Here is a 56711-nt window from a genome sequence, read left to right on the forward strand (position 1 = left end):
CCGTCACTGCCCTCGGCCAGAGGCGCCACTCCGGCGGCCACCGAGGCCGACGCGCCACCGCTCGATCCGCCGGCAGTGTGACCGTGCGCGAATGGGTTATGTGTCGGGCCGAACAGGTTGTTGTCGCAGCCGCCGTAGTACCCCATCTCGGGTGTGTTGGTCTTGCCGAGGAAGAGGCCGCCGGCTTCACGCATTCGTCGCGCGACCGCGGCATCGTGCGTTCCCAGTCGGTCCGCGAAGGGCTGAAAACCCATCGTGAAGGGCAGTCCTTCCATCTCGGTCAGATCCTTGATCGTGTACGGGACACCGTGCAGCGGGCCTCGGAACGTCTGCGCCGCGGCTTCGTCGTCCAGAACCCTTGCGTCGGAGAGGATCTGTTCGCGGTCGACGTGGATCAGCGCGTTCAGGTTCGCGTTGACGGCATCGATGCGTGCCAGGGCCGCGTCGGCGACGTCGATCACGCGAAGTCGGCCTCGACGTATTCCCTTGGCGATCTCCGTCGCCGACATCCGCCGATAGTCGTCCATGGTCGTCATGCCCTACTCCTGCCCGTTGGGTTCTGCGTTCCAGATGTCGGTTTCGTACCGCCAGCCGTCCGAGGTGCGAACCCAGAAGACGACGTACTTGAGGCCACTGGTCGTGGTGGACCCGGCCGAGTCCTGCACGGTCAGGTCGCCACGGCCGATCTCCCGAGCGACCTCGCCGGTGATGTCGAGGTCGGTGGTCTCGAGGTTCAGGCTCGTTCCGCCGGCGTCGATAACGCTCTGCCAGAACCCCGCGATGGCCTCGCGTCCCCGCACGGGTGATGTTCCCGGAGGAAGGAGGTGCGCGTCGTCGGAGTAGACCGCGGCGACGGCGCTTCCGTCGCCGCGAGCGAATGCCTCCATGAACTCGCGGTTGAGCTTCCCGATGTCCTCGTGATGGACGACCATCGCGCACCGCCTCTCTGTTCGTGCTGCTCAGACGGTTGTGACGCTACGAGTGGCGACCGAGACGGCGATATACGTCATGCTGCGTATCTTTGGGTTCCGTCACCCCGACGCGGTCCGGACCGGGCGTACTCTCGCTGCCGGACGCCACGGACGACGGGAGGCCGCTCATGGACTTCGACACCACGATGTGTGAGGTTTCGAGGGTCGCCGCGGAGAGCGTGTCGATCGATCCCGAGAACGATCTGCACCAGATCCTCGATCTGATGACGGACTGGGTCCCGTTCGTCGCCTGCAGCGTGGCGTCCTACGATCCCGTCGCGCGTCGCCACACCACGGTCGCCAGTCGCGGCTACCCGGACGCGGTCCTCGAGCACTTGGACGGGTGGTTCGTCACGCGCGACGAGGCCTTTTCCTTCATGGCGCGAATCGATCCGACACCGCGCCGGTGGCGCGACTTCCCCTTCGACTACCGAGGGTCGTTCTCGATCCGAGAGGTGTTCGCGCCACACGGCTACCGGGACGGAACGACGATGCTCCTGCATACCCGAGACGGCCGGTACACGGGGTGCCTGCACGTGAACATCGACAGTGTCGACGCCTTCACCGCGGACGATGCCGAACATCTGCACCGGCTGCAGGGCATCATCGGCGCTTTGGTGGATCGTCGACGCGCCGTGGCCGTCCTCGCGTCGACGATGAGTCCTACCACCGGCGGTGCGGCCCTCGTGCGGTCCGACGGATCCGTCACTGCCGTGAGCGGCACCGAGCCGAGCCGTGCACTGACGCCGGGGTCGGGCCTCGTCTCGGTCCTGCTGCGAGGCGGGCTTCGCGGCTTCGACCGCTCTGTCCGGTGGCGAGACGACGACGGATGCTGGCACACAGTGAGTACTCGACCCGTTGCCGAGGGGCTCCTCGTTCGTGAAGCCCCCGAACCACTCCCGTTCTTGCTGACGTCCGCCGAACTCCATGTTCTGGACGGGGTTTCACGCGGATTGAGCAACGGTGAGATCGCGTCGTCTATCGGGTGCTCGGCGCGCGCGGTCGGCAAGCATCTCGAGCACGTCTTTCCGAAGATCGGGGTCAGATCCAGGGCGCATGCGGCGGTGCTCGCGGCGTCGGAAGGACTGACGGTGGTGAGGTGAACGGCTCCCGCTCCGACTCCGGCGCGACGACGTCACCGAGTGCGTCGGGCGACCTCGCGTCGGGCGAAGTCGGCGTAGCTGGTGGGGGTGCGGCCGAGCAGTGACGGCAGGTGGGACAGGTCTCCGACGGGCAGGCCGTGGGAGTCGTAGTAGGTCATCATCTGCACGTAGTTGTCCCGCGCCTGCGGCGACCAGGTCTTGATCCCGCGGGCGTTCTGCGCTTCCTTAGCACCCTTGATCAGGTGCGAAACCCGGCGCGGTGACAGCGTCGTGATCGCGCGCGCCGCTCCGCCGACGACGGCGCCCGCTGCGGACAGGGGGTTGAGCAGCACGGTCGGGGGCAGCCGGATCGCCGTCACCGGGTAGCCGAGTGCGTCCGCGAAGGCGGCGGCCATCGCGTTCCGGTCGATGGTCTCCGTCGACAGGTCGTAGGTCTTCCCGATGTGCTCGTCCGGCGCGAGGAAGACCGCGGCGGCGGCCTCGGCGACGTCCTCCACGTCGACGACTCCCATGGGGCTGGTCGTCGACACGGGGTAGGGCATCAATCCACCGCGGATGAACTCCCAGAATTCGAGGTAGTTCTGCATGTAGTGCGACGGACGCAGGATCGTCGTCGGGACGGGCTGGTCGGCCAGCAGCTTCTCGACGTTCTCCTTCTGGGTGTGGTGCGGCAGCTCGGTGATCTCCGGATGGATCACGGAGTGGAAGACCAAGTGGGACAAACCATGTCGCGTACCCAGCTCGATGATGCGCTCGGCGATGGGGACTTCGTCGATGATCTGCGTCGGCGCCGCGTGGTACATGCTGTCGGCGCCCGTCACCGCCTCGGTGAGGACGGCGTCCTGACGCATGTCGCCCACTCGGATCTCGGTGGCGCCGTCGCTCCGGGCAATCGATGCCTGGGCCTGGTTCTTGACCAGAGCGCGCACAGTGGCGCCCTGTGCGGCCAGCGCACGGACGAGGGGGCGGCCGACGCCGCCGGCGGCGCTGGTGACGAGAACGGTCGACATAGCGGGTACTCCTTCGCGAGCAGGGAAGTTCGAGAGATGCGGTGGGTCAGGTGAATCGGCGCATCGACCGGGCGAGCGACGGCAGCAGCAGTCGATTGGGGACGATGCGTGCACCCACGGACGCGAGAGTGTTACCGCGCCCGGAGACGACGTAGAGCGGGGGACGCCGTCGATCGAGGGCCGACAGTGCCGTCCGGGCCACCTGATCCGCCGTCTGCATCGAGCCGACTATCGCGGCGTTCTCGCCGATGACGTCGAAGAACTCTGTCTTCGTCGGCCCGGGTGCCAGGGCCATCACCCGAACGCCGTGGGGGCGGGCCTCGCACCAGAGAGCCTGCGTGAAGCTCAGCACGAATGCCTTCGCCGCGGCGTACACCGCGAGCGAGGGCACCGGCTGGAACGCCGTGGTGCTGGAGACGTTGAGAACGGTGCCGGACCTACGCGCGATCATGCCGGGGAGAAAGGCGTGACACACGTCAACCAGCGCGGCCATGTCGACGGCGATGACGCGGTCGAGGTCCGCGGCGTCGGCGTCGACGAAGGCCCCCTGTGTGGCGATGCCGGCGTTGTTCACCACCAGATCGACGTCCCCCTCGATGCGGGAGCGCAGGGTGTGGCCGGGGCGTTCGGTGGACAGATCGTGCGCTATCACCTCGCAGCGGATGCCGTGCGCCGCCACGAGTTCCGCCGCCAGCTCCGTCAGGCGGTCCTCGCGCCGTGCGACCAGGACGAGGTCGGACCCGCGCTCGGCGAGCGTGCGCGCCAGCGCCAGTCCGATGCCCGCACTGGCTCCGGTGATCAGAGATCGCCTCGGCGTGAAAACCATGACAGTGCCTCCAGGAGTGGCGTGGGGGACCGGGACCACTTCATCATGCAAAATTTGCAGTCGTTACGCAATGCCTCGCATATATCGGTAGCGGGATTCGTGACCGGCTCGTAGGTTGTCGGGCGTGGCTCGACAGTCGCGGTTCACGGCCGCCCAACGACATTCGGCGGTTCTGCGTGCGTTCGAGGGCTCCGAGGACGTCGAGTCGGTGGCCGAGGAGCTCGGAGTGCACTCGGCAACGCTGTATCGCTGGGCCAAGGAGTCGCACCGGGACGCGGGCGAATCCACGCGCCTGCGGCTGATTCGCACGGCGCAGGACATGCTGCGCGATCGCACGTACACGTCGGTCACCGTCGAGGCCGTCGCGGCCCACAGCGGCGTGGCGCCGCGCACCGCGTTCCACACCTTCGCCGGCAAGGCGGATCTGTTCCAGGCTGCCGTCGACGACGCGGCCACCCAGCTGATCGCCGCCATCGCCGCCGCCTCCACCGAGGCGACCTGGCCGGCCGAGCCGGTCGGCCAACTCGGCATGTTCCTCACCATTGCGGCCCGCTCGATCTACGAGACGTCGGCCGCCCACGTGCTGTTCCGGGACGTCGGAATTCCGCGGCAGGGTGGGCCCGCCGAGGACTGGCATTCCGCGTTCGTCGACGCCGTGGCCGCGTTGATCTCGGCGGGCATCGCCGGTGGTGAGATCGCGGCCGACGTCGACGTCCGGGCCACCGCCCGCGTGATCACCGGGGCCATGCGCGGCATTCATGCCGCAGTCTTCGACGGTGCCGATCCCGCGGTCGCCGTCGGATCGGTGGGGCGGCTGGTGGCGATGGTTCCCTCGGCGGCGGGGGGCGGCCATGAGAGTGCAAATGTGACATAGTCCGCGAAAGACCCCTAATGTTCTAGATGTGTCACCAACCCTGAGCCGCCGCGGCGCTCTCCGCGCCGGCGGCTTCGCGTCCCTCCTCGCGGCTGCCATGGCGGCCGGAGGCGGCGCCGCCGTTGCCGAGCCGCTCGGTGGCTATCCCGATCTGCCCCCGTGGGCCGACGCCGTTCTGGATCGGCTGCTGGCGGAATCCACGGACGCGATGCGCGGCGTCGTGGTGATGATGATGCCCGCGGGTGACCCGTACTCGGTGCAGCAGGGCGTCACGGCGACGGGCCCCGGGCCGTTGGACCAGCGGTCGCCCGAGGCCTTCGGCGCACTGATCGACCGCTTCGTCCCCCATGCGGACCAATTGCTGCGTCCCGTCGCGGTCGCGTTGATGGCCACGGCTGCCGACGTGGGTGATCCCGCGGCGCGCGCCGCCGGCGGCCTTCCCGACCCCGCCGTCACCGCCGCCGTCGACCGCGCCCTCGGCTACCGCTTCACCGACAGCACGTTCCCCGCGTCGTTGCTCGCCGCCATTCTGCTCGACGTCACGGCGGTGTTGCTGGATCCGCGCACCGTGGCCGGGCCGTTCGCGTCGGCGTTCGCCAACGCGCGGTACGAGACCAAGTGCCGGGTGTTCGAAGCGCTCGAATCGCCTCTGCCGGAGCTGATCTCGATTGTCGACGAGGCGCTGCCGCAACCGTTGACGGGCAGCGCGTCCGGCGTCCTCCGCTTCTTCGGCGGGATCCTGCTGGACGGGTCCGCCTTCACTGCCTGGAGCGAACACGATCTGTGGGATCGCCGCACTCGCGTGCTCTCCGCTCGCCCGGTGGCGTGGGACATCGCCGATTATCGGCCGAACGGGCCGGTGGACGGACACTCGGAGTTCCTCGGGTTTCACCGGGGCATCGACAGCTTCTGACCGCGATCGCGGTCGATTCGACGAGGGGAAGTACGCGCTGTGCGTGACGTGATCGTGGTGGGTGCCGGAGGGGGCGGTCCGGTGGTGGCCGCGGAACTGGCGGGTCGTGGCCTGGACGTTCTGTTGTTGGAAGGCGGTCCGCGACACGCGAATCCGGAGTCGGAATGGTCGCACCTGGAGTTCGACGCCAACGATCCGACGTCGGGTTACCTCCGCTTCGGTCCGGAGAACCGAGACAAGCCGGGGTGGTATCGAGAGTGGTCGCAGAACAGTTTCGTGTGGGAACTGTCCGGTGTCGGCGGCACCACACAGCACTACTTCGGTAACTGTCCTCGGCCCTACCCGGGGGTTTTCGCCGGGTACCAGGGGGCGGACGCGGCTCTGTACGACACGGCGTACCGATTCCCCCTCACGTACGCCGAGTTGGTCCCGTACCTCGAGTGGGTGGAGGCGACGCTCCCGGTCAAGCCGGCACCGATGGGACGTAAGGAACAGGTGTTCTTCCAGGGGTGTGAAGGACTGGGTCTCCCACTCCAGACATCGAGAGACACCACCGGTTTCGCCTACCGGCCGCAACCGAACGCCATTCTTCACCCCGGTGGCAACGCCGGCCGCACCGACGACAGCTCTCTGCTCGTCTACCCCGATGCCACGGGGTGCACCTTCTGCGGACACTGCTTCCAGGGCTGCTACCTCCCACTGCGCGCACCGCGCAACCAACTCGCGCGCCGGTCCACCGACAACAGTTACGTCCCGCTCGGGCTCGCCGCGGACGCCGTGCATCCGGGCGGCCGAGCCATGGAACTGCGGGCCGACTCGTTCGTCACGCAGATCCACCACGAGACGTCCGGCGGGCGCACCCGCGCGACCGGAGTGACGTTCCGCGACAACGAAACCGGGGAGAGCTTCCGCGAGGACGCGACCGTGGTCGTCCTCGCCGCGGGAGCCGCCGAGTCGCCCCGTCTCTGGTTCAACAGTGCCCTCCCGAACCCCAACGGATGGGTGGGCCGCGGCCACACCGACCACTGGTTCGATTGGGTGGTCGGCCTGTTCGACGACGACACCGGCAATTCCCGCGGCGGCAATTCCTGCGCCCGAGTGGAATACCCGGGATACGGCGGCCTCGAGAACGCCGGACTGACACCGGGCATCCAGGCGTTCACCATGAACCTGTCCGAGAGCGGCATCCGCGGGCAGTACACGAACGGTCGCGGCAGGACGGGCGCCTGGGACGGCCCCGCCGGGCGCCTCGCCGGCGCCGAACTGCGGGAGTTCATGTCGCACGGCATCGACCGCATGCTCAACGTTCTGTGTATCACCGACGATCACGTCGATCCGGAGCAGCGCATCGTGCCGTCCTTGCTCCCGGCGGACGAGAACGGCGCCGTCGCCAAGTACGACCTGCAGTCCCGTGGACGATTGCCGGCCACCGAACGGAACCGCGAGTTCGTCGCCACGCGGGCAGCCGAACTCCTGCGCGCCGCCGGCGCCCGGTCGATCTACCGCGTCGACTGGGCACCGCTGCAATTGCACGTCCATTCCTCGATGCGCATGGGCGAGTCCGAGACGAACTCCGTCACCCGACCCACCGGTGAAGCGCGGTTCGTCGACCGACTCTTCCTGGCCGACAATTCGATGCTCGCCAACTCGCTCGGCGGACCCAATCCCACTCTCACCACCCAGGCGTTCGCGACTCGGACGGCGGAAACGATCCTCGCCACGTACTTCGGTGGCGAGGGCTGGGTGCACACGGAAGCTCCCGTGGTGACGACGGACCCGCGCATCACGGAGCGCATGGTCTCGCTGGGGCTGTGACGTCCTAGGGCCCGTCAGCCGGTCGCGTTCGCGTCGTCTCCGCGTCGTCCTCGGTGACCGCGTGCGTGGTCGTCCGCCCCGCGCGCCTTCCGGCTCTTCGAATCGTAGAGACGCTTGTCCGCCGCACGCAGGGCCGCGGTCATGGCCTCGGTGACCGCGGCCGGTGAGCGGTCGGGCAGCGGGACGTCGGCCGCTCCCGCGCTCATCGTGTAGCCGGCGACCATGGACACCCGCGTCAGGGACGCGGCCAGCTCGTCCGCCGCGCCCGGCCCGTCGGTGACCCGCGTACAGGCGAACTCGTCCCCGCCGAGCCGCGCGACCACCCACCGGCCGGCGGTCACGACGGTGAGATGACGGGCGAGGTCGGTCAGGACGGTGTCGCCGACGTGGTGTCCCCACCTGTCGTTGACCGACTTGAAGTCGTCGACGTCGACCACGACGGTCTCGAGGAGAGGGGTGTCGGTCTTGGCGAGGTGCGCGCGGCGGAGCAGTGCGTCCTCCAGTCCGCGGCGATTGAGCAGTCCCGTCAGGGGATCGAGGAACGACTGCCTGGCCTGGGCGCGGAGCTCGCCGAGATGCACCAGCAGCACGAATGGCGTCAGGAACACCAGCAGCATCGTCAGGGTGTGGGCTGCGATCACCCACAGACTGGCGGCCTGCCAGATCACGGCGTTGACGGCGACGACCGCCAGCACCGCCGTGCTGTAGAGCATGTGCGCCAAACAGACTCGAAGTGGTGTCGCGATGACCGCGAGGGTGGTCAGCACGGCGAAGAGTGCGGTGCCCCCGATGGCGGTGAGCCGCTCCTCCTTGAGCAGCATGCAGACGGTGACGGACACGTCGGCCCACGCGACGAACGCGACGACGGCGCGACCGCGGAATCGGTGGGTGACGCAGATCCACAGCGCCGCGGGAAGACTCGTCAGGGAGACCACAGCCGTCACCACGGCGCCCCACCCGCTGTACTCCTCGGACGGTGCGGACAGCAGGCCGATCACACCGATGACGAGGGTGCCGAGGCCCACCGCCACCCGAGTCAGGGTGTTCGGCCCCGACCGATCCGGTGACTCATCGGGTTCACTCAGCCCGTCGAGCACGATGCGGAGACGGTCGACCCACGTAGTCGAGTTGGTAGCCACGGGGCCCCCCGCACAGCCGGATGAGTGGTCGCCCTCACGGTAACAAAGCAGGGAAATCGACCGGTTCGATTCGCGGGAACCGCCCCGTTTCGTCCGTGTCACTCGGCGTCGGCCGCGCGTCGTCGCAACCACCCCACGGCCTTCTTCGCCCCGAACGCGACGACGGTGCGTCGGCCGTCCTCGTGGTCCCACTCGAGCACCGCGGAGGCGTCCTCGAGGGACCCGGCGATCCGCGTCGGCTCACCGACGAGAGGCAGCGGACCGACGATCTTGACGGGCGCACCGAGAATGTCCGTCCAGAAGTAGTCGTCATGGGGTGCGCACCGGGGCTCGAGCCCCAGCGCGCCGGCCGCCGCCACCTTCGCCTGGGCCACCGCGTGCGACCAGAACGGATTCCGTCCGCGGGTCCCGTCCGCGCCGCGGCGGTGGGTCACGTCGCCCGCTGCGAAGACGTCGGGGACGGACGTGGCACAGCGCTCGTCGACCGCGATACCGCGCGGGTCGGCGAGGGCGGTGCCGGACAACCACTCGCAATTCGGTACTTCCCCGACGCAGGACACGACCACGTCGGCCCGGATGTCCACGCCGTCGACGGTGATGCCCTCGATCGGGTCACCGGACGGCACCGCCGGGGACGTGGCCCGAACGACGTCGACGGACGCCGCGCGCAGGCGTGCCGCGACAGCCTCCGACAGGAACGGGCCGAGCATGCGCATCAGCGGCGGCTCGGTGTCCACGACCGTGACGGGAAGGCCGCGTCGGTGCGCGGCGCCGGCAACTTCGAGCCCGAGAAAGCCCGCCCCGATCACGGCCACCGACGACGCGGCCGACAACCGCTCGCGCAGGGCGGTCGCGTCCCGCATCGTGCGGACGACGAACTCGCCCTCCCGCTCGGGTGCGAGTCGACGGGCCCGAGCGCCGGTGGCGAGGACGAGCGCGTCGTAGTGGACGCTGTGCCCGCCCTCGGTGTGGACGATGCGCCGTTCGCTGTCCAGTCCCACCGCGGCGGACCGGGTCACGTCCACCTCGAGATCGGCCAGTGACCACCCCTCCGGGTCACCGGCCGCGTCGACGAGGGCCTTCTTCGACAGCGGGGGACGGGGATAGCACCCGTCGGGATCCGCCGCGATCAGCGCGACGGGTCCGGTGTGACCGAGTGCGCGCAGTTCCCGCAGTGCGGTCACTCCGGCGACCGAGTCCCCGACGACGACCACACGGCGGTTCCCGTCAGGCACGTTCACGGAGCGCGGCCACCGGACAGGCGGCGATGGCGGATCGTGCCGCGGCAGCCCGATCCTCGGGGATGTCGTCCATCTTCACGTGCAGATCGCCGTCGTCGTCCAGACGGAAGATCTCCGGCGCCTGGTCCTCGCACAGGCCGTGGCCCTCGCAGCGGTCGAAGTCGACGTCGATTTTCATGGTGTGTCTCCTTTCGCTGCCACCAGGGTGAGCGGCAGGCGTTCGAATCGATGGATGACGTTGTTCACGGCCCGGCGCGGCTCGCCCGCCGGGACGATGCGAGCGACCTTCGTCGCCAGAACCCGAAGCAATGCCTGCGTCTCCAGCCGTGCCAGGCCTTGCCCGGCACACCCGTGTGCGCCGGACCCGAAACCGAGCTGACGCGCGGCGTCCCGGGTGATGTCGAAGTCGTCGGGGCGATCCCACTCGCGCGGATCGCGATTCGCGGAGGCGTACACCACCAGGACCCGGGCGCCGCCGGGTACCGGCACACCGTCGATGGCGGTGTCGTGCGCGGTCAGCCGGGAGAACGCGCGAATCGGAGACTCGTACCGGACGACCTCGTTGACCGCGTTGGGCATCAGATCCGGATTCTCACGAAGAGCGTCCCACTGGTCGGGGTGTCGCGAGAACAGATGCAGCGCACCGGAGATCGCGCCGATCGTGGTGTCCAACGACGGAGCGAGGTAGTCGATCATCAACGAGGGAGCGAGCGACGGGTCGATGATGCCGTCGTCGGCTGCCTCGAGGACGTCGGATCCCATGCTGCCGGGGATGACGTCCCGGTCGCGCACCACCCGTCGGGAGAAGGCCATCATCTGCGCCGCGCTGCGAACGGCACGGATCGACTGCCGGTTGATCGGGCCCAACGAGTCGAACGTCGCACCGGCCCACCGCAACAGATCGTCACGCACATCGGTCGGCCAGCCGACCAGGTCGGGGACGATGGACAGGGGAAGGGCACTCGCGAGATCCTCGACGCCGTCGACGGTCCCGGCCGCGAGCGCGGTGTCGACGACTCGTTCGGCCTGCGATTCCACGGCGGTGCGCATGGTGCGCACGGCTTTCGGGGTCAGGCGGTGCGCGAGAACCGAACGCTTGTGCGTGTGGTCCTCGCCGTCGCTGCCGAGGGTGGTGCCGCGACCGAGCCTGTTGGCCACCGGGTTCAGCGCCACCCCGTCACCCGAGAGGAAGGTCTCGTCGTCCTGCAACACGGATTTGCAGTCCTGGTACCGGGACACCGCGAGGACGCGTTGCCGACGCAGCCGGACGACGGGGCCCAACTCGCGCAGTGCCGCGTAGTGCGGGTAGGGGTGGAGGATCGCCGACCGGGAGTAGATGTCCCGGGCGTACTCGGGAAGGGTCGAATCAGGGCGCATCGGAGTTTCTCGGGTCGGCGGTGGGAGTCGTGGGGACTCGGGTGAACAGTGCTGCGGGGGACGTACCGGCGGCCATGACCGTGCGGTCCGGCCGCACCAGAGCGGCGTTCACCCGGCCACGGGCGAGCCAGCGTCCGAGTGGGGACGCGGGGGGAACCACCACGACCACGCATCCTCGACGGGCGAGATCACGGCTCTGCTGAGCGGTCGGTGTCGCGGTCGTGACGATCGAGAACCGGTGCGCCGTCACCGAATCGACGCGCGTCCCGTCGTCGAGAACGGCATTGGGGACCAGCGTGCCGACGAGTGCGGTGCGGGTCAGGCGCGACCGCACGAGCCCGGTCCGCACGAACGGCGACGAGGACAGCGCCGGCGTCGTGCTGTCGGTCACCAGAGACGCCAGACCCGGCACCGTGTTCAGGATCGGGAGGACGCCGCGGCGTACCGCCATGGTGCGCTCGCCGCCGCCGACCATCAACCGGCCGACCAGGACGGCCAGTCCGATCATCGAGCGTGCGTGCGGCTCCCGCTCCTGCTGATAGGTCTCCCACGCCGAGTCGGGAAGGAGGCCGCGGCGCACGCCCGCCACCTTCCACGCCAGGTTGCTCGCGTCGCGCAGACCCGCGCCCAGGCCCTGTCCGATGAACGGCGGCGTCAGATGTGCCGCGTCGCCGAGCAGAAACACCCGCCGGTCCCGCCACCGATCCACGACCTGTGCGCGAAACGTGTACTCGGCCGTCCGAATCAACGTGAGGTCGTCCACCGACACGTCCGCCAGCCAGGGCCGCAACAGAGGCGCCAACGACGCGAGGTCGGCGTAGTCGTCGGGCGACTCGCCGCCGATCAGTTCGAACTCCCACCGGTGCCGGGTCGCGCCGATGCGCATGTAGGTGGCGGCGCGATGCGGATCGCACAGCTGATGCACGCCCTCCCAGTGCGCGAGTGGGGCCTCGGTCTCGACGTCGATCACCAACCAACGCTGCGACGGGCCGAGATCGGTCATTCTCGACCCGATGGCCGTACGCACGATGCTGTTGGCGCCGTCGCACCCGAGGACGACGTCGGCCGTGATCGACTCGCGTCGCCCGGTCTCGACGTCCGTCACGACGACGACGACGTGATCTCCCTCGTGGACGACGTCCTCGACCTCGACCCCGCCGCGGAAGGTGACGTTCTCGGCCTTGGCCAGTCGTCGTCGCAGAATGTGCTCGAGATCGGGCTGATCGAACATGTTGGCCGGCGGGAAACCGTGCGGCCGGTCGTCCGGGTCGCGATCGAACTGAGCCAGCGTGCGCAGCGCGGAATCGACCAGCCGCAGCCCCTTTCCGGGCCGAGAGGCGGCCAGGAAGTCGTCCGCCGCGTCGACGCCGTCGAGGATGCGGCACACCTCGTCGTCGAGATGCACCGCGCGCGGCTGCGGAAACACGTCGTCCCATCGATCCAGGACGAGGGTCTCGACGCCGAACCGGTCCAACAGCAGTGCGGCGACCGTGCCGGAGGGGCCGGCGCCGACCACGACCACCGGTGGCCGCTCGTGTTCCGTCACCGGGGGTGCCACCTACGCCTCCCGTACCCGGGTGCGCTGGACACCGAGGTCGAGGGCACCGTCGTCGGTGCCCACCGTCAGCTCCAGAACGTCGCCGTCCTTCAGGTACTTGGGGTTACGCCCTTGCTTGCCGAAGAAGATCTTCCACTTCAGTGCCGGCGGCAGGAACGCGCCCGCGATCTCGATCGGCTTGGGCGGAGCCGTCAGCGCCGTGCCGCCGGGGGTGCCGGTGAGCACGAGGTCGCCCGTGTCCAGGCGCTGGAAGCGTGCCAACGTGCGCAGGGCCTCGAGGGGCGAATAGATCATGTCGGCCACCGTGCTGTCCTGGCGTATCTCACCGTTCACGCGCAGAGTCAGACGGAGTTGCTCGAACCGGCGCAGATCGCCGTCCTCGAGGACACCGAGCACCGGGCCGACGGGGGTGAACGTCGGATAGGACTTCGATTCGTAGAACTGCGTCTTCGGCAACTGCACGTCGCGTGCGGAGACGTCGTCGGTGACGACGAGGGCGGCGATATGACGAGCCAGATCGTTCTCACCGACCGACGCGCCCACGTCGAGCGGGTCGCCGACGACCAGTCCGATCTCCACCTCGTAGTCCAGCAGACCGACGTGGGCGGGCTTGATCACGTCGTCCGTCGGACCGCTGATCGAACCCGACGTCTTCCGAAAGAACGTGAGCGGCACGGTGTCGGGGTTCATCCCCGAATCCTTCACGTGCGAGCGGTAGTTCGTCATCTGCGCGACGACGCGGCAGGGTGCGGTGACGGGGGAGCAGAGGTCGAGAGTGTGGATCGACACGCGCTCCGACGATGCGGTCGCGGCGTCGAGCGCGGCGCGGTCGGCCAACAGTTCGGCCGTGGTGGTCGCCGCGGTGTCGACGCGTGAGGCACCGTCGGCGTGGCGGACCCACCAGGCGTCGGAGGTACGGAGAACAGGAATCACGAGGAGGCAACTTTCATGAGACCGCGGAGGCGGTGGAGATCGAATTCGGTGTCGTCGCGCAGAGCGGACAGAATCGAGCGGACCTCGGCGAGGCCGCGTCGGTCGACGGTCACCCCGAGGAAGTCGCGACTGGCCGGCGGACCCCACTGCGCGAGGCCGGACGCAGTCATCGGTGCCCATCCCGGTTCCAGGGAGGCGTCGAAGCGGTCACCGTCCGCGAAGTGCTCCACCAGGAAACCGTCGGGATCGCGCCAGTAGTCGAAGATCTGGCTGCCCTGGATGTGGCGGCCCACACCCCAGGAGTGCTGGTAGCCGCGCTCGGTGAGGTACCGGCTTCCCGCGCCGATCGCGTCGAGATCGCACACCTGGTAGGCCGAGTGGACGTACCGGTTGGACGGTCCGAGGGCCATGGCGAGGGTGTGGTGATCGGTGGGTTCGGTCCCGCGATCGCACCGGATGAACGCCATGACCGGACCGCGATCGCGCTGGCCGTCGTAGTAGAGGAAGTCGCTGACGATCAAGCCGAGATGCTCGAGGTACCAGGTGAGGTTCTCCAGGTAGCGGTTGCGTTGAATCACCACGTGACCGAGCCGCTCCACCATCGCCGGTTCCCGAGGCGGCCGTTGTGTGGCGTTGACGCGGCTGATCTTCCACGGATCGAGGGCGCCGAAGTTGAACTCGTGCACCCGCTGGCCGGGAATCTCCGAGGAGTCGTCCACTTCCGCCACCACGCGAACGAGTTGTCCGCCGGGGTCGGTGAGCGTCACGCCGATGCCGCCGAGCGTGTCCGGGAGCCGCTCCACGCGAGCACCCGTGGCGCCGGCGAGGGTCATCACGTCGGCGGTCTCGGCCGCGCGGAATGCTGCCGCGGTGAACGCCGTGCGGCGCCCCCGCCGGATCACCACGCACGGGGAGCCGGCGGCCAGACCGCGCAGGTGCAACTCGTCGTCCGTCGCGAGCGTGACGGTGAAGCCGAAGGCCTCGGCGAACGCTCGCGCTCGGGTGAGGTCCGGTTTGGTGAACTCGAGCCAGGCGATGTCGTGGACCTTGATGATCGGATCCCTGACGCGTCCGGGGTGTTCGCCGGGGCGAGCCCCCTGATCGACGTGCAGGCCCCGGTGCCCGTCCTCGTGACGGTCGGCCCCGTCGGCCCCCGTCGCCGGCTGATCGTGACCGTGTCGTGGTGTGTCGACCACTGCCATGACGATCCCCCCTCCGAAGATTCTGACGAAATCGTCACATACGTTCGGGCTCGTCGTCAACGTTTCTGACGAAATCGTCACATACGTTCGGGCTCGTCGTCAACGTTTCTGACGATGTCGTCGGTTCTGCGACGGCGTTACACTTCTCCCGGCTCGACGGACCACGGGGCGACGGAGGCGACAGGCACCATGGCGGTGGACAGGCTCGAACGGCGCAAGGCGCGGACCCGTGCGGCGCTGGTGAGTGCGGCGCAGACCTTTCTCGCCGAGGGTCGGCTCACGGCGCCCATTCTCGAGATCACGCAGGCGGCGGATGTCGGGATGGGGTCCTTCTACAACCACTTCTCCAGTAAGGAGGAGCTGTTCGAAGCAGCGGTCGACGAGGCACTCGAAGCGCTCGGCGCCTATCTCGACACGCTGACGGTCGGGATGGCCGACCCGGTGGAGAAGTTCACGCAATCATTCCGTTTGACCGGCCGACTCTTCCGGGCCGACCCGAGCCTCAGCCGAGTGTTCGTCAATTCCGCTGCAGCGCAGGCGATCACGACCGAGCGGGGGCTCGCGCCGAGGTCGTTGCGCGACATCGAGGAGGCCGTCCGGTCCGGCAGGTTCGACGTCGAGGACACCGAGTTGGCGCTGGCGCTCGTCGCCGGCACGCTCGTCGCGCTCGGACGGGTGCTGCTCGACCGCCCCGAGCGCAACGCCGACGAGGCCGTCGACCGGACCGCGATGCGGGTGCTGCGTGCACTCGGGGTATCGACGGACGAGGCCGCGGAGCTCGTTGCTCGCCCGCTGCCCGACACCGACCACGTCTCCGCTGCGACGGTGTTGACCGCGACGTCCTGACGGTCAGAACCCCGGGAGGCTTCGGCGACCCGTCCGACCCTCGAGTGCCGGGACGGCGTCGATCGCGGCCTCCATCATCTCGATCATCCAGTCGACCAGGGCGTGGGCGGAAAGAGTGCCGTCGCTCTCGAGCCACAGCACGGTCGCCTCGTCGAACGCCGTCGCCATGACTCGGCCGACGAAGATGTTCGCCTCCCGGGACGGGTCGACCTCGAGGGCCAGGGCGATCGCGGTCAACACCCGTTCCCGTCCGCGTTCGGATGCGGCGCGCACGTCGGGATCCGGGCTGCGGCGCCCCAGGACGAGCCGAGTGGTCAGGCCACGGTGCTGGGCCGCGTACGTCAGATGCGCGCGCAGCCCGCGACGGACCGCGTCGAGGTCGGCCGTGTCGGCGCTGCCGTCGAACGCGGCGTCCATCTCGTCCACGACGGCGTCGAGCACGGCGCGGTAGACGCCCTTCTTGCTCTCGAAGTGATGGAAGACGGACCCGTGGGCCACGCCGGCGCGGTCGGCGATCTCGCCGACGGTGACCGCGTCGAAGTCCCGGTCCTCGAAAAGATCACGGGCCGCCGCGAGGATCCGTGCCCGTGACGCGGCCTTGCGAGCGGCGCGCGTGGCAGGCACCGCGGAACGTCCGGTCTCCATCAGGTCGGTGTGCACACCCGGAGCCTACTGGCGCGGGCCGCCGTTCGGTCACCGATTCACGATCGTTGACTGGCAGTCAATCCGGCGGCTAGTGTCGGGTTCGCACGATCGGACCGAGCTCGGGGAGGGCGCAGTGGCCACGTACGTGGGTAGATACGACGACGGAGATCGCGTGCTGTGGGCGGTGTCGTCGGCCCGGGGTCTGACCGCGCTCACCGACTCGTACGCGACGACGGGGGACCTGCTCACGCACGGTCGCGAGGACATCGCGGCCGCCGCGCGCGGACCCGTAACCCACCGACCGGAGGCCGTCAGCACGCTCTCCCCGATCACGGTGCCGTGCCGAGTCATGTGTCAGGGTGCGAACTTCCGGCAGCACGCCATCGAGTCCGGTATGGACCCGGACAATCGCGCTTTCAACCTTTTCTTCGACAAGACCGACGCTTCCGTCACGGGTCCGTTCGACTCCGTGACCCGACCGGCGCACGTCGAACTCCTCGACTACGAGATCGAGTTGGGTCTGGTGATCGGGACGACGATCGACTCGCCGGTCACGATCACCGACGCCACGCTCCCGTCGTACGTCGCCGCGATCACCATCGGCAACGATCTCTCCGCCCGTGACGTGCAGCTGCCCCAGGGGCAGTACCTGAAGGGCAAGAGCTACCGCGGCTTCTGCCCGGTCGGGCCGTTCCTCGCCGTGCTCGACGCGGACGACTACGCCGCCCTCGATCGTCTGACGTTGCGCCTCGAGGTCGACGGCGAACTGCGGCAACAGGACTCGACGGCAAACTGGCTCTACCGGCCGGCCGAGACGCTCACCGAGCTGTCCCAGTTCTGCAATCTCGATCCGGGCGACGTCGTGCTCACGGGAACGCCCCACGGCACGGCGGCCAAGACTCCGCCGGCGATTGTCCGCCGGATCGCCACCGCCGTGCTCCCGGAACACGTTCTGTGGAAACAGTTCATCCGTCGCAGCCGCGGCGGCCCGTTCCTTCGCCCCGGCAGCATCGTCACGGCGTCGATTCGCACCGAGGACGGTCGCCTCGACCTCGGTACCCAGCGCACGCCCATCGTCGCACCCGGCTCCTGAGCCCGACCCGTCCCACCGACCCCGACCACTCAGAGGAGTTCCCGCCATGGTGTCCACCGCCGATCGTTCACCGGCCCCGGTATCCACCGCCCTGCCGCCGGATCTCCTCGCGCACTTCGTGGTCAAGACCGCGCGGGCGCCCGAGATGATCGAGTGGTACCGCACGGTCCTGGGTGCGGAGGTTGTTCACGAGGACGAGCAGATCGCTTTTCTCACGTGGGACGACGAGAGTCATCGCCTCGCCCTCGTCAAGATCCCGCCGCCCGTTCGGTTCCTGTTCCCGCTGGCCCGGTTCAAGCGCAAGGTCTACGGGGTGGACCATCTGGCGTTCACCTACCACTCGCTGGAGCGGCTGCTGCTGAACTACGAGCGGCTTGCCGGCCTCGGTATCGAGCCGGTCTGGTCCATCAACCACGGGCCCACCACCTCCCTGTATTACGAAGACCCGGACGGCATCCGCCTGGAGTTCCAGACCGAGAACTTCCCGACGGCCGAGGAGACCGCTGCCTTCTTCAGCAGCCCCGAGTTCGCGCAGAACCCGATCGGTGTCACTTTCGACCCGTCGTATCTGCTCGAGCGCATGCGGGCCGGCGCGCCACTCGAGTCCCTGACGCGCCGCGATGCGGGTGTCCGACCGGGTACGCGTCCGCGGGTGAACCGTCGGGCCATCACCTTTCGCACGCTGTGAGCGTCGACGTTCCGGTCGTGATCGCCGGCGCCGGCGCCACCGGGGCCACCCTGGCGTTGCTGCTCGCGCGGCGCGGAATCCCGAGCATCGTCGTCGAGCGGCGTTCTGCGCCGCTGACCCATCCCGCCGCCCATGTGATCAACGCGCGCACGCTCGAGATCTGGCGGGAGATCGATCCCGCACTCTCCGCCGAGATCGCCGCTCTCGCACCGCCGCTCGACGAGGTGAACCTGATCCGCTGGCAGGGTTCGTTCGACTCGCGGCCGATCGGTCACATCGACCTCGCGTCCCGGCCCGAACAGCTCGATCGCGTTCGGTCCCACAGCGACTACCTGGTGTCCCACGTCGGGCAGCACCTCCTGATGCCGGTGCTGTGGTCGTGGCTCGACCGCGAGCCGCTCGTCGAGGTTCGCTACGGCACTTCGGTCGCCGGGATCTGCGAACGCGACGAGTCCGTCGTCGTCCACACGTCCGGAGCCGGGGGTGACGGTGCCACGCTGCAGGCCCGCTTCGCGATCGGCGCGGACGGGGCGAACAGCGCCGTCCGCGACATCGTGGGTGTCGAGATGCACGGGCCGACGCTGGCCAAGATGGGCAGTGCATTCTTTCGCTGCGACACGCTGTACCCGGCGTCGGAGCGCCCGCTGCTCACCTGGATCTACCAGCCGAGCTTCGCCGGAGTGCTCATCGCTCACGCGGACCGTCACTACGTTCTCATGGGGACGTATCTGCTTCCCGCGCAACGAATGTCGCGCGAGCCCGACGCGTACTGGCGGGACACGCTGCCCGCGGTGCTCGGGGCCGACCACGAGTACGACATCGTCTCGACCGGCACCTGGGAGATGACCACCCGGACCGCCGACACCTTCCGCCGCGGTCGAGTACTCCTCGCGGGCGATGCGGCACACCGCTTTCCGCACACCGGTGGGTACGGGCTCAACAGCGGAGTGCAGGATGCGCACAACCTCGCCTGGAAGCTCGAGGCGGTGCTCTCCGGGATCGCCGAGCCGACGCTTCTGGACACCTACGAGGTCGAGCGGCGCCCGATCGTCGACCTCTTCGCGCGGCACAGCGTCGCCAACCACTTCCAGCTCGACGACGTCACCCGACACGTGGGCGCGACCAACCGGATGTTGCAGCGGGCGACCTCCGCGATGTCGCGTCCACCGCTCGCGTGGCTCCCGGACGATCGGGCCGCCGCACTGGCGGATCGCGTCGTGGGCCTCGGTCTCGGTCGCACCCGGGTCATCGCCGGCACGGGGCGTCGTGCGGTCCGGGCGCGGGACAGGATGGCGAGTGACATTCCGGGTCAACTGGCGCACTTCGTCTCGACGGGGCTGGAATTCGGTTACCGCTACGGCGGACCGCTGACCGACGGCCGGGGAGGGGAGGCGAAGGACGACGGCCTCGACGACGTCGTCGAGTATCGGCCTTGCACCGATCCCGGTGGGCGTCTGCCTCATTCGATCCTGCCGGCGACCGGGGAGTCGGTGCTGTGCAGCGTCGCCCGCGATCCGAACGCCCTGACCCTGGTGACGTTCGACGGCGACGCGTGGAAGACGGCCGTGGAGAAGCATCGAGACGACCTGTCGCCGCTGCGGGTCGACGTCCTGGACCTCGGTCCGGCGGCGGACACGGTGGACCTCTATCAGGTGGGCGAGCGGGGGGCCTTGCTGGTGCGAGCCGACGGGCACATCGTGTGGCGGTCCACCGCCGGGGCCGATGACGCCGTCGAGGATGCCGTCGCCACCGTGCGGAGGCTGTGGGGGAAGTACTTCCCGCTCGACCGAGCTCGATGAGCAATTGAGGTTAGCCTGTGCTAACTTCGTGGCATGGCGACGTCCCACCCCGTTCGTGTCGGTGCCGCTTCGGCAGTCCTCGCCCTCGCTCTCGTAGGGTGCGGGGGCTCGGGCGGGAACGACGAGGGTAACGGCGCGTGGTCCTACACCAGCGCCTTCGGCAACACCGTCGCTCTCGACGAGGGCCCGCGCACGCTCGTGGTCGACGCGTACTCGGCTGCAGCGTTGTGGGACTACGGGATTCGGCCCGCCGGGGTCTACGGATACGGGCTGAGCAACGGCCTCGGCCTCGGCACCGCCGACCCGTCGACCATGACCGTGGTGGGCACCGACGCCACGTTCGGGACGGAGACGGCCGCGAGCCTCGGCGCGGACCTCGTCGTGGGGTACTCCTCCGAGGAGGACCCGACGTCCTGGATCTGGTGGGACTCGGCGCAGGCGCAGCAGATCAACGCCGTTGCTCCGTTCCTCGGGATCGATCCGTCGAGCACCCTCGACATGACACTCGACCAATACCGTTCCCTCGCAGAGTCTCTCGGCGGTGACACCGACGGTCCCGCGATCGAGGAGCAGCGCGCGGCCTACGAGGACGCGAAGGAGCGGGTACGCCGGGCGGTCGCCGCGGCGCCGGACCTGACGGTATTGCCGCTCAACGCCAGTGCGGACGGGGTGTACCTCGGAACTCCCGAACTGACCGTGCTGGGCCTGCTCTCCGAGCTCGGGGTGCGCCTGGCGGGCCCGCCCACGGACGGACCGTGGGCGACGGTCAGTTGGGAGAACGTCGCGCAGTATCCCGCCGACATCGTTCTGGAGTACCCCGCGAGCCGGGAGGTTCTCGCCACCGCACCCGTGTACGGGTCGCTGCCGGGAGTCGAGGCGGGACAGGTGATCGACTGGGACGACAAGCGCCCCAACACCTACGGCGAGTACGCCGACTGGCTCACTCGGTTCGCTGAGACGGTGGAGCGCTCGGCCAAGGTCACGTAGCACGCTTCCGCTGACCATCCCTGCTCCTGCTGACGGTGCAGTGCGTTGTCAGCAGGAGCAAGAACGGTCAGCGGGAAGATCGTGCGTCAGGCCCCGAGACCCGCGCCGGCGCGGGTGACGACGATCCGTGACACCACCGCTCGCGGAGACATGCGGAGAACGCCGTCGACCAGTTCCACCAGGTCGTTCACCGCGATCATGGTGTCGGGCGGGATGCGGTCGGCGATCCAGGCACTCATGTCGGTGTCGACGTAACCGGGGGCGATGGCGGTGCCGGTGATGCCGGAGCCGCTCTCCTCGGCGTTGAGGGTGTCGATCAGCGACAGCAGCGCGGCCTTCGTGGCCCCGTACGCGGCGAGACCGGCCTCGGGGTACACCCCGGCGAGCGAGGCCAGGGCGATCACCTTCGCGCCTCGGGCGGGGTCGGCCTCGGCTGCGCTGCGCAGCAACCGCATCGACGCCTGCAGGATGCGGAACGGCGCGCGCAGGTTCACGTCCACCGTCTTGTCGAACCGCGTCGCCGGATACGACTCGATCGGCCCGGCGGTTCCGACGCCTGCGTTGAGGACGAGCGCGTCCATGGTGGAGGAGAGTTGCGCGAACTCGCGCACCAGAACGTCGGCGACGTCGGGGGCGGCCATGTCGCAGGCCACCGTGCGGACCTCCGCGGCGCCGTCGCCGCGAACCGTGTTCGCCGCCTCGTCGAGCGTGTCCTGACGGCGCCCGGTGAGCAGCACCGACCAGCCCTGCGACGCCAGCCGGCGCGCGACGGCCAGGCCGATGCCTCGCGATCCGCCGGTGATGAGCGCGGCCCGCGTCATCGCGACACCCCGGCCAGCGCCTGCAATCCCGCGGCGGCGAATTCGGCCGTGGCTTCGGCTGCGGTCGTGGCGGAATCGTCGGCCCCGCCGTCGGCGAGCGCGCGGTGCGTGATGCCCTCGGCGATGACGGCGATCTTGAAGTTCGCCAGCGCCAGGTAGAACGGCCAGTCGCCGAGATCTCGACCGGAGACGACGGCGTACTCCTCGGCGAGAGCGTCGGCCGAGGGGTAGCGCGACGACGTCCAGGCGGCGGCGGGGACGCCGAGCACGGTGTCGAAGATCGGCCGGCGGTAGGCGCACAGGAGAGCGACGTCGGTGATCGGGTCACCGAGCGTGGACATTTCCCAATCGACCACCGCGGCAACGCGACCGGCGTCCGACGGGTCCAGGATGACGTTGTCGACGCGGAAGTCGCCGTGCACGATCGCGGCGTCCGACCGGGCCGGTACGGACTCGGCCAGCACCGACTGCAGCCGGTCCACGTCGGCGAGGTCGCGGGTCTTCACGCGCTGCCACTGCCGACCCCACGTGGCCACCTGCCGGGCGACGAACCCGTCGGGCCGCCCGAACTCGCCGAGCCCGATCGCCCGATGGTCGACGGCGTGCAGGGCGGCGAGGACGCGCACGAGTTCGGTTGCGGTGGCGGCAACCTCGGTGTCGGTGAGTTCGCCCAGGTCCTCCGCCGTCCGTACGACGCGGCCCGGGACGAACTCGACGACGGTCATCGGCGCGCCGAGCACGCGGCCGTCCGGATCGAACGCGACGGTGCCGGCGACGGGGACGTCCGTCGACTGCAGCGCGCTGGTGACCGCCCACTCGCGGGCCATGTCGTGGGCGGACGGGGTGAGGCCGCTCGTCGGCGGCCTGCGCACGATCCAGGACGACCGGTCGTCGTCCACGCGGTAGGTGAGATTGGACCGGCCGCCGCTGATGCGGTCGGCGCGAAGCTCGCCCACGACGGCAATCCCGTTGTCGCGCAGAAAGGTCGCGAGTGCCTCGGTGTCGAGGGTCACGACTGCACCGACGGGGAGGCGGCGGCCGCGGCACGACGCGCCGTCCCCACGGCACGCTTGGCGATGGCCCAGCGGTGCACTTCGGAGGGCCCGTCGTAGACCCGGAACGGGCGGACCTCGCGCGAGAGGCGGGCGAGGGGGAGGTCGTCGGACACCCCCATGCCGCCGCACATCTGCATGGCGCGGTCGACGATGCGGAACACGGCCTCGGCGGCGTAGGTCTTGGCGATCGAGGTCTCGTTGCTCGCCGGGTTACCGCGGTCGAGTTCGAAGCACGCCTGCGTGAGCAGGGCGCGGGTCGCGGCGATGTCGATCTCGTTGTCCGCGATCATCTTCTGCACCATGCCGAGGTCACCGAGTCGGTGACCGAAGCCTTCGCGTTCGGCGACGCGGGCCACGGCGACGTCGTGTCCGCGGCGTGCGGCGCCGAGCCAGCGCATGACGTGGGTCATGCGGGCGGGGCCGAGGCGGACCTGCGCGTAGGTGAATCCCTCGTCGACGGCGCCGAGGACGTTCTCCTCGGGCACGAACACGCCGTCGAAGGTCACCTCGCAGTGACCGCCGATCATGGCGCGATCGAGGGTGCCGATGTGGCGGCCGACCGTGATGCCGGGGGTGCCGGCGGGGACGAGGAACATCGTCGCGCCGCCGCGGTCGCCGGGGGAGCCCGACGTGCGGGCCATGACGATGAAGAACGCGGCACCGTCGGCGCCGGTGATGAACCACTTGTGGCCGTCGACGGTCCAGCCGCCGCCTGTGCGGGTGGCCACGGTGGTCAGCGCCGACGGGTCCGACCCGGCGCCGGGCGCGGGCTCGGTCATTGCGAAGGCCGAGCGGACCTCGCCGCGGGCCAGAGGGGCGAGGAACTGCTCCTTCTGCGGTCCCGACGCCACGTGGGCGAGCAGGTGCACGTTGCCCTCGTCCGGTGCGCCGATGCCGCAGGCGATGGGGCCGAACAGCGAGTACCCGGCTTCCTCGAACACCGGCGACCGGTCGCTCATCGACAACCCACCGCCGCCGTACTCGACGGGGGCGTGCGGGGCGAAGACGTTCGCTTCCCGTGCGGCGCTCTGCAGTTCGCGGCGGAGATCGTCGCCGCCCGCCGCGGTGGCGTCGCCGAGAAACTTGTCCTCGATCGGCAGCACGTGCTCGCGGGTGAAGGTCCGGGTGCGGTCGATCCAGCCGCGCACGTCGGGGTCGTAGGTCAGGTCGATCGCCACGGTGGGTCGCCTCTCGTCGCGGAACAGGGTCCCGACCGATCACTCGCTCGGTACCAGCGAGACTGACAGACACGGTGGACCCGGTCAAGCCTCGGTGGAGTTCAGGGCCCGGTCGTCGCCCGCACCGTCCCGCGGGCGAGCTCGGAGTAGACGTCGACCAGAGCGGCGGGATCGAGACGACCGCCGGGGCGGTACCAGGTGGCCACCCCGACGCACATCGTCGTCACGGCGCGGCTCGCGTCGAGCGGGTGGGCGGTGCCGAACACGCCCGCCTCGACTCCGTCCAGCACGATGCGATCCAGCATGCGTTGCTGGGCGTCGCGCTGACCCACGTACGCCTCGCGCTCGGCGGGGTCCAGGCTCCTGATCTCCGTCGAGCAAACGAACGCGACGTCGCGGCGGTGGACGTGGAAGAGCAGAAGCGACTCGACGACGGCGTCGAACCGGTCCGCCGGCGCCGGGCCGGCCTCGCTCTCGGCGCGCGAGGACCGATCGAGCAGCTCGGTCATGGCACTCGTCGTGATCCCGACGAGCATTGCCTGCTTGGAGGGGTAGTGGTGGTACAGGCCGGGGACGGACAGGCCTGCGCGAGAGGCGATCTCGCGCACCGACGTGCCGTGGTAGCCCTGGTCGACGAAGGCGGTGAGGGCGGCGGTCAGCACGGGCGGAAACGCGTCACCCTCGTAGCGGCGCCAGGATCCGTCGGCAGTCATGGTCTCGAGCGTAGAGGGGTGGCGGTCGTCCGAGCGTGGTGAACGACGGGGTTGACACCTGCGCGTGTGATCCGTGACACTCAGGCTACCGAGCGAGTGATCGGTCGGGGTCGGGTGTCGTGCGGCGTCCCGGTCAGCGGAACGTCGAGGGATCGGTGGGTGGATGAGCACGAACGGGACGGTGATCGACGCCTGGCGTCGACGGGTGGACGCCCATCCGGACGCGGCGGCGCTGGCCTGGTTCGACGCCGTGCTCACGGCGCGCGAGGTCGACGACCTCTCCGACGGCATCGCGGTGGCGCTGGCCGACCGTGGTGTGCAGCGGGGCGACCGAGTGGCGCTCCACCTGCAGAACGTGCCCCACTACGCGCTGCTGTTCCTCGCGATCTGGAAGCTCGGTGCCGTCGCCGTGCTGGTGAACCCGATGTACCGGGGACGCGAACTGCGAGTGCTGCTGGAGGACGCCGAGCCGGTGCTGCTGGTGTGCGCCGACCACGACGCCGACGCCCTGCTCGCGGAGTGCCGAGACACGACCGTGCGAGGCGTCCTCACCGTCAACGCGCGGGATTTTCAGACGCGGGGCGACGAGCGCGTGTTCACCGCGCCGGCATCCGAGCCGCGCGACGACGACCTGCTGACCGTCGCGGTATCGGGCCGGCCGAGTGGCCCCGACCCGGCGCCGGAGGACGTGGCCCTGCTCGCCTACACCTCCGGGACCACGGGACCACCCAAGGGCGCCATGGTCTCCCACGCGAACCTGCTCGCGACGGCCACCGACTTCGGCGACCGCGCGCGGGTGCGAGACGGTGCGGTGGTCTTCGCCGCCGCGCCGCTGTTCCACATCACCGGTGCCGTCCTGAACGCCGCGGTGGCTCTGGTGCGGGACACGACGCTGGTGTTCGCGGGCCGGTTCGACGCGGGCGTCACCCTCGACGCACTGGTCGAGCACCGCGTGACCTACACGATCGGTTCGATCACCGTCTTCAACGCACTGTCGGCCCACCCGGCGGCGACGCGATCCCACTTCGACTCCCTCGAGACGCTGTACTCGGGCGGTGCGCCGATCCCGCCCGCCACGATCGGGGCGTTCGAGGAGCGGTTCGGTCACTACATCCACAACGCGTACGGCATGACCGAGACGACGGCCGGCGTGATCGCAGTATCGCCGGGGGAGCGGGCGCCGGTCGACCCGGACAGCGGCTCCCTCTCGGTCGGCAAGCCCTTGCCCCGCGCGGAGGTCCGGACGGTGAACGACGCCGGTGTACCCACCCCGCCCGGTGTTCCCGGTGAGCTGGAAGTCGCCGGGCCGCAGGTGGTCTCGGGATACTGGAACAATCCCGAGGCCACCGCGTCGGCGATGCCCGACGGGCATATGCGCACGGGCGACGTCGCCCTGATCGACCCCGACGGCTGGGTCTACCTGGTGGACCGGCTCAAGGACCAGATCAACGTGTCGGGCTACAAGGTGTGGCCGCGCGAGGTGGAGGACGTGCTCTACGAACACCCCGCCGTCTTCGAGGCCGCGGTCGTCGGGCGACCCGACGACTACCAGGGCGAATCCGTCGTCGCCTACGTCTCCCTGCGGGCCGATGCCGCCGCGACCGGTGACGAGTTGGTCGACTTCGCCCGGTCCCGACTCGCCGCGTACAAGCGCCCGCGCACCGTGCACGTCGTCACCGATCTCCCCAAGACCCTCACGGGCAAGATCCGCCGGGCCGCACTCGCGGACCGGGTCCTACCCACCCGCACCGGAAGCGAGTCGTCATGACCGTCAGTTCCTCGGCGCCCCCGGTGCCCACTCTCGCCTCGCGCAAGAAGTCGTTGCTGGCCAGTGCCGTCGGCAACGTGCTCGAGTGGTACGAGTGGAGCGCCTACGCCGTGTTCGCTCCCTTCATCGCCGCGGCGATGTTCGACAAGGGCGATCCCGTCTCGGCGCTGCTGTCCACCCTGGCGGTGTTCGCCGTCGGGTTCCTGATGCGGCCGCTCGGCGGCATCGTCTTCGGGCGTATCGCGGACAAGCGTGGCCGAAAGTTCGTGCTGGTCACCACGATGCTGACCATGGCGGCGGGCAGCCTGCTCATCGGCATCATGCCCACCTACGCCGCCGTCGGCGCGTGGGCGTCGGTGCTGCTGTTGCTCGCTCGCGTGATGCAGGGCTTCGCCCACGGTGGAGAATCCGCCACGGCCTACTCCTACGTCGGGGAGATCGCGCCCGCGAATCGCCGCGGGATGTGGGGCAGCGTCGCCTTCGTCGCGATCTTCGGCGGGTCGGTGATCGCGTACTCGCTGGGCGGTGTCATCACCTCGACCCTGTCGGAATCGGCCGTCGGACAGTGGGGTTGGCGCATTCCGTTCCTTCTCGGCGCCGTGCTCGCGCTCGTCGCGCTGTACCTGCGACGCAGCATGGACGAGTCCGACGTGTTCCACGGCGAGCAGGCCGCCGAGGCGACGTCGATTCCGCGTCGGACCGTGGTGCGAGCCATCGTGCTCATGATCGGTATGACGTCGGGAATCACGGCGGCGCACTACACCTGGACCTCGTACGTCTCGACCTACGCCATCACGCAGAAGGGGATGAACCCCGACACGGCGTACTGGATGCTCGTGATCGCCCAGGTGATCGCGCTGATCTCCCTGCCGTTCTTCGGTCGCCTGTCGGACTCGATCGGGCGCCGGCCGATGCTCGCCGCGTTCGCCGTCGGCATGTTCGCCCTGCAGGTCCCGCTGACGATGATGATCACCGATGCGGGATGGACACTGCTGCTCGCGACCACCGCCGCCCTGCTGGTGGTCGCCGCGCCCGCCTCGATCCTCTCGTCCACCCTGTCGGAGAGCTTTCCCACCCGATTGCGTACGCAGGCCATCGGTTTCGCGTACTCGTTCTCCGTGGCGGTCTTCGGCGGCACGGCGCCCTACCTGAACCAGCTGCTGTTGAACCTCGACCTGGGCTGGGTCTTCGGCGTCTACATCATGGCGCTCGCCGCCCTCACCGGCGTGGCGGCGTGGTTCATGAAGGAGACCAAGGGCATCGCGCTCGCCGACGCGTGAGGTCTGTCGAAGCCGCGTGGTCAACTCTACTCTCACGTGAGGGTAGAGTTGCGCCACGTGCCTTCCACTTCCTCCACCACGGACGTGTCCGTCCTCGGCGCGCTCCGCTCTCCCCGCCGCCTCAAGACCGAAGTCCTCGGCGGCCTCGTCGTCGCGCTCGCGCTGATTCCCGAAGCCATCTCGTTCTCGATCATCGCCGGCGTCGACCCGCGGGTCGGACTGTTCGCCTCGTTCACCATGGCGGTGACCATTGCCGTCGTCGGTGGCCGGCCGGCCATGATCTCGGCGGCCACGGGTGCCATCGCGCTGGTGGTGGCCCCGCTGTCCCGCGAGTACGGACTCGACTACCTCGTCGCCGCGGTGATCCTGGGCGGCGTCCTCCAGATCGTGCTGAGCCTGCTCGGCGTCGCCAAGCTCATGCGCTTCGTGCCGCGCAGCGTGATGGTCGGCTTCGTCAACGCCCTGGCCATCCTGATCTTCTCGGCCCAGGTTCCCTACCTGCTGGGCGTCCCGGCGCTCGTCTACCCGATGGTGGCCGCCGGCATCGCCGTGATCGTGCTGCTTCCCCGCCTGACGACGGCGGTGCCCGGTCCGTTGGTCGCGATCGTCCTGCTCACGGTGGCCACCGTCGTCTTCGCCTGGCAGGTCCCGGACGTCGGTGACCAGGGCGAGTTGCCGACGTCGTTGCCCGCCTTCCTGATCCCCGACGTGCCATTCACGACGGGAACGCTGACGATCCTCGCGCCGTACGCGGTGGCGATCGCGTTGGTCGGCCTGCTCGAATCGCTCATGACGGCGACGCTGGTGGACGACATCACCGACACCCGCTCGGACAAGACGCGCGAGGGGTGGGGGCAGGGCGTGGCCAACGTCGTCACCGGCTTCACCGGCGGGATGGGCGGCTGCGCGATGATCGGTCAGACGATGATCAACGTGAAGGTGTCCGGCGCGCGGACCCGCATCTCGACGTTCCTCGCCGGGACGTTCCTGCTGATCCTCGTGGTCGGTCTCGGCGACGTCGTGGCCGTCATTCCGATGGCGGCGCTGGTCGCGGTCATGGTGATGGTGTCGGTCGCGACCTTCGACTGGCACAGCATCCGTCCGTCGACTCTGCGCCGCATGCCGCGCAGCGAGACCGCGGTGATGCTGGTGACCGTCGCGGTCACCGTCGCCACCCACAACCTCGCGTACGGCGTGTTCGCCGGCGTCCTGACCGCCACCGTGCTCTTCGCCCGACGCGTCGCGCACCTCACCGAGGTCACGGCGCAGGACACCACGGACGGAACTCGGGTCTACAGCGTCACCGGCAACCTGTTCTTCGCGTCGAGCAACGATCTGGTGCACCGGTTCGACTACGCGAACGACCCGGCGGAGGTCGTCATCGACCTGTCCGCCTCGCACATCTGGGACGCCTCCACCGTCGCCGCGCTGGACGCCGTCGAGGCCAAGTACGCGCGGCGCGGCACGACGGTGCGCATCGTCGGCGCGAACGCGGCGTCCGCCCACCGCCACGCCCGGCTCACGGGGACGATGGGCGGATGAGTGAGCACATGCAGATCGGGGAGGTGGCCCGACGCATCGAGCTGTCCGTGCGCACGGTGCGGCACTGGGACGAGGTGGGCCTGGTGACGCCGTCGGCGCGGTCGTCCGGCGGGTTCCGCCTCTACACCGACGACGACGTCGCCCGTCTGCTCCTCGTGCGCCGCATGAAGCCGCTCGAGTTCACCCTGGCCGAGATGGCCGAGGTGCTGGCGGCCTCCGACACACTCACCGCCGGCACGGGGGACCTCGAGGCGGCCGCCGCCGTCATCACGGCCTTTCGTGAGCGAGCGGACGAGCGCTGCGAGACGTTGCGCAAGCGCCTCGCCTACGCCGAGGAGTTCACCGAGCTGCTGGCGCGGCTCGAGTCGCCGTCGGCCTGATCCGAGCGGGCGAGACAACCACTCGCACATCCCGTGCCCGGCTACTTTTAAAGTACTATGAAAGTATGGCGGCACAGGAAGTGATGTTCTCGGATCTGCAGCTACGAGGTAAGGCCGTGGCCGAACAGTTGCGGTCGACACCCGGCCAGTCGCTGGTCGTGCGTCGTCGAGATTCGGACGATCTGGTCTTGACCACCGTCGAGCGGGCCGCTCAGGAGCGCGAAGTGGTCTCGGTGACGACGCGGATGTTCGTCGCCCTGATGCAACGCGACGGGGCCGCCCGTGAACTCGTGACGGACGTGCTCCCGGACGCGTTCCCGTGGGTGTCGTTTCTCCCTCGCGCTGACGTGCAGGCGTTCGTCGTGGACCTGGTCGCCACCCTGCGTTCGGCCGAGTCCGTTGCCAACCCGGCTCCCGTCGTGCGCGTCATCGAGAGTTGGCGCAACACAGCAGCGGTGTTCGCGGACCCGGCGCTGGCCGAGGCGCTCGCTGCGCCGACCGACGGTGACTTCGGAGCCGTGCCGGCACCTGACGCCCGGTGAGCCCGAAGCGAGGCGATCGTGTCGCCCCGCCTGCGGCGGCAGGTGCATGGGAGCTGCGTTTCGCGTCGAACGATGCGGTCAAGGGATGGGAGGAGCTGTGCCGACAGGCGGCATCGAACACCGCCGCTGCATGGCGCGAGATGCGCGACCGCGGACATACTCCCACCCCGACTGCGCGGCATCACCGACTGAAAGGGTCACTGGCCAGCGCCTCACACAGCGGAGTCTCCATGGAACAGTGGCAAATCGAGGTCACCGGCGCCGGGCGCGTGTGGTACCTCGTGGATGTCGACCACCGGACCCTGTGGGTCAAGCTGGCCAGAACCGGTCACCCCAAGGCGACCGAATAGCACCGGCGCCGCCCGCGGTGCTGCGCTTGTCGACCGGTGTGGGCTCGTCGACGGGTGGATCGTGACGGACTGCCGACATCCACCACGAGGCGCGGGTCGTCGTCACGTCCGGAATCGACGACGATTTAGGCTCGTCGGGTGCGCACGGGTGATCGGGAGACGACGACCGGACTGACCGACGCGCAGGCCGACGCCCTGCGCGCCGAGGGCAAGTCGAACGACGTCCCGGCGCGCGCGAGTCGGTCGACTCTCGACATCGTGCGCGGCAACGTCTTCACCCGCATCAACGCGATCCTGACCGTGCTGCTGGTCATCGTGCTGTCCACGGGGTCGATCGTCGACGCGATGTTCGGCCTGCTCATCGTGGCCAACAGCGGGATCGGCATCGTGCAGGAGATCCGCGCGAAGCGCACGCTCGACGCGCTCGCCATCGTCGGCCAGAGCCGCCCGATGGTGCGCCGCGGCGGCGTCGCGCGCGAGATCGCGCCGAACGAGGTGGTGCTGGGCGACATCGTCGAACTCGGTCCGGGCGACCAGATCGTGGTCGACGGCGAGGTGGTCGAGTCCGACTCGCTGGATGTGGACGAATCCCTGCTCACCGGTGAGTCCGACTCGATGGCCAAGACGCCGGGCGCACAGGTCTTCTCGGGTACCTACGTGGTGGCGGGTAGCGGCGCATACCGGGTGACGAAGGTGGGCCGAGAGGCCTACGCGGCCAAGCTCGCCGAGGAGGCGGGCAAGTTCACGCTCGTCCATTCCGAATTGCGGTCCGGTATCGACCGCATCCTCACCTTCGTCACGTGGGTGATGATTCCGGCCGGTGTTCTCATCGTCTACAACCAGCTGTTCTCCTCCGGGCAGTCGATCAGGCCGGCGCTGAACGGCATGGTCGCGGCGCTCGTGCCGATGGTGCCCGAGGGCCTGGTGTTGCTGACCTCGCTGGCGTTCGCGGTGGGCGTCGTGCGACTGGGCAAGCGGCAGTGCCTGGTCCAGGAACTGCCCGCGGTGGAGGGGCTGGCGCGCATCGACGTGGTGTGCGCGGACAAGACCGGCACGCTCACCGAGAACGCGATGGTGCTGGCGGAACTGCGCCCGGTGGGGAACTCCGACGTGGACGCGGTGCGCCGAGCCCTGTCCGCCGTGGTTGCCGACGATCCCCGCCCCAACGCCAGCGTGCTCGCCGTTGCCGCCGCCCTGTCGGATCCCCCGGCGTGGGAGAAATCGGGCACCGCGCCCTTCTCGTCCGAGAAGAAGTGGAGCGGCGTGTCGTTCGCCGGCCACGGGCACTGGATCCTCGGCGCACCCGACATGCTGTTGCCCGCCGACGACGAGACCGCCCGCGCCGCAGCGGACCTCGCGGCGTCGGGACTGCGGGTGCTGGTGTTCGCCGAGTCGGACCTCCCGGTCGACGACGCCGCGGCGCCCGGCCGGATCACGCCGCGTGCCCTGGTGGTGCTCGAGCAGAAGATCCGTCACGACGCCGCGGAGACGTTGGCGTACTTCGCCGGTCAGCACGTGGACCTCAAGATCATCTCCGGTGACAACGCGGCCTCCGTCGGCGCCGTGGCGAGCGGCCTCGACGTCGCGGGTGCGGCGTCCCCGGTCGACGCGCGCACACTGCCGGCGGCCGGATCGGACGCCCTGGCCGACACCCTCGACACGCACGCCGTGTTCGGCCGCGTGAAGCCGGAACAGAAGCGGGACATGGTCACTGCGTTGCAGAGCCGCGGCCACACCGTCGCCATGACCGGGGACGGCGTCAACGACGTGCTGGCGCTGAAGTCCGCCGACATCGGCGTCGCGATGGGCGCCGGCAGCCCGGCCGCGCGGTCCGTCGCCCAGATCGTGTTGCTGGACAACGCCTTCTCGACACTGCCGCACGTCGTCGCCGAGGGGCGACGGGTCATCGGCAACATCGAGCGCGTCTCGACGCTGTTCCTCACCAAAACCGTCTACTCGGTGCTGCTGGCGATTCTGGTCGGGGCGTCGGGGGTGCTCTCGCAGGTCGCGTCCGTCGACCCGCTGCCGTACCCGTTCCTGCCGCGCCACGTGACCATCGCAGCCTGGTTCACCATCGGCATCCCGGCCTTCCTGCTGTCCCTCGCGCCCAACAACGAGCGGGCACGCTCCGGGTTCGTCGGACGTGTTCTGCGCAAGGCGGTTCCGGCCGGCGTGGTGGTGGGCGCGGCGACCTTCGCCACCTACCTCGCGACGTACGAGGGACCGAACGCGTCGACCGACCAGGTGGTGCAGTCGAGCACGTCGGCCCTCATCACCCTGATCGTCGTGGCGATGTGGGTGCTCATGACCGTCGCCCGGCCGCTCGAATGGTGGAAGGTGATCCTGCTGGTGGGATCGGTGCTCGGCTACGTCGTGCTGTTCACCGTTCCGGTGCTCGGCCGGTTCTTCCAGCTGGACTCGACCAACCTGCCCTACACGGCGATCGCCTTCGCCTCGGCGGCCGTGGGCATCGCGGTGCTCGAGGTGATCAGGGTGGCGATCAAGCCTCGAGCTTGAACCCGACCTTGAGCGTGACCTGGAAGTGCGCGACGGCCCCGTTCTCGATGTGACCGCGGGTCTCGACCACCTCGAACCAGTCGAGTTCGCGCAGCGACTCGTTGGCGCGGGCGATCGCCTTGCGGATGGCGTCGTCGACGCCCTCGGTGGACGTGCCGACGATCTCGGTGACGCGATAGACGTTGTCGCTCATGGTGACCTGCCTGCTGGGGTGACGGGGACGCGTTCCATCGTGCGCTACCGGACCCCGCGGCGGGGAGGGTTCGGCGCACCCGGCGCGAAAGTCAGTCCACCAGCAGACCGTGCGCCTGCGCGTACGCCAGCGCCTGCGCGGCGTCCACGGTGGCGCCCGCGGTCTCGGCCCCGATCCACAGGCCCGGATCCACCACGGCGCCGCGCAGATCCGCGCCGCCGAGCCGGAGCCCGGTGGTCCGGGCCCCACCGAGATCGGCTCCCCGCAGCGAGGCGCCCCGGAGGTCGGCCCGGGCCAGGTCGGCGTCGCGGAACCGACACCCGTCGAGGGTGCTGTCGCGAAGGTCGACGCCGGACACCGACGCGAGCGTGAAGTCGACCTCCTCGAACGTTGCGGGCCGCAGACTCGCTTCGCTCAGCGACGACCCCAGAAGACTCACGCCGCGGAACGTCGCGTGCCACAGACGGGCGCGTCGGAACTCGCAGTTGCGGAACGCGGACCCCGCGTGCGACGAGTCGGTCAGCAGGGCGCCGGTGAAATCGCACCCGTCGAACACCACCGCCTCGGTGACCAGGCCCGTGAGGTCCGCGTCGACGAACGAACACGCCGTGAAGGTCCGAGAACGCCAGCGCGTTCCCGGGTCGACGTCGTGCAGTCGCGCGCCGTCGGTGACGGTGTCGTGCGCGGCAGGTCCGGTCACGTCCCGCTCGGCACCGGCCGCGCGGTCGGACCCACCCGCGGCACACCCGCGGGCAGAACGGCGTCGACCAACGCCACCGCGGCGGGATCGACCTCGGCGTCGGTCTTGGTGATGAACGTCGTGGTGCTGGTGACCACGTCCTCACCGTCGGCGGTGACGTGGTTCTCCACCACCAGGATGTCGGCGCCCGCGGCCTGACGGATCGACTGCAGCGTCAACGCCGAGACCAACCGATCACCGGGCACCGGCGGGCGATGGATGACGAACTTCTGCTCCGTCTGCAGCACCGCGGTGATCTCGTATTCGACGAGGATGTGCGAGAACAGGTAGTCCAACGCCACGGACCCCACGACGCTGACGAACGTCGCCGGCGCCACCAGGCCGTCGTACCCCAGCGCGGCGGCCGCGTCCTCCCGGTGGTGCGCCGGGTGGGTGTTCTGCAGCGCGCGGCTCAGTTCACGGATCTTCTCGCGGCCGACCTCGTAGTAGTCGGGCATCACGTAGACCGTGCCGACCAGGTCCAGAGTGCGGTCGAAGCGCTGATCGTTCACAGGTGGCCTTTCGCGGGACTGTGAGAAGAGCCTATCGACCGCGGTCGGTCACCCTCGCTGTCACCCTCCCGCCCCCCGCCCGTATCGGCTGTCCCGGTACGCCCGCACCCTCAACTCGCGCAGCCACTCGGGACCGGGCCGCACCGACCGCGGGGTGTTCACGATGGCGTCGAAGGACGGATCGACCCCGTCCTCCTTCTCGGCCCGATCGAGCGTGACCTCGGCCAACGGCTCCCACGGGCCCGTGCCCGCCGACTGTTCGAGCACCACCGTGATCGGCGCCGACGCCAGTCCCGCCGCCGCCACCGCCGGGTCCAGGGTGTCCGGTCCGCCCGGCATCCGGGCCGCGACCCACCACTGCCGACCACCGTGGGTCAGCGGCATGAGCGACGACAAGGACGCCGACGCGAACGTCGCCGCCGGGAGGGGAATGCTGCGGGTGACGACGTCCCGGCCCGCCCCCGCGAGCAGCACGTCCCACGACCCGGTGTCCGACCCGGCCGCGGGCACCCGCATCGCGAACCCCGGCACGTCGGGAACCGGCGACGGCAGTCCGATCGCCCGCGAGAGGCGGACCAGGACGTCGGCGTCGTCCAGGGGCAGACCGCGACCGACCGGCGCGGTCCGGACGAGCCGGCCGTGCAGGACCGCGCCGTCGGGATGGAACAGCTTGGTGCGCCGGAGCGCCGAACCCACGCCGAACGGGACTGCCAGGACACGAGCGGGAAGAGACGTCACGACGCCCGAGTTCCCGGCCCCGCCGAACGGAAACGGCCCGGCCCACGCGAGTCAGCCCGCGTAGGCCGCCTCGAGGTCGGCCACGACGATCTTGCGCATCTGCAGCATCGCCTGCACGACGCGGCCGGACTTCTCCGGATCGGGGTCGCTCATCAGTTCCACCAACCGGGTCGGCACGATCTGCCAGGACAGCCCGAACCGGTCCTTGCACCACGCGCACTGCGACTCGGCGCCGCCGTCGGCCGTGAGGGCGTCCCAGTAGCGGTCCACCTCCTCCTGATCGGCGCAGCTCACGGCCAACGAGATCGCCTCGGTGAACTGGAAGTGCGGCCCGCCGTTGAGCGCGGTGAACCGCTGCCCGAACAGCTCGAAGTCGACGGTCATAGCGCTCCCGGCCTTCCCGGGCCCGCCGTCGCCGTAGCGGCTGACGTGCAGGATCGATCCGCCGAACAGGTCGACGTAGAACTGCGCGGCTTCCTCGGCCCGATCGTCGAACCACAGGGTGGGGACGATCTTCTGGGTGGTGGTGGAGTCGATCGTGGGCACAGCGGGCTCCTGTCTCGGCCGGGGCTCGGGTGCCCCGCAGCGGTGAGTGTCACCGGTGTCGACCGGAGTGGGGCCCGGAATTCATCGCGTGACGGCGCGGGTGAGCAGGTCGGCGAGTTCTCGATAGGCGGTGGCGTCGTCCAACCCGGTGCGACGGGCCAGGGCGCGGGTCTGGATGGACACCATCACCGACGCGGCGACGTCGGCGACGAAGGTGGCGTGGACGTCGCGCACGTCCCCGGCCCGCGCGCCGTCGTCGACGATGGCGCGGACGCGCTCGGCGGCCGCCGCGGTGTTGCGCTCGTAGACCAGGCGGGTGGGCTCGAACGCCGCGAGATCGCTCATGAAGGACTCCGACGCCGGCGCGAGGGCCTCGCCCACGGCACCGAGGTAGGCGGCCAGGCGCCGGGCCGTCACGCGCTCACCGCCGGCGTCGGACGCGGCGGTGCGATCCGCCGCGTCGACGGCGTCCGTGGCGGCGCGGAAGAAGTGGCGGACCGCGGCGACCACCAGCTCGTCCTTGCTGGGCGCCAGCGTGTAGAGCGTGGACTTCGAGCAGCGCAGCCGCCCGGCGATCTCGTCGAGGGTGAGGTGTGCGAACCCGTCCGCGAGGAAGAGGGCGACGACGGCATCGAACAGCTCGGCCCGCCGGGCGGTCGCATGAGCGCTGGTCACGGACGTCGATGGTACTGGAGGGCGCTCTGCAGTACTGTCGACGGTACTGAGGCGAGCATTCCAGTACTGCTCACCCCGCCCGCCCTGTTCGCACCGCCCGCCCCGCCCCGAGAGGACCGACCATGGCCGTCGACCGCCTGCTGCCCACCGACGAGGCCCGCGAGCTGATCCAGCTGACCCGCGACATCGCGGACAAGGCGCTGGACCCGATCGTCGACGAGCACGAGAAGTCCGAGACCTATCCCGACGGCCTGTTCGCGACTCTGGGCGAGGCCGGGTTGCTGTCCCTGCCGTACCCGGAGGAGTGGGGCGGCGGCGGACAGCCCTACGAGGTCTACCTGCAGGTGCTCGAGGAGCTGGCCGCGCGGTGGGCGTCGGTGGCCGTCGCGGTGAGCGTTCACGGACTGTCGTGCCACCCTCTGTTCACGTTCGGGACCGACGAGCAGAAGCAGCGGTGGCTGCCGGAGATGCTGGGCGGCACCACGATCGGGGCCTACAGCCTGTCCGAGCCCCAGGCCGGCAGCGACGCCGCCGCGCTCACCTGCAAGGCGGTGTCCGGGCCGGACGGCTACACGATCACCGGCGCCAAGGCGTGGATCACCCACGGCGGCATCGCCGACTTCTACACCCTCTTCGCCCGGACCGGGGAGGGGTCCAAGGGCATCTCCTGCTTCCTCGTGCCGGGGGACACCCCGGGCCTGAGTTTCGGTGCGCCCGAGGAGAAGATGGGCCTGCACGCCGTCCCCACCGCGGCGGCCCACTACGACGGCGCTCGGGTGGATCGCGACCGTCTGGTCGGGTCGGAGGGGCAGGGCCTCGCCATCGCCTTCAGTGCGCTCGACGCCGGTCGCCTGGGCATCGCCGCCGTCGCGGTGGGGATCGCGCAGGCCGCCCTCGACGACGCGGTGCGGTACGCGACGGAGCGGGAGACGTTCGGCCGCAGGATCATCGACCATCAAGGCCTGGGCTTCGTTCTCGCCGACATGGCGGCGGCGGTCGATTCCGCCCGCGCGACCTACCTCGACGCCGCACGCCGCCGGGACGCGGGCCTGCCGTATTCGCGGCAGGCGTCCGTCGCCAAGCTGGTGGCGACCGACGCCGCCATGAAGGTCACCACCGACGCGGTGCAGGTGCACGGCGGCTACGGCTACACCCGCGACTTCCGCGTCGAGCGATACATGCGGGAAGCAAAGATCACCCAGATCTTCGAGGGCACCAACCAGATCCAGCGGCTGGTCATCTCGCGGTCCCTCGCGAGGTAGGGCCGGACCGTACGCTCGTCGGTCATGGGCACACCGACGTTCGGCGGCATCCCCGAGGCGGCTCTGGACTTCTACGAGGACCTAGAGGCCGACAACAGCAAGACGTTCTGGGCCGCGCACAAACACGTCTACGACGAGGCGGTGCTGGCTCCCGTGGCCGCCCTCGCCGAGGCTCTCGCGGAGTTCGGTCCGGCCAAGATCTTCCGGCCGCACCGCGACGCCCGGTTCTCGAAGGACAAGACGCCGTACAAGACCCACCAGGGCGTCTTCGTGGCGGTCGGTCCGTCGGCCGGGTGGTACGTGCAGGTCGACGCGTCGGGGCTCATGGTGGCCGGCGGCTTCTACGCGGCGACGCCCGAGGCGATCGCGCAGTACCGGGCGACGGTCGACGACGACGTCCGTGGCTCGGAACTGGTGCGCATCGTGACCGACCTCGAGCGTGCCGGCTACGAGCGGGGCGGTGATCGGCTGAAGACGTCGCCTCGCGGTGTCGCTCCGACGCACCCACGGATCGACCTCCTTCGTCACCGCACGCTGACCGTGAGTCGGCAGTTCGGGTGTCCGCCCTGGCTGTCCACGCCGGCCTGCGCCGAGCACGTGGCGGCTGCGTGGCGCGAGATGGCGCCGCTGGTGGAGTGGTGCCGTCAGGTCCTGTGATCACCCAGCACCAGCTGAATGCCGGTGAGCAGGCGGGTGTCCGGATCGGTCAGGTCGAGTCCGCTCAGTGCCTGCGCGCGACGGAGCCGGTACCGCAACGTGTTCGGATGGACGTGGACCGCCGCCGCGGCGCGGCGCACGTCGTCGGGATTCCGGAGGTACGCCGCGACGCTCGCGCACAGTTCCGACGACGTCCGACGGTCGTAGTCGACCAGCACGTCCAACCGAGGGTCGCGCAGCGTCGGGTCCGCCGCGACCACCCGCGCGATCTCGGCCAGCAGCACGGGCGTACGCGACGACGCAAGAGTGGTGACGCGGGCGACCGGGGCGGCGTCGCCGCTCGTTCCGTCGAGCACCCGGTCCACCTCGCCCCGGGCGGCCGCGACCTCCGCCAGCCCGTCGACGGGCACGGCGACGGCGGCGCGGAGTCGCACCGGTGATCGCGCGTCCAGTCGCTCCAGCAACCGTCCCGTCCACGCGGTGACGGTCTCGGCGGTGCTCTCGGCGGTGTGCATGCGGGGTAGCAGGACATAGATGCGGTCGGCCGACGCCGTCACCAACGACGACCGGTGAAAGGCGCTGGCGTGCAGGCGAACGGACGATGCGAGCCGGGCGAGTCCTGCGGTCTCGGCGGCGTCGCCGGGTCGTGTCGGCGTCAGGCCGATCACCGCGGCGGGTCCCCCGTCGGGCAGCGAGAGCGCCGCGGCCAACGACGGCACGTCCACACCACCGCCGCGCAGGCCCAGCAGGCGGTGGATCTGCATCGCCTCGGTGGTGGGCGCCGCCCGACGACGCGCGATGAGGCGGGCGGCCACCGCCGCCGCACCCTGCACCACCGGTCCGGCGTCGTCGGTCAACGGTCGTCGTCCCTCCTGCACCCACAGGGTGCCCACCAGGGTCGCGCCCGACGAACCCGGTTCCGTTCCGCCGGAACGGATCCCGGCGACCAACCGTCGCTCGATCCCGAGGTCCGGGTGTCCGGGAACGTCGACCACCTCGTCGGAGCGGCGCACCGCGTCGTAGACACCCCAGGATTCGAGGCGGCGGAGGTACTCCGCCGGCCCCTCGCGACCGAGGATCGACAGGCGCCGGAGCTCGTCGGCCTGGTCGTCGGTCGCGGAGTAGGCGAGCACGTGGGAATGCTCGTCCTCGATGCTCACCAGTCCGTGGGTGTGGGCGGCGACGGTGCGCGCCAACTCGTACAGGTCGGTGTCGGCGCCCGAGGTCACGGTGTCGTCGGACCGGTCGTCGGCCGTGTGGTCCAGCAGGCCGCGGACCATCGACAACACGCGGTCCCAGCGTGAGCGCGGATGCACGGCGAGGAGGGCGACGCCGCCGTCGTGCGCGGCGGTGCGCAACTCCGGCGACGTGGCCTTGGTGAGCACCGCGACCGGTGCGGGCTGCACCCGGGCCAACCACTCGGCTGCGGCGTCGGCGCCCACGCCGGCGAGGAGATAGAGGTCGGCGGTGGCGGCAGTCTCCCCGGCGAGGTCGTCCGCGTCCGCCAGGGTCACGACGGCGATCCGGGCGCGCGGGTGCGGCGACGGGACGACGACGTCGGCGAAGGCGTGCACCGTCCGCTGGAGGTCGTCGAGGGTCACGGCCATGGACCGACGGTACCCGGTCGGACTCGGTTCGATCGGACAGGGCATCGGACGAGACTTGGTTCGATCGGCCGAATACACCGACGGGGTGCGTGCGATGGAGTGGGACACGTCATAACCCCCCGACCCCTGGAGGCCACCCGTGGACGCCGTCACCGCCGTTCCCGCCCCGACCAACGAGCCGGTGCACACCTACGCCCCCGGCACACCGGAACGTGACCGGTTGGTCGATCGGCTCACCCACCTGTCCGCGAATCGCACCGAGATCAAGCAGGTCGTCGGGGGAGTGCACACCGACGGCGGCGGGGAGCGCGCCGAGGTGGTGCAGCCGCATCGCCACGCGGCGGTGCTCGGGACGGTCGCCCACTCCACGCACGAGGACGTCGCCCGCGCGATCGACGCGGCCGCCGCCGCCGCGCCCGCGTGGCGCGACCTGTCGTTCGACGACCGCGCCGCCGTGTTCCTGCGTGCCGCCGATCTGCTCGCCGGACCGTGGCGGGAGACGATCGCCGCCGCCACGATGCTCGGGCAGTCGAAGAGCGCCTACCAGGCCGAGATCGACTCGCCCTGCGAGCTCATCGACTTCTGGCGCTTCAACGTCGCCTTCGCCCGGCAGATCCTCGCGGACCAGCCCGTGTCGAGCCCCGGCGTGTGGAACCGGGTCGAGTACCGGCCGCTCGAAGGCTTCGTCTACGCCGTCACGCCCTTCAACTTCACCGCCATCGCCGGGAACCTGCCCACCGCGCCCGCTCTCATGGGCAACACCGTGCTGTGGAAGCCGTCGCCCACGCAGTCGGTGGCCGCCTACCTGACGCTGCAGTTGCTCGAGGCCGCCGGACTCCCTCCGGGCGTGATCAACCTGGTGCACGGCGACGGCCCCGTCGTCTCCGAGGTCGCCCTCCACGATCGCCGGCTCGCGGGCATCCACTTCACCGGATCCACCGCCACCTTCCAGCACCTGTGGCGCACGGTCGGCGAGAACATCGCCCACTACGACACCTACCCGCGGCTCGTCGGGGAGACCGGCGGCAAGGACTTCGTCGTCGCCCACGCCTCCGCCGATCCCGACGTCCTCACCACCGCGTTGATCCGCGGGGCCTTCGACTACCAGGGGCAGAAGTGCTCCGCCGCGTCGCGCGCGTTCGTACCCGCGTCGGTGTGGAAGGTGATGGGGGACAAGCTGATCGAGACCGCGTCCGCGTTGCGCTACGGCGACGTGGCCGACCTGTCGAACTTCGGCGGCGCCGTGATCGACCGGAAGTCGTTCGCCCGCAACGCCGCCGCCCTCGAGCGGGCCAAGCAGGTGCCCGGTCTGACCGTCGCCGCCGGCGGAGCCTGCGACGACAGCGAGGGATTCTTCGTCGACCCCACGGTGCTGCTCGGCGACGACCCCACCGACGAGGCGTTCTCCACCGAGTACTTCGGCCCCATCCTCGCCGTCCACGTCTACGACGACGCGAAGCCCGACGCCTTCGCCGAGATCCTGCGCACCGTCGACGGCGGCTCGCGCTACGCCCTGACCGGGTCGATCATCGCGACCGACCGCACGGCCGTCGAGAAGGCCTCGCACGCCCTCCGCTTCGCCGCCGGCAACTTCTACGTCAACGACAAGCCCACCGGCGCCGTCGTCGGACAACAGCCGTTCGGCGGCGCACGCGCCTCCGGCACCAACGACAAGGCGGGGTCCCCGCAGAACCTCCTGCGCTGGGCATCGGCCCGCACGCTCAAGGAAACCTTCGTCCCGCCGACCGACCACACCTACCCCCACCAGGGAGTTCAGTGATGACCACGCATCCGCTGCGCCCGGTCCTGCTCGCCGCCGGCCGCTCACCGCGCCTCGAGCGCGTCGTCTCCACCTCGCGGCTGACCCGGCCGGTGGTCGACCGGTTCGTGCCCGGCAGCACCGAGACCGAGGTGTTGACCGCGGTCCGCGACCTGCTCGATTCCGGCCGCTACGTCAGCGTCGACCACCTCGGCGAGGACACTACCGACGCCGCCGCGGCCACCGCGACCCTCGACGCCTACCTCTCGCTCCTGCAGGCGTTCGGGGGACTGCCGGTGACGTCGTCGGCGCCGATCCGGCCGCTGGAGATCTCGCTGAAGCTGTCCGCGCTGGGCAGTTCCCTGCCCGGCGACGGCCACGCGGTGGCGCTGGCCAACGCCCAGAAGATCTGCGCGGCCGCCGACGCCGCGGGCGTCTGGGTGACCGTCGACGCCGAGGACCACACCACCACCGACGGTGCACTCGCGATCGTGCGGGAACTGCGCCGCGACTTCCCGAGCCTGGGCGTGGTGGTGCAGGCGTACCTGCACCGCACCGAGCATGACTGCCGCGACCTCGCGGGGCCCGGCTCCCGCGTGCGGCTGTGCAAGGGTGCGTACCGCGAACCGGCCTCGGTGGCCTACCAGTCCACCGACGAGGTCGACGCGTCCTACGAGCGGTGCCTGCGCATCCTCGCCGAGGGAGAGGGCTACCCCATGGTGGCCACCCACGATCCGCGCATGATCGCCGCCGCCGCCCGCACCGGCCGTCCGGCCGACAGCATGGAGTACCAGATGCTCTACGGCATCCGGGACGCCGAGCAGCAACGCCTCGTGGAGGCGGGCAACCACGTCCGCGTCTACGTGCCCTTCGGCACGCAGTGGTACGGGTACTTCATGCGGCGGCTCGCCGAGCGCCCGGCCAACCTCACCTTCTTCCTGCGGTCACTCCTCACCCGCAGCTAGTGCCCGGCCTGCCCGGCCTCCGGCCTGCCCGCCCGTCGAAGGTGCCGTCCGTACACGTCTCCCCGAGCGGCGGGGAGAACACGGTGTCACCGCACGTGCGGCAGTGGTGGGTGCGGTGATGACCGATACCGCACCCACACGCCCGCGCGCCGACCAGGACCGAATGTGCCTGCAGCACATGACCGTTCGTGCACGTGCGAGGCGACTCCTCGTGCCAGTTGCCGTCCGGCATGAGGTGCAGGCGGCGACGGCGGTTCATCATGACGCCTCCTCGAGGAGCTCGCACGTCACGACGGAAGATCCGACGCGGCGGCGGGCTCGGCCGAGGCTCAGCCTACCAAGAATCGAACTCGTGTTCGAACCGTCAGGTCAGATCGACGCGGGCGATGGCCGCCGACGTCGGGAAGGGCGATCCGCCCGTGGGTTCGACCGTGATCGACACGGCGGACGCCCCGGCCACGGGCACCGACGCCGCCTCGTCGATGGTCGTCGCGTCCATCGTGCCCACCGACACGGGCGAGCCGTCGATGACCCACACCTGGTACACCGAACCGGCCGGCGGGGCGTCGACCCCGTCCATGTGGAGAACGGCACGGTCCGCACCCGGGGTGTACTCGACCTCGAGGGTGCCGCCGCCGGCGACCGGTGCGTCCAGTGCGGTCACCGCCGTCGGCGCGGTGGCGTCGGGGCTCGTCCCGACCGCGATCGCCCCGCCCACGCCGACGACCACGACGGCGGCGGCCGCCGCCGCGGCCCATCGCGGCGCGATCCGACGCGCCCGTCGGGACTCACCGGCGCGGAAGGGGACGACGACGGGTGCGGGGGTGCCGTCCGGGGCGACCTGGGCGGTGTCCGCCGCCGCGCCGAGAATGCGGGTCCGCAGATCGGGGGGAGCGGGGGTGTCGGTCGTGTACGCGGAGATCGCCATCGTCTCGCGGATGTCCCGCACGATCTCGTCGAATCGCCGCCGGGTGACGTCGTCCTCGCCGAGTCGCGTCATCGTCTCGAACCGCTCCGACGCGGACATCGCGTCCAGTGCGCACAGGTAGGCGAGATCGATCAGGTCCGGGTCGGGTTCGCGTCGGGATCCGACGAACCGGCGTCCGTCGGAACGCGGCGCACGGTCGTTCATCACGGACGTCCTCCCGGTGACGACGTGTGGTCAGGTCGAGGCGGCGCTCGGACCCGGCGTCCTACCCACGTCTCTCCTGCTGGTCACCCGGTATTCGGACTCCTCGCCCGGCCGGATGGGACCGACACCTACCGGGGGAGGCCGAGGGCGAGCAGCGCGGCGTCGTCCTGGAGTCCGTCACCGAAGCCGTCGACGAGCGCGGTGACCCGCTCGACGAGGTCGGTCGCCGTGGTCGGTGCCGCCGCGGACACGTAGGTGAGCAGGTCACCGCTGTCGTCGTACCGGCCGCCGGCGACGCGCGCCTCGGTGACACCGTCCGAGTAGAGGAACAGCACGTCCCCCGGGGACAGGGTCAGCCGGTGCGAGGTGAAGTGCGGCGTGGGCAGGCCCCCCACCAACTGGCCGCCGAGCAGATCGTCGACGTACCGAGCGCTGCCGTCGGCCCGCACGTGCAGGGGCGGCGGGTGTCCACCGCCGGCCAGGTCGACCACGGCGCCGTCGGCGGACGGCACCACGGTGCCGTAGACCACGGTGCAGAACCGCGGATCGTCGCCGCGGAACTCGGGAAGCAGCACGGTGTTGAGGTTCTGCAGCACGGCGATCGGGTCGCGGTCGAAGACGGCCGCCGCCCGCAGCGTGTAGCGGGTGAGCGAGGTGACGGCCGCGGCGCCGGCACCCTTGCCGCTGACGTCGCCGAGGAAGAATCCCCAGGCCTCGCCGTCCAGCGGGAACACGTCGTAGAAGTCGCCGCCGACCTCGTCCGGAGACGCGTGGTGGTAGTACGCGGCGGTCTCCATGCCCGGCGGGGAGGCCAGGACCGGGGGCAACAGGGTGCGCTGCAGCACCGTCGCCAACGACCGCACCTGAGCACCCTCGAGGTTCTCGCTGGCCCGCGCCCGCTCCGAGGCGACCAGGGCGTCCCGCGATCGCGTCAACGCCGCCGCGGCCGCCGAGCGGTCCGACAACGCGTCGGCCAGGGCGCGGTCCCGCGACCGGTCGCTCTCGGACATCACGGCGGCCACGCGAACGGTGCCGTCTCGGCCGACGTTCGCGCTGAGGTGCGTGCTCCTCGCGCCGGACGGAGTGCGAACGCGCGCGGTGGCCACCGCGGGCGACGCGTCCGCGCTGCTCGGGGCGGCGGACAGCAGCGCGGCGAGAACGGGGCCGTCGGCCACGTCGAACAGGTCGCGGAAGGGGGTGCCCGTCACGGTCGCGGGCGGATCCGCCAGTCGACGCGCGGCGGCGTTGGCCCAGGCGACGGTGCGATCGTCGGCGCGCACGGCGTAGAACGCCAGCGGAGCGGTCTCGAGGTAGTCCGCCAGGTCGGGGTACTCCGTGGGCGACGCGGTCACGATACGGAACCTCGCGGCCGAGTGTCCCCCAGATCCCAGATCATGGTGACGGTGGTGCCTTGCGGACCGTCGTGCTCCACGGCGACGGAATCGGCGACCGCCCGCAGCAGCCCCAGCCCGTGTCCGCGCAGCGGTCGTTCGGTGGGTTCGCGCCACACGCCGCCGTCGGTCACCGTGACCGTCAGCGCGTCCGCCTCGTGCGTGGCGGTCACCGTGACCGGGCCGGGCTCCGCGTCGTCGTACGCGTGCTCGACGCTGTTGGCGACGGCCTCGTACATCGCCAGGACGATGTCGTTGCGCAGGTCGCCGACCGGTCGCGTCTCGAGCCACGCCGCCATCGTCGTGCGCAGGTGTCGCGCGGTCTCGGCCGTGGCGACGTCGGACTGGGCCCACGACGACGAACCGACCCCGTTCGTGCTCCGGTGGTCGATCCGTGTTCCTCGAGCGCTGTCCATGAAAGTCCTGTACCCCATCGTCGGCCGTCGTCATCGGTCACCGACCGACACGCATCGTCCGCGCCGCGACGCGACCGATGTAACGTCGCCATCATGACCGACAGCCCGACGCGTGGCGCCTTCGACGTCACCGTGACCGACGAGGACGGGGTCCCCGTCGTCGTCGTCGACGGGGAGGTCGACATGATCTCGTCGCGCCGACTGGCCGACGCCGCGTTCGAGGCCGCCTCCTCGGCGCGCGGTGGACTCGTCGTCGATCTCGCCGGGGTGACGTTCCTGTCCTCGAGCGGCATCACCGTGCTCCTGCGCACCCTGGGACACGTGCCGGCGGGTGTCACCACGGCGTTCGTCGCGCCGCATCCCGCCGCGCGGCGACCGATCACCCTCAGCGGGCTCGACCGCGAAGCGCAGTCGTGGCCGGACCGGGCGACGGCCGTCGAGGCGGTTCGCTCCGGTACTTCTGTGCAGTAATCCGCGCTGGACGCGGACTTCTGCACAGGATTCGGCGCGCGGGTCAGCGCCCGACGGCGGGGCCCTTCAGCGCGCCGCGCACCTCACCCGTCCGCGGCTCGACGGCGCCGCGGGACTTCACCCATCGACTCGGCAGCTTGCCCACCAACTCGCCCAGCGGGTTGACCGCGGCGGCGAGGACGTCGACCGTGTCCTGCAGGATCTCCACGCTCACGCTCATGCGCTCGAGGTTCGGCGCCAGCGAGCTGAGCGACTCGGCCACCGTGACCAGCTGATCGAGCGGGCCGTTCTTCGCGGTGAGCCGGGCGATGGCGCCGTCGTCGCCGATCAGGGTCTCCACCAGGCCGCCGTCCCGGATCGCCCGATCGACGACGCCGTCCTCCCGCATCAACGTCTCGAGAACGCCGTCCTGCTTGGTGAGCAGTTCGAGCGGGCCCTCGGCGGCGGTGAGACGCTCCAGCGGGCCCTCGGGAGCGGTCATCCGGTCGAGCAGCCCGCCCTCCGCCAGCAGCCGATCGAGGGGGCCGTCCTCGGCGAGGATGCGCACCAGCGGCCCGTCCTCCGCCATGATCCGCTCGAGCGGTCCGCCGGGCTCGAGCAGACGGTCCAGGGTGCCGCCACGGCTGGTCAACCGGTCGACCGCACCGCCCGGCTCGAGCAGTCGGTCCAGCGGCCCGCCGGGACGCAGGGCGTGTCCGAGCGCGCGGTCGTCCGACGTCAGTTCCGCCAGCTGGGTCAGCAACTGCAGCGGCCCACCGCGGGGGCTGGCCAGCGCGACGGCGTCCAGCGATCCGGAGGCACCCGCCGCGAGGGCCATGCGGGTGGTCGCGACGGCCGACTCGGCAACGCCGACAGCGGATTCGGCGACAGCGAGGCCCACCCGCACCGGCATCGTCACTGCGGACACCCAGTTCATGCGGTCACTGTAACCGCTGGTGCACACCGGCAGTACGCGGAATCGGGGCAGTCGGTGGTCGCTGCTAGTGAGCCAGCTTCAGCCCGATGACGCACCCCACCAGTCCGAGGATCAGTGCGATACGCAGCAGCGACGCCGACTCGGTGCCGGTGGCCATCGCGTAGACGACGGTCAGGGCCGCCCCGATGCCCACCCAGACCGCGTAGGCGGTGCCGGTGGGAATGGTGCGCATCGCGACGGCGAGCCCGATCATGCTGAGAACCAGCGCGATTCCGAAGACGGCCGTCGGAGCGAGACGGGTGAAGCCCTCCGACTTGCCGAGGGCGGTGGCCCACACGGCCTCGAGGACTCCGGACACCACCAGGACGATCCATGCCATGACGACTCTCCTGCACCGTCTTGTCGCCTGCCGGGTACGGTGCGCTCGTCCGGGCCCGTCGTGCACGGGCTTCGTCCCACGGTAGCAAGCGGGGAATTCAGAGCCCGGCGATCAACACCGCCGCGATGGCCACCATCACCGCACCCACCGCCGCGTCGAGCACACGCCAGGCCCCGGGGCGCGCGAAGATCGGGCTCAGGAACCGGGCACCGACACCGAGGGCGGTGAACCACACGAGGCTCGCCAGAACGGCACCGCCGGCGAACAGCCATCGGCCCGAACCGGTTTCACGGTTGGCGACCGAGCCGAGGAACACCATCGTGTCCAGGTACACGTGGGGGTTGAGCCACGTGAGGGCCAGCGCGGTCAGGGCGACGGTCCGGGCCGACACCGCGGCGCGATCCTCGCCGAGCACCAGAGCCGAGGGGCGCAGCGCGCGGCGGAACGCGAGCGCCCCGTAGGCCAGGAGGAACACCGCCCCCGCGACGGTGACGACCGTGACGACGGCGGGAACGCGCTCGACCACGGCGCCCACCCCGGCCACCCCCGCGGTGATGAGGACGGCGTCGGACAGCGCGCAGATCGCGACGACCAGCCCGACGTGCCGGCGGGCGATGCCCTGGCGCAGCACGAAGGCGTTCTGCGCGCCGATGGCGACGATGAGGGAGAGCCCGATGCCGACACCGAGCGCGAAGGAGGTCACAGCGAAGAACGCTAGGAGAGCCACACCAATGCAGTCCAGTTCATGTTTCTGCGATTGCGTAAGTGTAGCTTCATCGAATGCAATCCGAGCAGCTCGAGGCCCTGCGCGCCGTGGTGGATCTGGGGTCGTTCGACGCGGCGGCGCGAGAGCTTCACGTCACTCCGTCGGCGATCAGCCAGCGCATCCGCGCGCTGGAGCAGGACGTCGGCTCCGTCCTGGTGGCCCGGTCGCGGCCGGTGCGCGCGACGGATTCCGGCACGGTGATGCTGCGACTGGCCCGCCAGATTCGCACGCTCACCGACGCAGCTCTGCAGGACGTGCATCCGACCGACGGCACTCCACGCGTGAGTGTCGCCGTCAACGCGGACTCGCTCGCGACGTGGATAGTCCCGGCGCTCGCCCCGCTCGCCGGGACGGTGCTGCTCGACCTCCGCCGCGAGGACGAGAACCGCACGTCCGACCTCCTGCGCGACGGATCGGTCACCGCGGCGGTGACGGCGGACGATCGGGCGGTGCGTGGATGCTCGGTGGTTCCGCTCGGTGCGCTCCGCTACCGCCCGTGCGCCGCGCCGACCGCGATGGCCCGGTGGTTCGCGAAGGGGGTCGACGCGGCGTCGTTGGCGCGGGCGCACACGGTGGTCTTCGACGAGGAGGACACCCTGCAGGACCGCTGGCTGGCATCACGGGGCGTGGATCCGACCGAAGTTCTCCGCCACCGGGTTCCGTCGTCCGCGGAGTTCACGGACGCTGTCGCCGCGGGCTTCGGATGGGGCATGGTGCCGGACCCGCAACGCGGCGATCACGCGCTCGTGGAGCTCGACGACTCCGTCCTCGACGTGCCGCTGTTCTGGCAGCAGTGGACATTGTCGTCCCCGGCTCTCGACGCCGTCGGCAGGGCGATCCGGGACGAGGCCGCCCGTACGCTCGTCGCGGTCAGCGCGTCGGGACGTGCCGACCGTGCCCGAGGGCCGTCAGCGCGGCCTTGATCTTCTCCTGCGCCTCGTCCAGCGACTCCGCCGTCGGCGACGGGTCGGCGCCGGAGATGTCGAAGTTGCCCATGTCGTAGGCGGGGAAGACGTGCAGGTGCAGGTGCGGGACCTCGAGACCGGCGATCAGCAACCCGGCGCGCGGCGCGTCGAACGCCGACCGGACCGCCTTGCCGACGGTCTGGGCGACGCCGGTCAGGGAGCCGAACGTCGCGGGGTCGACGTCCTGCCACTGGTCGATCTCGGCGCGGGGGACCACCAGCGTGTGGCCCTGCGTGACGGGGGCGATGGTGAGGAACGCGACGACGTCGTCGTCCTCCCAGACGAAGCGACCGGGGATGTCGCCGGCGATGATCGACGAGAAGAGGGTTGCCATGAGCGTGAGCCTAGGCGCTCAGCGCACCTCGCCCGCGATGTCGGCGGACGCCAGCATCAGCACCAACGCGGGCACGACCGTGGACGGCGCCAGCCGGTAGTCGCCGCGCGCGTGCTGATCGACGATGCGTGCGCCGGTGAGGGCCTTCAGGTGGTGGTAGAGCCGGCCCGCCGACGAGGCGTCGACGGTGTCCTGCAGCGCCGTCGCCGACATCGGTCCGCGCAGCAGGGCGCGCACGATCGCGAAGCGCACCGGATGACCGAGTGCCGCCAGCACCTCGACGGAGCGCTCGGGGGGCAACCCGAGCACTCCGTCGGGGGAGTAGGAGATCGACCACGAGACGTCGCCCGCCAGGTGCACGTCCCCCGAGTAGCCGACCGCGCCGCCGGTGGACGGCGGCGGATCCGACTCGGCCGTGGCGCCGGCCGACTCCAGGGCCGCGACGCGCGCCTCGAGCGCCGCGAGCCGGTCGGCGAGCTCGCTCACGCCACGCACGCCAACCGGGGTGCGACGGCGGGGTCGGTGGCCGCGTCGATCAGCAGCTGCTGGTGGGCGGCGAGGTTCTCCATGGCCGCACCGTAGTCCGCCGCGTCCAGGCCGTGCGTCAGCCAGACCACGACGGCGGTCCGGCCGTCGTCGCCGCGGAACTCGAAGCCGTGGGTGAGCACGCCCGGCAGGTTGCCGCCCTTGAATCCCATGGCCGTGAAGGGCTCCGGGGCGGACTGGTACTCGAGGTGACGACGGACGTCGTCGACGCCGGCGCCGAGCGATCCGTCGGCGACGGCCCGGTAGACGCGGGCGAGATCGTCGGCCGATCCGCGCGGACCGTAGCGGTCGTAGTACTCGAGAATCGCGGCCTCGTCCGGCGGCGTGACGTTCTGGGCGTAGCCGGCGCGGAAGTCGGCGTCGAAGGCGAAACGCTGGGCGAGCGACCACAGGTGGTCGCGGTCGACGGTCGGATCGAGCGCCCCGAGGTTGGTGCCGACGAGGGTCGGCGGAGTGAAGTCCGTCCACCCGGCAGCCGACGCCGCGGCGCGGAGAGCGTCGTCGCCGAGTCGATACCGCAGGTAGTCCGGGACGCCGTTGTCCGATTCGCGGACCATCGCCGAGACCATGTCGTCGAGACGCACGGTCGCGGCCGGGTCGAACGGGCTGATCCCGTCGTTCGCGATGCCCAGTCGGTTCAGGGCGGCGATGTGGGCGCCGCCGTCGGTGCCGGGCGCGTACCAGCGCTGCCAGTCGAGCAGGGGGACCTGCTCGTCGGGGTTCAGTGTGCCGTCGGCGACGGCACGCGCGTAGGCGATCAGGTGGACCACTTTCACGGCGCTGGCCAGCGGCTGGTCGCGGTCGGCGTGTGCCTCGACGGGGATGTCGGCTGTGTCGCCGGTGTCGCCGGTGTCGACGGTGTCGACGACGAACGCGACGTCGTCCGGGCGCTCCGCGGCCAGTCCGATCCAGCCGTCGGGGGTGTCGAATCCGGCAGCCGGGGGCGCCGGGCAGTCCGCCGTGGTGGTGGGGGCGGCGGCCGCGGGTTCGGCGGACCCGCAGCCGGTCACGACGAGGGCGACGGCGGTCAGCGGGGACAGCAGGATCAGGGCGGTCGGTGAGCGGCGCATCGAACTCCTCCGTTATTTCGTAATTCCGGATATGCAGAACGATAGCCAGGTCGGCCCACCGATGTCCAGACCTCGGCCCAGTACGCTGCTCGTCGTGCGCGTACTCGTCATCGGCTCCGGAGCCCGTGAACATGCCCTGATCACCGCCCTGCTCGCCGACCCCGGTGTCGACGCCGTGGCCTGCGCGCCCGGCAACGCCGGCATCGCCGCCGCCGTGCCGGTGCACGCCGTGGACGTCGCGTCGGGGGACGCCGTCGTCGCCCTCGCGCGCGAACTCGCCGCCGACCTGGTCGTCGTCGGACCCGAGGTGCCCCTGGTGCTCGGCGTCGCCGACGCCGTCCGCGACGCCGGCATCGCCTGCTTCGGACCGTCCGCGGCCGCCGCGCGAATCGAGGGTTCCAAGGCCTTCGCCAAGGACGTCATGTCCGCGGCGGGCGTGCGCACGGCGCACAGCGAGGTGGTCGACACCCCGGCCGTGCTCGACGCCGCGCTGAACCGCTTCGGACCCACCTGGGTGGTCAAGGACGACGGGTTGGCTGCCGGCAAGGGCGTCGTCGTCACCGCCGACCGGCGGGCCGCGCGCGACCACGCCGCCGAGTTGCTCGAGCTCGGGCACCCGGTCCTGCTCGAGTCGTTCCTCTCCGGTCCCGAGGTCTCCTTGTTCTGCCTCGTCGACGGCGAGACCGTGGTCCCGCTGCTGCCCGCCCAGGACCACAAGCGCGTCGGCGACGGCGACACCGGCCCCAACACCGGCGGCATGGGCGCCTACACCCCGCTCCCGTGGCTGCCCGAGGGCATGGTCACGCGCATCGTCGACGAGGTGGTGGCCCCGGTCGCAGCCGAGATGGCGCGGCGCGGCTGCCCGTTCTCCGGTCTGCTGTACGCCGGGCTGGCCGTCGACGCCGAGGGCCCCGCGGTCATCGAATTCAACTGTCGCTTCGGCGATCCCGAGACCCAGGCGGTCCTCGCGCTGCTCGACTCGCCGATCGGGGCCGCCCTGCACGCAACCGCGACCGGCACCCTCGACGCGCTGCCCCCGCTGCAGTGGAAGGACGGCTCGGCCGTCACCGTCGTCGTCGCCGCCGAGAACTACCCGGGCCGACCGCGCACCGGCGACGTGATCACCGGCGCGGACGGTCCCGGCGTCCTGCACGCGGGCACCGCGCGGAACGCCGACGGCGCGCTGGTCTCGGCCGGCGGGCGCGTCCTCGGCGTGGTGGGCGTCGGCGACGACCTCGCGGCCGCCCGAGCCGACGCGTACGACGTCCTCTCGCGGGTGTCGTTGCCCGGCAGCCACTTCCGCTCCGACATCGGACTCGCCGCGACCGAGGGTCGGATCTCGATCCCGTGACGGGCGAATCGGCTCGGTCGCGCATCGAGCCCTTCCACGTCATGGACGTGGTCGCCGCCGCGGCGCGGCGGCAGCGCACCCGCGGGGACGTGGTGTCACTGGCCGCGGGCCAACCCTCCACGCGCGCACCGCGTCCCGTGCTCGACGCGATGCGTACCGCGCTGGAGGAGAACGCGATCGGCTACTCCGAGACGCTCGGTCTGCGTGATCTCCGCGAGCGCATTGCCGCCCACCTCTCGCGCGGGGAGGGCGTCGACGTCGCGGCGGACGACGTCGTCGTGACCACCGGATCGTCGGGCGCCTTCACCCTGCTCTTCCTCGCCGCGTTCGACGCCGGGGACACCGTCGTCGTCGCCCGGCCCGGGTACCCGGCGTATCGGAACACGTTGGCCGCGTTGGGCTGTCGCGTGGTCGAACTGGACTGCGACGCGAGCGTCCGGTTCCAGCCGACCGTCGCGATGCTCGATGCGCTGCCCGCCCCGCCCGCCGGCCTGATCGTGGCGAGCCCGGCCAATCCCACCGGCACCGTGATCGACCCGGACGAACTGGCCGCCCTCGCCCGCTGGTGCGACGAGCACGGCACCCTGCTGATCTCCGACGAGATCTACCACGGCATCACCTACGACGGGGTCCGGTGCCGGAGCGCGCGGGCGTTCTCGGACCGGGCCGTCGTGGTGGGGTCGGTGTCGAAGTACTTCTCCATGACGGGGTGGCGACTCGGCTGGGCCGTGGTCCCGCCGGAGCTGCTCCGGGCCGTCGAACGGCTCGCCTCGAACATGACGGTGTGCCCGCCCACCGTGTCGCAGGTGGCCGCGATGGCGGCGTTCGACGACGCCTCGATCGCCGAACTCGACGGGCACGTCGAGCGCTACGCCCGCAACCGTGAGGTGCTGCTGACCGGACTCGCCGACCTCGGGATCACCCGCACCGCACCCGCGGACGGGGCGTTCTACGTCTACGCCGACCTCGGCCACCTCACCGACGACTCCGCCGCCTGGTGCGCCCGCGTGTTGGACGAGACCGGCGTCGCCGTGGTGCCCGGCCTCGACTTCGACACCGTCGTCGGTCGTCGCACCGTTCGTTTCTCGTTCGCGGGGGCCACCGAGGACATGCACGAGGCCCTCACGCGGGTGACGCCGCTCCTGCGTCGGTAGGGCGCTCGGCAGGGAGCGCAGCGCACGCGGCCAGCGCCGCGTGGACGTCCTCGGTCGAGATGCCGCGGTGGGTCACGAAGCGCACCCGGCCCGCCACCGTCACCGCCCCCACGCCCGCCGCGGCCAGCGCGCGGACCGTGGCCGCGGGGTCCTCCGTGGTGGCCAGGACGATGTTGGTCTCCGGGTGGTCGACGGCCCAGCCGCGCTCGTGCAGACCGTCGGCGAGCAGCCGGGCGTGCGCATGGTCGTCGTGCAGACGATCCCGTGAGCGCAGCGCCACGAGTCCCGCCGCCGCCAGGACCCCACCCTGGCGCACCCCGCCGCCGAGCATCTTCCGGATGCGTCGGGCTTCCGCGATGCGGACCGCGTCGGACACCAGTACCGAGCCGACGGGGGCACCGAGGCCCTTGCTCAGACACACCTGCACCGTCGTCGCCCCGCCGGTCAGCCGTGCGGGCTCCACCCCCAGCGCGGCGGCGGCGTTCCACAGCCGAGCCCCGTCGAGGTGGACCACGAGTCCGCTGTCCGAAGCCGCCGCCGTCAGCGCGTGCCACTCGTCCACCGGAGTGACCGTCCCGCCGGCGAAGTTGTGGGTGTTCTCGAGGCACAGCAGGGTGGTGCGCAGGGAGAAGTACGGCCCGGGGGCGACGTGCGCCCGCACGGTGTCCGGCGCGGGGCGCCCGGGACCGCCGTCGTGCGGCAGCACCTCCGGCATGCCCTGCGCGAGCCAGGCCGCGGAGCCCAGTTCGGATCCGAGCACGTGCGCGTGCTCCGGGGCGAGGAACTTGTCCCCGCGCTGCAGATGCATCATCAGCGCCGCGACGTTGCCCATGGTGCCGCTGGGCATCCACAGGGCGGCCGGCATCCCCAGGACCGCGGCGACCTCCTCCTCGAGCGCTGCCATCGTGGGGTCGTGGTCCAGCACGTCGTCGCCGACGTCGGCCGCGGCCATGGCGCGGCGCATCTCGTCGTCGGGAACGGTGACGGTGTCGGAACGCAGGTCGATGCGAGGAAGAGCGGGCACCGAATCACCCTGTCACACGGGCCGACCCGTCGATTCGCCCGTGCGGACGCCCCGGCGGTGGCAGCATGGTCCTCCATGTCGAGCGTCTCCGAACCCCGGTCGACGCCCAAAGGACGGCGTCGACGCGAGGCACTGGTGACCGCGGCGGCGGAACTCTTGCTCACCGGGGGATACGACGCGGTCCGCCACCGCAGCGTCGCCGCACGCGCTCGATTGCCGCTGGCGTCGACCACCTACTACTTCGACTCCCTGGACGATCTCGTCGCGCACGCGGCCGAGGTGAACGGCCGCCGAGAACTCGATCTCATCCGCGAGCAGATGCGGGAGCGCGCCGCGGACGGGCGGGACCCCGTGACCCTGGTGACGGACCTGCTCATCGGCCCCGACGACGCCGACGACGAGCGCCACGACCTGCTGGTCGCCCGCTACGAGCGCGTGTTGGCGGCCGCACGTCACCCGCAACTTCAGGGACTGCACTGCCGCCTGCGCGCCGAACTCGAGGAGATGGTGGCGGACGCGCTCGCCGCGGCCGGTCGCCGGTCGGACCGCGAGCACGTGCGGTTGCTGCTCGCCCTGGTCGACGGACTGGTCCTCGGGGCGCTGGGGGAGGAGGGGGCCGATCCGCGCGCCCGCATCCGGGACGTGCTGCGCGGCGCGGTCGAGGGTCCCGCACCACTGGAACCGGGCGGGGTGCTCGGACCGTACACTTCCGCCACGTGAGCCGGATCCCGAATGTCCTCGCCAACCGCTACGCCAGCCCCGACATGGTGCGGCTGTGGTCGCCGGAGCACAAGATCGTCCTCGAGCGCCAGCTGTGGATCGCGGTGCTGCGCGCGCAGGCGGCCCTGGGAATCGACGTCCCCGCGGACGCCGTGGCGGACTACGAGCGCGTCCTCGAGCAGGTCGACCTGGACTCCATCGCGGACCGGGAACGCGTCACCCGGCACGACGTCAAGGCGCGTATCGAGGAGTTCAACGCCCTCGCCGGGCACGAGCACGTCCACAAGGGTCTGACCAGCCGGGACCTCACCGAGAACGTCGAGCAGCTGCAGATCCTGCGCTCGCTCGAGCACGTCCACGCGCACGGTGTCGCCGTGGCCGCGCGCCTCGCCGAGCACGCCGCGCAGTACAGCAGCGTGGTGATGGCCGGGCGCAGCCACAACGTCGCGGCCCAGGCGACCACCCTGGGCAAGCGGTTCGCGTCGGCGGCCGACGAGATGCTCGTCGGGCTCACGCGGCTGCGCGAGCTGATCGACCGCTACCCGCTCCGCGGGATCAAGGGGCCGATGGGGACCGCCCAGGACATGCTCGATCTCCTCGGCGGCGACGCCGACAAGCTCGCCCGCCTCGAGGGCGCGGTCGCCGAGCACCTCGGCTTCGCGCACGTCTTCACCAGCGTCGGTCAGGTCTACCCCCGGTCGCTCGATCACGACGTCGTCTCCGCCCTGGTCCAGATCGGCGCCGCGCAGTCCTCCTTCGCGCACACGGTGCGGCTGATGGCCGGCCACGAGCTGGTCACCGAGGGTTTCCAGCCGGGGCAGGTCGGCTCGTCCGCGATGCCGCACAAGATGAACACCCGCTCGTGCGAGCGCGTCAACGGTCTGCAGGTGGTCCTGCGCGGCTACGCGTCGATGGCCGCCGAGCTGGCCGGCGCGCAGTGGAACGAGGGCGACGTCTTCTGCTCCGTCGTCCGCCGCGTCGCGCTGCCCGACGCGTTCTTCGCCGTCGACGGGATGATGGAGACCTTCCTGACGGTGCTGGCGGAGTTCGGGGCCTACCCCGCCGTCATCGCCAACGAGCTCGACCGGTACCTGCCGTTCCTGGCGACCACCAAGGTGCTCATGGCCGCCGTGCGCGCGGGCGTCGGGCGGGAGACCGCCCACGAGGCCATCAAGGAACACGCCGTCGCCGTCGCGCTCGCGATGCGGGAGGAGGGCCGCGAGCCGGACCTGCTCGACCGCCTCGCGGCCGACGACC

58 protein-coding genes and 1 riboswitch (2 of these 59 running past the window's edge) are annotated in these 56711 nt (G+C 70.6%); of the genes, 25 read left to right on the forward strand and 33 right to left on the reverse strand.

The features are described 5' to 3' along the window. Both HQ603_RS00490 and HQ603_RS00495 read right to left on the reverse strand, forming a co-directional pair. Positions 1-536: the 5' end (the start) of an amidase gene (locus tag HQ603_RS00490; protein WP_222682450.1), read on the reverse strand. It extends 892 nt beyond the left edge of the window; only the first 536 of its 1428 coding nucleotides appear in the window; its start codon is at positions 534-536; its stop codon lies off the left edge, out of view. Between the two features lie 3 nt (positions 537-539). After that, a complete protein-coding gene (locus HQ603_RS00495) occupies positions 540-932 on the reverse strand; it encodes a YybH family protein (RefSeq protein WP_222682451.1) in 393 nt (130 codons plus the stop codon). Positions 933-1150: 218 nt separating this feature from the next. Between HQ603_RS00495 and HQ603_RS19050 the strand changes: the two genes are divergently transcribed. Next, positions 1151-2074, forward strand: coding sequence for a helix-turn-helix transcriptional regulator (locus HQ603_RS19050; RefSeq protein WP_222682452.1), 924 nt, complete (start codon positions 1151-1153; stop codon positions 2072-2074). A gap of 32 nt (positions 2075-2106) precedes the next feature. Here HQ603_RS19050 and HQ603_RS00505 read toward each other — a convergent pair whose 3' ends face one another. Then, a complete protein-coding gene (locus HQ603_RS00505) occupies positions 2107-3084 on the reverse strand; it encodes an SDR family oxidoreductase (protein ID WP_222682453.1) in 978 nt (325 codons plus the stop codon). A 46-nt stretch (positions 3085-3130) separates the two neighbouring features. Continuing rightward, the gene (locus HQ603_RS00510; protein ID WP_222682454.1) at positions 3131-3910 is read right to left on the reverse strand and encodes an SDR family NAD(P)-dependent oxidoreductase; all 780 of its coding nucleotides are present in this window, start codon (positions 3908-3910) and stop codon (positions 3131-3133) included. Positions 3911-4034: 124 nt separating this feature from the next. On the opposite strand from HQ603_RS00510, the gene HQ603_RS00515 reads away from it, so the two are divergent. Genes HQ603_RS00515 through HQ603_RS19055 form a run of 3 tightly spaced genes read left to right on the forward strand, consistent with a single transcriptional unit; the run spans position 4035 to position 7512 of the window. Further along, the gene (locus tag HQ603_RS00515; protein ID WP_222682455.1) at positions 4035-4784 is read left to right on the forward strand and encodes a transposase; all 750 of its coding nucleotides are present in this window, start codon (positions 4035-4037) and stop codon (positions 4782-4784) included. Between the two features lie 28 nt (positions 4785-4812). Then, entirely contained in the window at positions 4813-5697 is an 885-nt protein-coding gene (locus HQ603_RS00520) for a hypothetical protein (RefSeq protein ID WP_222682456.1), read from the forward strand. A 39-nt stretch (positions 5698-5736) separates the two neighbouring features. Further along, entirely contained in the window at positions 5737-7512 is a 1776-nt protein-coding gene (locus HQ603_RS19055; RefSeq protein ID WP_068366183.1) for a GMC family oxidoreductase N-terminal domain-containing protein, read from the forward strand. A 14-nt stretch (positions 7513-7526) separates the two neighbouring features. On the opposite strand, the gene HQ603_RS19060 is transcribed toward HQ603_RS19055, so the two are convergent. The 7 genes from HQ603_RS19060 to HQ603_RS18770 form a co-directional block, all read right to left on the reverse strand. Continuing rightward, positions 7527-8543, reverse strand: coding sequence for a GGDEF domain-containing protein (locus HQ603_RS19060; RefSeq protein ID WP_222682457.1), 1017 nt, complete (start codon positions 8541-8543; stop codon positions 7527-7529). A gap of 206 nt (positions 8544-8749) precedes the next feature. After that, complete coding sequence (locus HQ603_RS00535; RefSeq protein ID WP_308126286.1) at positions 8750-9892, reverse strand: NAD(P)/FAD-dependent oxidoreductase; 1143 nt, start codon at positions 9890-9892, stop codon at positions 8750-8752. Then, entirely contained in the window at positions 9879-10070 is a 192-nt protein-coding gene (locus HQ603_RS00540) for a ferredoxin (RefSeq protein ID WP_222682459.1), read from the reverse strand. Before HQ603_RS00540 ends, HQ603_RS00535 begins: the two co-directional genes overlap by 14 nt. After that, complete coding sequence (locus HQ603_RS00545; RefSeq protein WP_222682460.1) at positions 10067-11269, reverse strand: cytochrome P450; 1203 nt, start codon at positions 11267-11269, stop codon at positions 10067-10069. The genes HQ603_RS00540 and HQ603_RS00545 overlap by 4 nt, the downstream gene beginning before the upstream one ends. Beyond that, positions 11259-12827, reverse strand: a complete 1569-nt coding sequence (mhpA, locus tag HQ603_RS00550) for a bifunctional 3-(3-hydroxy-phenyl)propionate/3-hydroxycinnamic acid hydroxylase MhpA (RefSeq protein ID WP_308126287.1) — start codon at positions 12825-12827, stop codon at positions 11259-11261. The genes HQ603_RS00545 and mhpA overlap by 11 nt, the downstream gene beginning before the upstream one ends. Beyond that, complete coding sequence (locus HQ603_RS00555; RefSeq protein ID WP_308126288.1) at positions 12828-13760, reverse strand: fumarylacetoacetate hydrolase family protein; 933 nt, start codon at positions 13758-13760, stop codon at positions 12828-12830. Further along, positions 13757-14962 (reverse strand): VOC family protein, encoded by a 1206-nt coding sequence (locus HQ603_RS18770; RefSeq protein ID WP_261773182.1) that lies wholly within the window; start codon positions 14960-14962, stop codon positions 13757-13759. Before HQ603_RS18770 ends, HQ603_RS00555 begins: the two co-directional genes overlap by 4 nt. 189 nt (positions 14963-15151) lie before the next feature. Here HQ603_RS18770 and HQ603_RS00560 point away from each other — a divergent pair, with 189 nt between their 5' ends. Further along, the gene (locus tag HQ603_RS00560; RefSeq protein ID WP_068148069.1) at positions 15152-15808 is read left to right on the forward strand and encodes a TetR/AcrR family transcriptional regulator; all 657 of its coding nucleotides are present in this window, start codon (positions 15152-15154) and stop codon (positions 15806-15808) included. 3 nt (positions 15809-15811) lie between these two features. Here the strand turns inward: HQ603_RS00560 and HQ603_RS00565 are convergent, their stop codons facing one another. Further along, positions 15812-16468: a TetR/AcrR family transcriptional regulator gene (locus tag HQ603_RS00565; protein WP_222676459.1), complete on the reverse strand. Its 657-nt coding sequence runs from the start codon at positions 16466-16468 to the stop codon at positions 15812-15814. 118 nt (positions 16469-16586) lie between these two features. Between HQ603_RS00565 and HQ603_RS00570 the strand changes: the two genes are divergently transcribed. Genes HQ603_RS00570 through HQ603_RS00585 form a run of 4 tightly spaced genes read left to right on the forward strand, consistent with a single transcriptional unit; the run spans position 16587 to position 21020 of the window. Then, positions 16587-17546 carry a fumarylacetoacetate hydrolase family protein gene (locus HQ603_RS00570; protein ID WP_222682462.1) on the forward strand — a complete coding sequence of 320 codons (960 nt, stop codon included), beginning with the start codon at positions 16587-16589 and terminating at the stop codon, positions 17544-17546. A 46-nt stretch (positions 17547-17592) separates the two neighbouring features. Further along, positions 17593-18234 carry a VOC family protein gene (locus tag HQ603_RS00575; RefSeq protein WP_222682463.1) on the forward strand — a complete coding sequence of 214 codons (642 nt, stop codon included), beginning with the start codon at positions 17593-17595 and terminating at the stop codon, positions 18232-18234. Further along, the gene (locus HQ603_RS00580) at positions 18231-20033 is read left to right on the forward strand and encodes an FAD-dependent monooxygenase (RefSeq protein WP_222682464.1); all 1803 of its coding nucleotides are present in this window, start codon (positions 18231-18233) and stop codon (positions 20031-20033) included. The genes HQ603_RS00575 and HQ603_RS00580 overlap by 4 nt, the downstream gene beginning before the upstream one ends. 33 nt (positions 20034-20066) lie before the next feature. Next, on the forward strand, positions 20067-21020 hold the full coding sequence (locus tag HQ603_RS00585) for an ABC transporter substrate-binding protein (RefSeq protein ID WP_222682465.1): 954 nt from the start codon (positions 20067-20069) through the stop codon (positions 21018-21020). 86 nt (positions 21021-21106) lie between these two features. Here HQ603_RS00585 and HQ603_RS00590 read toward each other — a convergent pair whose 3' ends face one another. The 4 genes from HQ603_RS00590 to HQ603_RS00605 form a co-directional block, all read right to left on the reverse strand. Beyond that, positions 21107-21841 (reverse strand): SDR family NAD(P)-dependent oxidoreductase, encoded by a 735-nt coding sequence (locus HQ603_RS00590; protein WP_222682466.1) that lies wholly within the window; start codon positions 21839-21841, stop codon positions 21107-21109. Beyond that, on the reverse strand, positions 21838-22854 hold the full coding sequence (locus HQ603_RS00595) for a phosphotransferase family protein (RefSeq protein ID WP_222682467.1): 1017 nt from the start codon (positions 22852-22854) through the stop codon (positions 21838-21840). The genes HQ603_RS00590 and HQ603_RS00595 overlap by 4 nt, the downstream gene beginning before the upstream one ends. Continuing rightward, complete coding sequence (locus HQ603_RS00600; protein ID WP_222682468.1) at positions 22851-24074, reverse strand: acyl-CoA dehydrogenase family protein; 1224 nt, start codon at positions 24072-24074, stop codon at positions 22851-22853. Before HQ603_RS00600 ends, HQ603_RS00595 begins: the two co-directional genes overlap by 4 nt. A 101-nt stretch (positions 24075-24175) precedes the next feature. Beyond that, a complete protein-coding gene (locus tag HQ603_RS00605; RefSeq protein WP_222682469.1) occupies positions 24176-24787 on the reverse strand; it encodes a TetR/AcrR family transcriptional regulator in 612 nt (203 codons plus the stop codon). Positions 24788-24950: 163 nt separating this feature from the next. On the opposite strand from HQ603_RS00605, the gene HQ603_RS00610 reads away from it, so the two are divergent. From HQ603_RS00610 to HQ603_RS00640, 6 genes are all read left to right on the forward strand, one after another. Continuing rightward, a complete protein-coding gene (locus HQ603_RS00610; protein WP_222682470.1) occupies positions 24951-26555 on the forward strand; it encodes a class I adenylate-forming enzyme family protein in 1605 nt (534 codons plus the stop codon). After that, entirely contained in the window at positions 26552-27835 is a 1284-nt protein-coding gene (locus tag HQ603_RS00615) for an MFS transporter (RefSeq protein WP_222682471.1), read from the forward strand. The genes HQ603_RS00610 and HQ603_RS00615 overlap by 4 nt, the downstream gene beginning before the upstream one ends. A 57-nt stretch (positions 27836-27892) precedes the next feature. Beyond that, positions 27893-29377 (forward strand): SulP family inorganic anion transporter, encoded by a 1485-nt coding sequence (locus tag HQ603_RS00620; protein WP_308126289.1) that lies wholly within the window; start codon positions 27893-27895, stop codon positions 29375-29377. After that, on the forward strand, positions 29374-29757 hold the full coding sequence (locus tag HQ603_RS00625) for a MerR family transcriptional regulator (protein ID WP_222682472.1): 384 nt from the start codon (positions 29374-29376) through the stop codon (positions 29755-29757). The genes HQ603_RS00620 and HQ603_RS00625 overlap by 4 nt, the downstream gene beginning before the upstream one ends. A gap of 65 nt (positions 29758-29822) precedes the next feature. Continuing rightward, on the forward strand, positions 29823-30299 hold the full coding sequence (locus HQ603_RS00630) for a hypothetical protein (protein WP_222682473.1): 477 nt from the start codon (positions 29823-29825) through the stop codon (positions 30297-30299). Between the two features lie 488 nt (positions 30300-30787). Beyond that, positions 30788-33166 carry an HAD-IC family P-type ATPase gene (locus HQ603_RS00640; protein ID WP_222682475.1) on the forward strand — a complete coding sequence of 793 codons (2379 nt, stop codon included), beginning with the start codon at positions 30788-30790 and terminating at the stop codon, positions 33164-33166. Here the strand turns inward: HQ603_RS00640 and HQ603_RS00645 are convergent. From HQ603_RS00645 to HQ603_RS00670, 6 genes are all read right to left on the reverse strand, one after another. Then, positions 33150-33359, reverse strand: a complete 210-nt coding sequence (locus HQ603_RS00645) for a dodecin (protein ID WP_068103074.1) — start codon at positions 33357-33359, stop codon at positions 33150-33152. The two genes, HQ603_RS00640 and HQ603_RS00645, sit on opposite strands and share 17 nt — an antisense overlap. A 91-nt stretch (positions 33360-33450) precedes the next feature. After that, positions 33451-34059, reverse strand: coding sequence for a pentapeptide repeat-containing protein (locus tag HQ603_RS00650; RefSeq protein WP_308126290.1), 609 nt, complete (start codon positions 34057-34059; stop codon positions 33451-33453). Continuing rightward, entirely contained in the window at positions 34056-34610 is a 555-nt protein-coding gene (locus tag HQ603_RS00655) for an FAS1-like dehydratase domain-containing protein (RefSeq protein ID WP_308126291.1), read from the reverse strand. Before HQ603_RS00655 ends, HQ603_RS00650 begins: the two co-directional genes overlap by 4 nt. Before the next feature lie 60 nt (positions 34611-34670). Further along, the gene (locus HQ603_RS00660; RefSeq protein ID WP_222682476.1) at positions 34671-35348 is read right to left on the reverse strand and encodes a phosphodiesterase; all 678 of its coding nucleotides are present in this window, start codon (positions 35346-35348) and stop codon (positions 34671-34673) included. 51 nt (positions 35349-35399) lie between these two features. After that, entirely contained in the window at positions 35400-35894 is a 495-nt protein-coding gene (locus HQ603_RS00665) for a VOC family protein (protein WP_308126292.1), read from the reverse strand. Positions 35895-35975: 81 nt separating this feature from the next. Further along, on the reverse strand, positions 35976-36569 hold the full coding sequence (locus HQ603_RS00670) for a TetR/AcrR family transcriptional regulator (protein WP_222682477.1): 594 nt from the start codon (positions 36567-36569) through the stop codon (positions 35976-35978). A 122-nt stretch (positions 36570-36691) separates the two neighbouring features. Between HQ603_RS00670 and HQ603_RS00675 the strand changes: the two genes are divergently transcribed. Together HQ603_RS00675 and HQ603_RS00680 are read left to right on the forward strand one after the other, a co-directional pair. Then, positions 36692-37831, forward strand: coding sequence for an acyl-CoA dehydrogenase family protein (locus tag HQ603_RS00675; RefSeq protein ID WP_222682478.1), 1140 nt, complete (start codon positions 36692-36694; stop codon positions 37829-37831). A gap of 24 nt (positions 37832-37855) precedes the next feature. Further along, positions 37856-38488: a DUF2461 domain-containing protein gene (locus HQ603_RS00680; RefSeq protein ID WP_222682479.1), complete on the forward strand. Its 633-nt coding sequence runs from the start codon at positions 37856-37858 to the stop codon at positions 38486-38488. On the opposite strand, the gene HQ603_RS00685 is transcribed toward HQ603_RS00680, so the two are convergent. Then, a complete protein-coding gene (locus tag HQ603_RS00685) occupies positions 38476-40095 on the reverse strand; it encodes a PucR family transcriptional regulator (RefSeq protein ID WP_222682480.1) in 1620 nt (539 codons plus the stop codon). The genes HQ603_RS00680 and HQ603_RS00685 overlap by 13 nt on opposite strands. Positions 40096-40234: 139 nt before the next feature. On the opposite strand from HQ603_RS00685, the gene pruA reads away from it, so the two are divergent. Further along, complete coding sequence (pruA, locus tag HQ603_RS00690) at positions 40235-41875, forward strand: L-glutamate gamma-semialdehyde dehydrogenase (protein WP_222682481.1); 1641 nt, start codon at positions 40235-40237, stop codon at positions 41873-41875. Then, entirely contained in the window at positions 41875-42819 is a 945-nt protein-coding gene (locus HQ603_RS00695) for a proline dehydrogenase family protein (RefSeq protein ID WP_222682482.1), read from the forward strand. Before pruA ends, HQ603_RS00695 begins: the two co-directional genes overlap by 1 nt. Positions 42820-43183: 364 nt before the next feature. Here HQ603_RS00695 and HQ603_RS00700 read toward each other — a convergent pair whose 3' ends face one another. The 3 genes from HQ603_RS00700 to HQ603_RS00710 all read right to left on the reverse strand — a co-directional run bounded on the left by HQ603_RS00700 (position 43184) and on the right by HQ603_RS00710 (position 45758). Next, positions 43184-43951 (reverse strand): anti-sigma factor, encoded by a 768-nt coding sequence (locus tag HQ603_RS00700; RefSeq protein WP_222682483.1) that lies wholly within the window; start codon positions 43949-43951, stop codon positions 43184-43186. A 128-nt stretch (positions 43952-44079) separates the two neighbouring features. Beyond that, positions 44080-45303, reverse strand: coding sequence for a PP2C family protein-serine/threonine phosphatase (locus tag HQ603_RS19065; protein WP_222682484.1), 1224 nt, complete (start codon positions 45301-45303; stop codon positions 44080-44082). After that, positions 45300-45758: an ATP-binding protein gene (locus HQ603_RS00710; RefSeq protein WP_222682485.1), complete on the reverse strand. Its 459-nt coding sequence runs from the start codon at positions 45756-45758 to the stop codon at positions 45300-45302. The genes HQ603_RS19065 and HQ603_RS00710 overlap by 4 nt, the downstream gene beginning before the upstream one ends. Positions 45759-45851: 93 nt before the next feature. Here HQ603_RS00710 and HQ603_RS00715 point away from each other — a divergent pair, with 93 nt between their 5' ends. Continuing rightward, positions 45852-46229, forward strand: coding sequence for an STAS domain-containing protein (locus HQ603_RS00715; protein WP_222682486.1), 378 nt, complete (start codon positions 45852-45854; stop codon positions 46227-46229). Between the two features lie 43 nt (positions 46230-46272). Here the strand turns inward: HQ603_RS00715 and HQ603_RS00720 are convergent, their stop codons facing one another. From HQ603_RS00720 to HQ603_RS00730, 3 genes are all read right to left on the reverse strand, one after another. Continuing rightward, positions 46273-47145 (reverse strand): ABC transporter, encoded by an 873-nt coding sequence (locus HQ603_RS00720; protein WP_222682487.1) that lies wholly within the window; start codon positions 47143-47145, stop codon positions 46273-46275. A 64-nt stretch (positions 47146-47209) separates the two neighbouring features. Further along, positions 47210-47524 carry a DMT family transporter gene (locus tag HQ603_RS00725; protein WP_222682488.1) on the reverse strand — a complete coding sequence of 105 codons (315 nt, stop codon included), beginning with the start codon at positions 47522-47524 and terminating at the stop codon, positions 47210-47212. Between the two features lie 9 nt (positions 47525-47533). Next, positions 47534-47598: riboswitch (guanidine-III (ykkC-III) riboswitch) on the reverse strand. A gap of 23 nt (positions 47599-47621) precedes the next feature. Next, positions 47622-48227 (reverse strand): LysE/ArgO family amino acid transporter, encoded by a 606-nt coding sequence (locus HQ603_RS00730; protein WP_308126293.1) that lies wholly within the window; start codon positions 48225-48227, stop codon positions 47622-47624. A 77-nt stretch (positions 48228-48304) separates the two neighbouring features. Between HQ603_RS00730 and HQ603_RS00735 the strand changes: the two genes are divergently transcribed. Then, a complete protein-coding gene (locus HQ603_RS00735; protein WP_222682490.1) occupies positions 48305-49213 on the forward strand; it encodes a LysR family transcriptional regulator ArgP in 909 nt (302 codons plus the stop codon). Here the strand turns inward: HQ603_RS00735 and HQ603_RS00740 are convergent. The 3 genes from HQ603_RS00740 to HQ603_RS00750 are packed head-to-tail and all read right to left on the reverse strand — an operon-like array spanning position 49161 to position 51205. Next, positions 49161-49589: an HIT family protein gene (locus HQ603_RS00740; protein WP_222682491.1), complete on the reverse strand. Its 429-nt coding sequence runs from the start codon at positions 49587-49589 to the stop codon at positions 49161-49163. The two genes, HQ603_RS00735 and HQ603_RS00740, sit on opposite strands and share 53 nt — an antisense overlap. Positions 49590-49607: 18 nt before the next feature. Continuing rightward, a complete protein-coding gene (locus HQ603_RS00745) occupies positions 49608-50075 on the reverse strand; it encodes an ArsR/SmtB family transcription factor (RefSeq protein WP_222682492.1) in 468 nt (155 codons plus the stop codon). Then, positions 50072-51205: a serine hydrolase gene (locus HQ603_RS00750; RefSeq protein WP_222682493.1), complete on the reverse strand. Its 1134-nt coding sequence runs from the start codon at positions 51203-51205 to the stop codon at positions 50072-50074. Before HQ603_RS00750 ends, HQ603_RS00745 begins: the two co-directional genes overlap by 4 nt. Positions 51206-51299: 94 nt before the next feature. On the opposite strand from HQ603_RS00750, the gene purD reads away from it, so the two are divergent. Both purD and HQ603_RS00760 read left to right on the forward strand, forming a co-directional pair. Beyond that, positions 51300-52556 carry a phosphoribosylamine--glycine ligase gene (purD, locus tag HQ603_RS00755; RefSeq protein ID WP_222682494.1) on the forward strand — a complete coding sequence of 419 codons (1257 nt, stop codon included), beginning with the start codon at positions 51300-51302 and terminating at the stop codon, positions 52554-52556. 41 nt (positions 52557-52597) lie between these two features. Then, positions 52598-53710 (forward strand): aminotransferase class I/II-fold pyridoxal phosphate-dependent enzyme, encoded by a 1113-nt coding sequence (locus HQ603_RS00760; RefSeq protein WP_261773234.1) that lies wholly within the window; start codon positions 52598-52600, stop codon positions 53708-53710. Here the strand turns inward: HQ603_RS00760 and HQ603_RS00765 are convergent. Next, a complete protein-coding gene (locus tag HQ603_RS00765; protein WP_308126294.1) occupies positions 53679-54734 on the reverse strand; it encodes a threonine aldolase family protein in 1056 nt (351 codons plus the stop codon). The two genes, HQ603_RS00760 and HQ603_RS00765, sit on opposite strands and share 32 nt — an antisense overlap. Before the next feature lie 75 nt (positions 54735-54809). Here HQ603_RS00765 and HQ603_RS00770 point away from each other — a divergent pair, with 75 nt between their 5' ends. Together HQ603_RS00770 and purB are read left to right on the forward strand one after the other, a co-directional pair. Next, on the forward strand, positions 54810-55454 hold the full coding sequence (locus HQ603_RS00770; RefSeq protein WP_222682496.1) for a TetR/AcrR family transcriptional regulator: 645 nt from the start codon (positions 54810-54812) through the stop codon (positions 55452-55454). Next, positions 55451-56711 carry the 5' portion of an adenylosuccinate lyase gene (purB, locus tag HQ603_RS00775; protein ID WP_222682497.1) on the forward strand. 161 nt of this gene lie beyond the right edge of the window, so the window shows 1261 of its 1422 coding nt (coding positions 1-1261); its start codon is at positions 55451-55453; its stop codon lies off the right edge, out of view. The genes HQ603_RS00770 and purB overlap by 4 nt, the downstream gene beginning before the upstream one ends.

Source organism: Rhodococcoides corynebacterioides (genome assembly GCF_019834675.1).
In the GTDB taxonomy this organism is placed as follows: Bacteria; Actinomycetota; Actinomycetes; order Mycobacteriales; family Mycobacteriaceae; genus Rhodococcoides; species Rhodococcoides corynebacterioides_A.

Coding starts and splice junctions, on each gene's coding strand:
- HQ603_RS00495 (WP_222682451.1), bottom strand. CDS start 932: ATGGTCGTCCATCACGAGGACATCGGGAAGCTCAACCGCGAGTTCATG.
- HQ603_RS00505 (WP_222682453.1), bottom strand. CDS start 3,084: ATGTCGACCGTTCTCGTCACCAGCGCCGCCGGCGGCGTCGGCCGCCCC.
- HQ603_RS00510 (WP_222682454.1), bottom strand. CDS start 3,910: ATGGTTTTCACGCCGAGGCGATCTCTGATCACCGGAGCCAGTGCGGGC.
- HQ603_RS00540 (WP_222682459.1), bottom strand. CDS start 10,070: ATGAAAATCGACGTCGACTTCGACCGCTGCGAGGGCCACGGCCTGTGC.
- HQ603_RS00545 (WP_222682460.1), bottom strand. CDS start 11,269: ATGCGCCCTGATTCGACCCTTCCCGAGTACGCCCGGGACATCTACTCC.
- HQ603_RS18770 (WP_261773182.1), bottom strand. CDS start 14,962: ATGGCAGTGGTCGACACACCACGACACGGTCACGATCAGCCGGCGACG.
- HQ603_RS00560 (WP_068148069.1), top strand. CDS start 15,152: ATGGCGGTGGACAGGCTCGAACGGCGCAAGGCGCGGACCCGTGCGGCG.
- HQ603_RS00575 (WP_222682463.1), top strand. CDS start 17,593: ATGGTGTCCACCGCCGATCGTTCACCGGCCCCGGTATCCACCGCCCTG.
- HQ603_RS00585 (WP_222682465.1), top strand. CDS start 20,067: ATGGCGACGTCCCACCCCGTTCGTGTCGGTGCCGCTTCGGCAGTCCTC.
- HQ603_RS00590 (WP_222682466.1), bottom strand. CDS start 21,841: ATGACGCGGGCCGCGCTCATCACCGGCGGATCGCGAGGCATCGGCCTG.
- HQ603_RS00605 (WP_222682469.1), bottom strand. CDS start 24,787: ATGACTGCCGACGGATCCTGGCGCCGCTACGAGGGTGACGCGTTTCCG.
- HQ603_RS00610 (WP_222682470.1), top strand. CDS start 24,951: ATGAGCACGAACGGGACGGTGATCGACGCCTGGCGTCGACGGGTGGAC.
- HQ603_RS00615 (WP_222682471.1), top strand. CDS start 26,552: ATGACCGTCAGTTCCTCGGCGCCCCCGGTGCCCACTCTCGCCTCGCGC.
- HQ603_RS00625 (WP_222682472.1), top strand. CDS start 29,374: ATGAGTGAGCACATGCAGATCGGGGAGGTGGCCCGACGCATCGAGCTG.
- HQ603_RS00630 (WP_222682473.1), top strand. CDS start 29,823: ATGGCGGCACAGGAAGTGATGTTCTCGGATCTGCAGCTACGAGGTAAG.
- HQ603_RS00645 (WP_068103074.1), bottom strand. CDS start 33,359: ATGAGCGACAACGTCTATCGCGTCACCGAGATCGTCGGCACGTCCACC.
- HQ603_RS00675 (WP_222682478.1), top strand. CDS start 36,692: ATGGCCGTCGACCGCCTGCTGCCCACCGACGAGGCCCGCGAGCTGATC.
- HQ603_RS00680 (WP_222682479.1), top strand. CDS start 37,856: ATGGGCACACCGACGTTCGGCGGCATCCCCGAGGCGGCTCTGGACTTC.
- HQ603_RS00685 (WP_222682480.1), bottom strand. CDS start 40,095: ATGGCCGTGACCCTCGACGACCTCCAGCGGACGGTGCACGCCTTCGCC.
- HQ603_RS00695 (WP_222682482.1), top strand. CDS start 41,875: ATGACCACGCATCCGCTGCGCCCGGTCCTGCTCGCCGCCGGCCGCTCA.
- HQ603_RS00700 (WP_222682483.1), bottom strand. CDS start 43,951: ATGAACGACCGTGCGCCGCGTTCCGACGGACGCCGGTTCGTCGGATCC.
- HQ603_RS00710 (WP_222682485.1), bottom strand. CDS start 45,758: ATGGACAGCGCTCGAGGAACACGGATCGACCACCGGAGCACGAACGGG.
- HQ603_RS00715 (WP_222682486.1), top strand. CDS start 45,852: ATGACCGACAGCCCGACGCGTGGCGCCTTCGACGTCACCGTGACCGAC.
- HQ603_RS00720 (WP_222682487.1), bottom strand. CDS start 47,145: ATGAACTGGGTGTCCGCAGTGACGATGCCGGTGCGGGTGGGCCTCGCT.
- HQ603_RS00725 (WP_222682488.1), bottom strand. CDS start 47,524: ATGGCATGGATCGTCCTGGTGGTGTCCGGAGTCCTCGAGGCCGTGTGG.
- HQ603_RS00735 (WP_222682490.1), top strand. CDS start 48,305: ATGCAATCCGAGCAGCTCGAGGCCCTGCGCGCCGTGGTGGATCTGGGG.
- HQ603_RS00740 (WP_222682491.1), bottom strand. CDS start 49,589: ATGGCAACCCTCTTCTCGTCGATCATCGCCGGCGACATCCCCGGTCGC.
- HQ603_RS00750 (WP_222682493.1), bottom strand. CDS start 51,205: ATGCGCCGCTCACCGACCGCCCTGATCCTGCTGTCCCCGCTGACCGCC.
- HQ603_RS00760 (WP_261773234.1), top strand. CDS start 52,598: ATGGACGTGGTCGCCGCCGCGGCGCGGCGGCAGCGCACCCGCGGGGAC.
- HQ603_RS00770 (WP_222682496.1), top strand. CDS start 54,810: ATGTCGAGCGTCTCCGAACCCCGGTCGACGCCCAAAGGACGGCGTCGA.